We start from the raw sequence: 55,087 nt of genomic DNA, 5'->3' as shown, positions 1-55,087 counted from the left end.
AGGTGCCTCATCTCCGCGGGCGGCGGAGGCGTGCCGACCGCAACGCCGCTCGGCCCCCCGGCCGGCACGATGTCCCGAAGCCGGCCGCGCCCGGCGGTGCCCAGAAGAAGCTGGTGCCGATTGCGCCCACGAGGCTGACGAGATGGCTGCGGCGCATGCTCGCGATCAGCTCGAAGCCTCGCCGGTCGGTGAGGGCACGGCGCAGGGGCGGAGGACCATGAGCGAGTCCTCCGAGGCCGCGACCATGGCGAAGGGGAACCGGTCGAGTTCGAGGCAGAGCGCGACGTCATCGGGATGGGCTCCTTCGCGCACGCCCCCCGCCAGCTCGGCGGCGGCGCGTGACCCGCCGGCGCGGCGGAGGAACTCGGACGCGTCGGCCCCGGCCCCGGTGGCCCTCCGGGCGATGTACTGAGCACAGGCCAGATCCTCGTCGGCGCGCCCGTCGTCGCCGGTGACCACGAACGTGACACTGCCGCAGCCGCGTGCCCGCAAGAGCCGAGCCGTCGCCTCCGCCACCACGAAGCCGGCGCACAGCACGAGCGGCGCGTCCTTGACCGCAAGGGCGCCGACCGTCCCCGCCGTGGTCTTCTGCACAACGGTCCGCCCGCGAAGGTCGGCCGACCGCAGCAGGCCCGGCGAGTTGACCGCGTCGAACCCGGCCGCCGGCGGCCCGTCTTTGAGCGCCACCCAATCCGGATGGCGGGCCTTGAGCGCCAGGGCTTCGTCCAGCGACTCGGCGAGGACGATCCGCTCCGCTCCCCGGGCGAAGGCCCAGGCGGCGACGGTGAAGGCACGCATGACGTCGACCACGACCGCCGCGGGCGGGACTTCGGCCAGCTCGGCGATGCCGAGGAAACGAACGTCCATCCGATCATGATCTGGCATGCCCCGGCCCGAAGCCACGGGACACATGTTCCGGCGGCCTCCCGGCGGGGCGGCAGCTCCGCCGGGAGGCGCTCCGGCTCCGTCGCCGCGGCTTGGGGCGGGATCAGCCGGCGGGCTCGCCGAACCAGCGGGAGAGGTGGTCGTCCAGGTCCTGCTGATCGTCGCCGATCCAGGCGACGTGCCCGTCGGGGCGGAGCAGGACGCACGGAGCATCCAGTGCCGCGGTGGGATCCGCGAGGTGGTCGACCCGGTCCGACCAGCCGCCGACGGTCAGGCGTTCGGTGCGGTCCAGCAGCAGGCCGCGGCCGCCATGCAGCAGACCGTAGAGGCGGCCCTGTTTCACCTCGATGTCGCCCAGGCGGCGGCCGAGCAGGTCGGGACCTTCGCCGAAGTCGTAGCGGATGCCGATCGCGGTGATCTTCTCGATCAGATGGCGGTTCACCTCGTCGAAGTCCATCAGTTCCGTGAGCAGCCTGCGCACGGCCCGCGGGCCCGGTTCGGTGGACAGCAGCTCCATCTGGGCGCGGGTGTTGTCCAGCACGTCCTCGGCGACCGGACGACGTTCGGCCTGGTAGGTGTCCAGCAGTGTTTCCGGCGCCCAGCCGCGGATCCGCGCGGCCAGTTTCCAGCCGAGGTTGAACGCGTCCTGAAGGCCCAGGTTGAGGCCCTGCCCGCCGATGGGCGGATGGATGTGTGCCGCATCGCCGGCCAGCAGCACCCGCCCGACCCGATACCGCTCGGCCACCCGGGTGGCATCCCCGAAGCGGGACAACCAGCGCGGGGAGTGCACGCCGAAATCGGTTCCGGCGATGACGCGCAACTGTCGTCTGAAATCCTCGAGGGTGGGCGGTTCCGCGCGGTCGCCGACTCCTGCGGCGGGGACCACGACGCTGTAGACCCCTCCACCGAAGGGCCGGAGCCAGAATCGCTGATGGGTCTCGCGTATCTCGTTCACCTTGGCGGCGATCTCCTCCTGCGGCATGCCCACTTCCATCTCGCCCATCAGCGTCTCGGTCCGTGAGGGCTCGCCGGGGAAGCCGACACCGAGCAGTTTGCGCACCGTACTGCGCGCGCCGTCACAGCCGACGAGGAAGCGCGACCGCAGCCGTTCCCCGTCGGCCAGCTCGACGGTCACCCCCTCGTCGTCCTGCTCGAAACCGGCGACCGCGCAACCGCGCCGGACCTGCGCACCCCGTTCGATCACGTGGTCTTCGAGCAGCTGCTCGATGACCGGCTGCGGGATGCCCAGGAGGTACGCGTACGGGGAGTCCAGGCTGGGCGCGGGTTTGGCGATGGCGGCGAAGAAACCGCCGGCCGGACGCCGTCTCCCGTGCCGCGCAACGCGATCCAGCAGTCCGCGCATCGCCATCAGCTCGAGACTGCGCACGTGCAGACCGACTATGCGGACGAACGACTTGGGCTCGGTCTCCTTCTCCAGAACGAGCACCCGCACGTCGTGCAGCCGCAGTTCGGCGGCCAGCATCGCACCGGTCGGCCCGCACCCGGCGATGATCACGTCGAACGTGGCGGGCGGGCGATCGGCGCCGGAGGACGGCGACCGGAGTCCGGGGGCGTCGCCGACGGTGGAGTCCCGCCCGGCCATGTCGTGCGACGACGGCTCGGCGGTGAACTGAGAGCTCATAGGTGTTGCCTTTCGGGAGTGCCTTGGTGGCGAGGCGCTCCCGGCGACACCTACGTCAATCGCCCGGCCGTGACGGAAGGGGGAGCACCCACATCGATACAGCGTTCATGGGTCTCACCTCCTCGGGCGGTGTCACGGTCACCCGCAAGCTACAAGTCCGGGCATCACCCCGTCGAGTCCTTTTCCGGCCACGGTGCGCCGGGCGCCACACCTCGCCGCCTGATCGGCCGGCCCCACGCCCTGGCCAAGGAGATGACGATGCGCTGTCACGGCGCTGTCACGGCGCCGGCGGCGGCTCGGCGGCCTCCCGGCGCAGCCGCAGCTCGGCCGCGACCGCGCGTTCGCGCAGCTGGGCCGCCTCGGCCCGGGCCACGTCGAGCTGGGCACGCAGGTCGGCCAGCCGCGCCCGTTCCAGCGTCAGCTCCGCCTGGACGCGCTCCCGCTCCGCCGCCGCGGCCCTGGCGTCCTGTCCCGCCCGGGCCGCCTCCGCGTCCGCCGCACCGGCGCGCGCCTCGGCCTGCGCCGCCTCCGCGCGCAGCCGGGCGGCCTCCGCCACGGCCTGCTCGCGGGCCGCCTCCGCCGCCTGGGCCCGGGCCAGGCCCCGGTCACGCTCGTCGTGGGCCTGCGCCACGGCCCGGTCGCGTTCGGCCTCCGCGCGCGCGACCGCGCGGTCGCGTTCGGCCTCGGCCGCCTGGGCCCGGGCGAGCGCGGCGGCGCTGGACTGCTCGGCCTCCCGATGCGCGCGGCGGGCCAGTTCGGCCTCCGCCCGCGCCGCCCGCGCGTCGGCCTGCGCGGCGTCGCGTTCCTGAACGGCCTGCTCGGCCTGTTCCCGTGCCAGGCGGACGTCGGCCGCGGCCCGGTCCACCCGCTCGGCCAGTTCGCGTACGGCCTGCTCACGGGCGGCCTCGGCGATCTCGGCCCGGTGGGTGGCCTGGTCGGCCTCCTGCCTGGCCCGGCGTTCGGTGCTCGCCGCCTCCCGCAGCGCGGCCAGGGCCTGCTCGCGGGCGGTCTCCGCGTCGGCGAAGGCCGTGTCACGCTCGGCGTAGGCCTCCTGCGTCCGGCGGCGGGCCTCCTCCGCCTCCCGCCGGGCCTCCTCGGCGGCCTCGCGGGCCAGCCGTACCTGTTCCAGCGCCTGCTCGCGCTCGGCGCGGGCGATGGCGACGCTCGTGTGCGCCTCGGCCTGGATCGCGCTCAGTTTCGCCTCGACCCCCGCCGGGCTCAGCTCTTCGGCGAGCACCCGCGCCAGCGGCTCGATCGCCGCGGCCAGGCCCTTCTCCATGCGTTCGTACAGGTCCTCCACCCGCGCCAGCGCACCCTCCAGGCCCGGCGTGGCACGGCGGAGCTCCCGCTCTCTCTTGGCCGCCGCCTGGCAGTCGCCGTCCGGACAGTACTCCCGCGGCCTGCCCCGCCGTACCGGCTGCTCGATGGGCGCGCCGCAGTGCTTGCACGCGGTGATGGTCACGGAGCTCGTCACGGCCGCTCAGCCTAGCGACTTTCTGAATTTCTGGAAATAGAAAACAGAAACTACTCATCCGTTGCGTCACGCCGCCAGGCGGATCACTTGGGAGATGGGTAATTCTCGCAAGCTATCGAAACACGGTCCGCGCACGGCGGAACAGGCAGAGGCGGTGCGCAGGCGGCAGCGCCCTCACCGAGCAGGCTGCGCCGCGGCGTGCCCCGGTGACCGGCTCGGTTGCCTGCGCTCAGGCCCCGGCCCCCGAGAGCCGGACACGTTCGGCGGCTTGAGCGGGCGTGTCGTAATAGCCCGGCTCGGCCAGCAGCACACTGCTGAAGAAGAACCCCTGTTCCTCGGACGGAGCGTCATCGGCCTCAAACGGGCGCCACAGGCTGAGCAGCAGGTCCGGGGCCACGAACGAGGCGGGATCGTCCTCAGCCGCCTCGACCGGCGTCTTCTCCCGCAGCGCCTCCACTACCGCTCGTGCCGGCAGGTTGAACAGGTCCACCCCCTGGAACCGCACGGCATCTGCGCCTGAGCTCGGCCTCCCCAACTCGACAGCCACCAGGCGATCGTTGCGGCAATGGATGTTGATCATCAGGCCGCTTGGCCGGAAGACGTGCCGTCCCGGAACGTCCGATTCGGAGACGACGTCCGCGTCCCGCAGTGCCGCCAGCGCGGCGTCGGCTTCTGTGCGGGTCATCCCGACACGCAGTGGACCGACACCACGAGGCGGGTCAAGCTCGAAATCCATACGGCGATCATTACAGGGTCACGGCAGTGCCTCTGGAGACTCGGTTCACGCGACACCAGGACGCCCGGTCAGTTCCGGACGCGTTTCCGAGCGGCAGGCATGCCCAGGATGGATCCGTACGTCGAGGACCCCCGCCTCCGGGACGGCGAAGCCCCCGGGCGAGGCGCGGCGCGGTCATGTGCGTGCCGAGGGCCGCTTCCATGGGGTTCGGACGGGTCCCGCCGACCACCTTTCTATCGGCGCAGCCGCGGTCAGTACGACTCGTTCCGGCCGGCACCGGCGTAGTACTCCTGCACGCGTTTGAACTGGTCGATCCAGAACGCGTCTCTCTCGGCCTCCGAGGCGCCGGGGCGCAGGAGCTTGAGCTCTGTCGCCAGCTTGTAGAAACCGCTCCCTGGGTCCGTTCCTCCCTGGTGCGTGACCAGCGCGGAGAGCATCAGCCCGGTCTCCGGATAGGTCCTCTCCACTATCCGGCCCAGAAGGTGGCCGACGGCGCCTCGCTCGTCGGGGCGGCTGAAGTCGAAGCCGGCGAAGCCGGTCCTGTCCACGAGGGCGCGGTTCAACTCCGCATAGGACACCGGGCCGGGGCCCCGCGCGGATGCGATGAGGAATTCCAGCCCGGCCTCGGTCAGCTCATCCCATGTGGCCTCGTCGCGACCGTACTTGTCCATCAGCCTCGCCTCCTCCGGAAGGATAACCAGACAACAGAGGAGGCGTACGGCGAAAGCTCGGTCCGAACGCGCAGACGAATTCGCCCGACCCCCGATATGTCCGGCCCGTCGGCAACAACGAGAAGCCGCCCTTCGCGGCAGCGATGCGAAACGACGTCCGCGCCGGCCCTGTCGCGACCCCTCACACCGTTCCCGGACATTGATGGTGGGTGCCATCAGCGACGGGCACATGGGCGACGGTGATGAGGCCCGAGCGTGACATTTCTCTTCACTTTGTGCCAGAAGAATCAAGCGCTATGCCCGATAGCCCGTTTCGTGATTACCACGATCGTGGCACCCGGTCATGCCCTGACGGCGAGGGGACGACGTGCTGTTCTCCAGACGACGCGGCGGTCACTGGGTGACCTTCTGGAGGAACTCGCTCACGTTGCCCGCGGTTCTGCTGATCTTCTCTTCCAGCGTGAGCGACTCGGGCATCCGCCCGCCGGGCCCGACGTCCTTCTTGCCACGCAGATACAGGGAGCAGGCCAGGTCGGTGCAGATGTAAGCGCCCACGGAGTTGCCACTGCCGCCGGCGCGTCGGGCGGTCATCAGCGACACTCCGTCCCCGGTATGGGTGGTCAGGCAGAGCGAGCACATGCTGCGCCGCACGTGGCCGGCATTGGCGGTGGCCCGCCGCAGCGCCACTCCGACCAGCCGGTCGCCCTGCTCGGCCACCAGATACGCGCGGCCCGGGGAGGCGGGGTCCTGCCAGCCCAGGAAGTCCAGGTCGTCCCAGGGCCGCGCGTCCAGATCCCTCGGTACGGCGAGGCGTTTGGCTTCGCCCTTGGTGCAGTTGACGAACGAGGCGCGGATCTCGCGCTCAGCGATTGGCTTCATAGGATCGAAGCTACCCACTGACGCTTTGAGGGGCAATCGATTAAGCTCCTGCCTAGGACTCCTAGGAAGAGAAGAGTGGCGGATGGCACGAGCCGGGGTGACGCTCGAGCGGCTGACCGAGGCGGCGGCGGAACTGGCCGACGAGGTGGGGCTGGAGAACCTGACGGTCTCGGAGCTGGCGCGCAGGTTCGGCGTGAAGGACGCCAGTCTGTACTCCCACATCAGGAACGCCCACGAGCTGCGGGTCCGGGTGGCCGCGCTGGCCCTGACCGAGCTCGCCGACCGGGCCGCGGCGGCGCTGGCCGGCCGGGCGGGCAGGGACGCGCTGGTCGCCTTCGCCGGCGCCTACCGCGACTACGCCAGGGAGCATCCGGGCAGGTACGCGGCGATGCAGGTGGACCTCGACCCGGAGAGCGAGGCGGCGGACGCGGCCCGGCGGCACTCCGACATGACGCGGGCGATCCTGCGCGGCTACTCACTGGCGGAGCCCGACCAGACCGACGCGGTCCGGCTGCTGGGCAGCGTCTTCCACGGGTTCGTGAGTCTCGAGGCGGCAGGCGGCTTCCGCCATCATCCGCGCGCCGCGGACGAGTCCTGGAGCCGGATGCTCGACACGATCGACGTCGCCCTGCGCAACTGGCCGCCCGAGCGCGCGGAGCCCGACGCGAGCCGTGTCGTCCCTCGCCCCTGATCCGGCGTCGCCGCGCGTCGCCGCGCGTCGCCGCGCGTCGCAGGTCGTCACGGCCTCAGCGGCTCAGCGGCTCAGCGCGGTCTCTCGCTCCACACGCGACAGCTTCTCCGGATTGCGTACGAAGTACAGCTCTGTGACCAGGCCGTCCTCGATACGCATCGCCACGACGCCGTCGATCTCCCCGTCGATCCGCATGATGAGCCCCGGGCAGCCGTTGACCTGCACCGGCTCGACCGACACCTCGGCGCCGAACTTGTGCAGCCCGGCGGCCAGCAGACGGGCCACCTTTCCGGTCCCCACGACGGGCCGCGGCACGGCCCGCTTGACCCCGCCGCCGTCGCTCAACGCGACGACGTCGGGGGCGAGGATGTCGAGCAGGCTCCGCAGGTCTCCGGTCTCGACCGCGCGCTGGAACGCCTCGATGGCGTCGCGGGTCCTGGCTGGGGAGACGACGTCGCGCGGCCGCCGGGCGGCGACGTGTGAACGTGCCCGGTGGGCGATCTGACGGACCGCGGCCGGGCTCTTGCCGACGGCGTCGGCGATCTCGTCGTACCCGAGGTCGAACACCTCGCGCAGCACGAAGACGGCCCGCTCGGTCGGGGCGAGCGTCTCCAGCACCAGCAGCATCGCCATCGAGACGCTGTCGGCCAGTTCGACGTCCTCGGCCACGTCGGGTGTGGTCAGCAGCGGCTCGGGCAGCCATGGGCCGACGTAGGACTCCTTACGCCGGCCGAGCGTACGCAGCCGGGTCAGCGCCTGCCGGGTGGCGATTCGCACCAGGTACGCACGCTGATCGCCCACTGTGTCCAGAGCGACGCCCGCCCACCTCAACCAGGTCTCCTGCAGGACGTCCTCGGCGTCGGCGGCCGAGCCGAGCATCTCGTAGACGACGGTGAACAGCAGGTTGCGGTGGGCGACGAACGCCTCGGTGGCGGGATCCATCCGGCCGCCACCGGCGAGCATCCCGGCGGTGGCCGTCGCCGTCTCGCCGCACTCGTTCATTGCCGTCTCCCTGTCTGTTCGCTCTCGACTGCGCCACACATGAGACGCCGGTCCCCACCGCCGTGTGACGTGCGTGAACGGTGACACACCTCACATCCGCGCCCTGTCACAGGGATGGGATCGCCGGCGTCTCCATGCTCGTCAGGAGGCCGCGTGAAGATCCACGCGGCAGGCGAACTCCAGAAGTGAGGACCGATGACGAACCAGGCACACACGTCGGTACTGATCACCGGCGCCAACAAGGGACTCGGTTTCGAGGCGGCCCGGCGGCTCGGGGAGAAGGGCTGGACCGTCTTCCTCGGCTCGCGCGACGAAGGCCGGGGAGAGGCGGCCGCCGGCAGACTGACCGCCGCCGGCGTGAACGTGGTCATGGTCCCGCTGGACGTGACCTCGGAGGCGTCGGTGGCCGGCGCCGTCCGGCTGGTGCGGGAGCACACCGAACGGCTGGACGTGCTGATCAACAACGCCGGGGCGCCGGGAAGGCGTGTCGCACCCGCGGACGCGACGGCCGACGAGATCCATTCCGTCTACGACACCAACGTGTACGGACCGATCAGGGTCACGCACGCGTTCCTCCCCCTGTTGCGGGCGGCGGACAATCCGCGGGTGGTGATGGTGTCCAGCGCCGGCGGCTCCTTCGCGGTCGTGACCGATCCGGATCAGCCCGTCTCCACGATGCACGAGCTCGCCTACAGCTCGTCGAAGGCGGCACTGAACATGATCACCGTTCGGTACGCCCAGGCGCTTCCCGAGATCAAGTTCAACGTCGCCACTCCCGGAGAGGTCGTCAACCACACCTTCGCCGCCACCGACATGAACAACCACACCGGCGCGCTGACGGTCACCGAGGGCACCGACTCGATCGTCGAACTCGCGACGATCGGCGCCGACGGGCCGAGCGGAATCTTCATCGACCGCCTCGGCCCCGTCGCGTGGTGAACGCCGGCGCAGGGGGGGCTGTCAGGCCATGGCGACCAGGCTGACGGCGACGGCCCCAAGACCGATCAGCTGGCCGCGGTGGATGCGTTCGGCGAGCACGGCGCGGGCGAGCAGGACCGTGCCGGCCGGGTAGAGGGCGGTGATCACGGCGACTACCGTGAGGTCCCCGCCGCGGGCGGCGAGCAGGAACAACAGATTCGCCACGGAGTCCAGCACGCCCGCGGCCGCCGACATCGCGTACGCGGGCCGCTCGGAGCCCGGCCGGCGGCGCATCACTCCCGCCGCGGGCAGGTGCTCGCCCTGCAGCAGCCCCACGCCGACGGGCAGCGCGGCGGACACCAGCGCGGTCACGGGCGACAGCACGTTCATCGGGCCGATCGCCAGGGTGCGGTAGAGCAGGGCGAACGCCGCGGCCGACGCGACCCCCGGCTGGCCGACACCCTCGGCATCTCGGTGTCCGTCCTGATGCAGGGGCCGCCCGACGGCCACGTCCGCGTCGTCTCGGCCGAGGCCGCCGCGCCGCTGTGGACCGGAGAACGGGGCAGCGAGGCCCGGCTCGTGCTGACGACCGCGGGCCCTGCCCCCGTCGAGGTGTGGCGCTGGCGGCTGGAACCGGACGAGGAGTACCCCGGTCATCCCCACCAGTCCGGAGTCGTGGAGACCGTCAGCGTCGTCTCCGGCCGCATGATCCTGGTCGTCGACGGCACCGAGCACGTCCTCGAAGCCGGTCAGACCGCCACGTTCGACGGCGACGCTCCGCACGCCTACCGCGGTTCGGGCACGGGCACGTGCAGCCTGATCATGACCGCCCACCTGCCGCCGGGCCGCGCTTCCGCGACCTGACCGCACCGAGCGCGCGAATGCCGCCCGGATGCGCGTGCACCCCGTTGGTGAGCGGCCGTGACCGGACCCCGGAATGCCCTCCCGCCTGCCCGCCGTCGACGAACGTGAAATTTTGTCAGAAACGACATCGCGCGGCGGACGGCACATGCCGATCGCCGAATTCCGGCCGAGCCCTGCCACCGGAACACGCCGGTCCGCCCACCTTCGCCCCCCTTGACGCCACGCGACGCTGACGCCGTTTTCCCTTCGTCCTCCTTATGTCTCCCCGGTGCGGCATCGTCCACGATATGCCGATATATGCCGTCAAACGAGGCAAACCGGAAAGGTCATTGACAGCCCGAGGAGTGCGCGCCATTTTGGCTAAGGAGCGATCCAATTAATTGCCCAAACGTCGCTCTTTTTGCATATACAAAGGCCGGAGCGGTTCGGGGCGTTCACGCCTTTCGCCATCGTCAACCAATGGGAGGAACTCGCACATGAGGCGTTCTCATGCGCGTGGCCACGCGCCAGGTCCGTCGCACACGGCGTTCGCCGCTCTCGGCGCGCTGGTCCTGTCGGCGGCGGCCCTGACGGCCCAGCCGGGTCCGGCCGCGGCCGACCCCGGCGATCCGGGCGTGCCCGCGTCACCGAAGACCGTCTTCGCCGAGGACTTCGAGCACGGTCAGGGCGCCACACCCATCCTGGTCAGCGACTACACCGGAGCCGCACCCGTCCACCAGACCTACACCGCCGACCCGGCCTGGCTGACCCACTGCAACGGCTGGATCGCCTCCCAGCAGAACCCGGCCGTCGCACCGGCGGACTCCGGTTGCGGCAACGCCTGGGCGACGGTGAAGGAGATGGCCGGCGCACTCGGCCAGTGGGCGGGCGAGGACCCCGCGACCAACCACGCCGTCACGGCCTACACCGGGGACGACCCCGGATCGGGCAGGACTCAGCTGGAGTCGAACTTCTCCATCGACCTCGGCCCCAAGCGGTTTCTGGCCTTCTCGGTCGACGTCGCCGAGACCAACTGCTTCGCCAACCACGCCAAGCTGGGTTTCTACCTGCTGGACGCCGTGACGGCCGTGCCCGCGTTCACCACCCCGATCGAGCCGTGCGCCCACCCGGGGACCACGATCGGCTCGGTGGCCGTCGGCACCTACACCAGTGACGGGCCCGTCCTGTTCGACGGGGGCGCGCTGCGGCTGAGACTGGTCAACTTCCAGGCCAGCGGCATCGGCAACGACGCGGCGTTCGACAACGTACGCATCCTGGACGTCACGCCCCGGCTCGACGTCTCCTACAGCCCCGATTCCGCCCGGGTGGGCGAGACCGCGGCGCTGAAGTTCACGATCACCAACACCAGCGAACTGGCCGTGAAGAAGGGCTGGTCGTTCACGGGCAGCCTGCCGAGCGGGCTCACCGTCGCCGGGGCGCCGTCCACCGACTGCGCGGACGCGACCGTGACCGCGCCGCAGGGAGGGGGACAGGTCACGGTGACCGGGACCCTGCCCGCCGGGGCCGCCTCCTGCACCGCGACGGTCACCGTCTCGGCCGCCCACACCGGCACCTACCGCACGTGCGCCGCGGACGTCACCGACCGCACCGGGATCGACCCTCCGGGCTGCGCCGAGGTCACCTTCACCCGGCCCGCCCTGGTCTTCGACGCGCACGCGCACGGCGGCCGGGTCTCGGCCCCGCTGGTGACGGTCGCGCCGCTGGTTCCCTCCGACGTCACCTGCACCGACGCCCCGGGCACCGACGACGGCACGCTCCTGCAGGCCACGCTCCCCGGGCTCGGCTCGCTGGGCGCCATCGACACGAAGGCCGACGGCACGGTCGGCGACGACGGCCTGCGCACCGCGTCCGCCTCCGCCAGGACGGCGGGAGTGAACCTCCTCGGCGGCCTCGTCACCGCCGAGGAGATCACCGCCAAGGCCAAGGCCCGGGACGACGGGACCGGGCAGGTCGACGCCGACGGCTCGGTGCACATCACCAACCTCAAGGTCGGCGGCGTGTCGATCGCCGATCCCAAGCCCAACCTGACGATCAACCTCCCGCTCGTGGCGAAGGTCGTGATCAACGAGCAGGTGCCCCTCGCAGGGGGCGCCGGCGTCTCGGTCAACGCCATCCACGTGCGGACGCTGGCGGGAGTGGACATCGTGGTCAGCCACGCCAGGGCCGCCCTGACCGTCCCCGGCACGCCGTGCCCGTCCGCCTGACCACCCCGACCGGGCCCGCCGTGGACGGCCGGCGCGACACAAGGAGACAGCCTTGACCGACTGGAGATCCCGGGCGCGCTCGCTCGCCCTTGCCGCCGTGGCCGCCCTCGGCGTGGTGGCGCCCGCCACCGCGGGCCCGGCTCGGGCCCGGCCGCTCGCGCTCGTGCAGTGCCAGGGGAGCGAGTCCGTCGCCTACAACCCCGGGGTGCTCTTCCAGCCCCGCGACTTCCAGATCACCACCGCCGGCCGGTTCACCTCCTGCCTGGGCGGAGGCGACGTGACGAGCGGAGCGTACGACGAGCGGTTCACCATCCTCGCCGGCTGCAACGACCTCCTCGACGGCTTCACGGCCACACGGACCGTCACCTGGAACACCGGGGAGGCCAGCGTCATCGAGGGCACCGGCAGCAGCACCGGCGTGGCCGGGCAGATCGTCACCACGTTCACCGGCACCATCACCTCGGGTCCGTTCACCGGCCGGTCCGCGCTGCAGATCATCGCCCTCCCCCAGCCGAACCTGCTGATGTGCCTCACCACCGGCCTGACCGGAGCGACGGGGGTGACGACGCTGACCATCACCTGAGCTGCCGCCGCGTCGTGACGAGCACGCCCCGTCCCGGTCCCCGCCGGGACGGGGATCCTCCGTATGGGAGGGCCGACCGGCGGCTCGCCCGCGGACCGTACGGCACCGCCCGGGGAGAAAAGCCGGTGCGGGCCGCCGGCGCCGGCTGACAGACTCCCCGGCATGGTCACACCGGAACCGAAGACGGACCTCCACCGCTATCTGCAGACCGCCCGAGACGCCCTGTTGTGGAAGCTCGACGGGCTCTCCGAGTATCAGATCCGCCGCCCGCTGACCCCGACCGGCACCAACCTGCTGGGGCTCGTCAAGCACCTCGCGGGGGTGGAGGTGGGCTACTTCGGCGACACGTTCGGGCGGCCGTTCGGCGAGCCGCTGGAATGGATGGAGGACGACGCCGAAGACAACGCGGACATGTGGGCGACCGCGGACGAGTCGCGCGACCACATCGTCGGGCTGTACCGCCGGGTGTGGCAGCACTCCGACACCACCATCGCCACGCTGGCGCTCGACGCGACCGGTCATGTGCCGTGGTGGCCGGACGAACGGAGCACGGCGACGCTGCACCAGCTCCTGGTGCACGTGATCGCGGAGACCAACCGGCACGTCGGTCACGCCGACATCGTCAGGGAACTCATCGACGGAGCGGCCGGCGTGCGGGACGGGAACCTCAACCTTCCCCCCGGCGATCAGGCGTGGTGGGAGAGCTACCGCGACCGTCTGGAGCACACGGCGCGGGAGGCCGGCGAGGGCTGACCACGGGCGGAGGCGCACCTGCCGCCGGCACGGCAGCGGCGCCCGTCCCAGCGCCCGGGCCGACCGGCGGTGCCCGTGCCGGTGCGCAGCCGCGATACCGATCGCTTCCGCGCGGTCTTCTCGAGGTCCGGTCCGCCGGCTCAGGCGGTCGCGAGGACGGTCACGGGGTCGCCGACTCGGATTTCGCCGTAGTCGCGGGGGATGAAGCGGACACCGAACCAGGTCCTGCCGTCCCAGCGGCGGTGGCGGGCCAGGGCGCGAAGGGGTTCCTTGCCCCTTTCCAGGGTGATGGGGTCGTAGGTGGGCACGGCGCAGCGGTCGCACAGTTCGGACATGCGGAAGCGGAGGGCGCCGATGCGGATCTCGCGCCAGGTGTCCTCGACGTACGGAGGAAAGCCGTCCACGACGAGGCTGGGGCGGAAGCGGGCCATGTCGAGGGGGGCGGGGATCTCCTCCTGACGTTCGAGGGCGCCCTCGGTGATCCAGTCGTCGAGCCGGCGCAGGGAGGAACGGGAGGTGAGCAGGAAGGGGGCGTCCCCGGCGAAGCTGACGACGTCGCCGGGAAGGCCGCCGTGGGAGGCGGGGACGGAGCAGCGGCGGGGGTCGTCGAGCCAGACGAGCCGGGCGGGTTTCCCCAGTAGGCGGCTGAACCAGGCGTGGGCCTCGGGATGAGCCAGGACCGCCGTGTCCAGTTCCACGAAGCGGACGGGGACGTGCTCACCGGCGGCTGGCGGGACCGTCAGCCGCGGCAGGCCGGGGGCCTCGAGCAGCAGGCCGCCCTCGGCGGTGGGGGTGGCCACGACGGACAGCAGCCGCGGGTTCTCCCCGACCCAGTGCAGGTCGCCCGACTCGTCCACCACGGCCCAGCGGCGATCCCCCGCCAGCCCCCACGGCTCCACGACCGCCGAGTCAACGATCCACCCGGAAACCGACTTCACCGGATATCTACGGATCTCGGCCAGCTCCACGCCGCCAGCGTACGTCCGGGAGCCGGCCCTCGGAAGCCGGGAACCCGCGGCATCCCGACCGACCGCGGCAGAGCCGGTAGACAGTGTCTACCGAAGCTTGGTAGACACTGTCTATGGACGATGCGGGTTCTTTGCGGGAGCGGCTCGTGGAGGTGGGGGTGCACCTCGTGCTGACCGAGGGCACCGCCGCGCTGGGACTGCGGGAGATCGCCCGCCGGGCCGGGGTGTCGCACGGGGCTCCGCGCCGGTACTTCCCCACGCACCATTCGCTGCTGTCGGCCATCGCCCGCCGGGGCTTCGCCGACCTCGAGGCGCGCTTCGCCGCCGCGATGGCCGGGCTGACCGCACCGCGCGAACAGCTTGAGGTGTTCGCGCGGGAGTACGTCGGCTACGCGCTGGAGCGCCGGGGCATGTTCGAGCTGATGTTCCGCCACGAGCTGCTCGACAGCGACCGGCACGGCGCGGACGAGCCGAGGCTGCGTGAGTCCACGCTCCCGCTGTTCGAGCGCCTGACCACGCTGGTCGCCCGATGCCGGGACGAACAGCGGCGGGACGCCGGCCCCCCGGAGGACGCCGCGGTGACCGCCGCCGCCTTCTGGGCGAACCTGCACGGAATCGCCCAGTTGTGGGCGTGGGGCAGCCTGCAGCTCGTCCTCGGCACCGGTGGCCCGCCCGGCGCCGAACGCCTCGACCGGCTGGTCGCCGAGGCGCTGGACGCCCACCTCGGGCCCGTCGCCCGATGACCGCGCGCAGCCATCTGGCGCTGACGGTCAGCGCCGCCGCCGCGATGATCGTCGCACTGGACGGCACGGTGCTGGTCGTGGCGCAGCCGAGCCTGCGGCGCGACCTCGCCGCGAGCGTCACCCAGGTGCAGTGGACCAGCACCGGCTACATGGTCGCGGTGGCCGCGCTGCTCGTCATCGCAGGCCGGCTGGGCGACCGGTACGGCCATCGGCGCCTGCTGGTCGCCGGGGTGCTCGGCTTCGCGGCCGCCTCGGCCGGCATCGCGCTCGCGCCGACCGCCGGCTGGGTGATCGGCCTTCGGGTCGTCCAGGGGGCTTTCGGCGCCTTCGTCCAGCCGGCGACGCTCGCGCTGCTGCGGCTCGCGTATCCGGCCGACCGGCTCGGTACGGCGATCGCCGTCCGCACCAGCGCCATCGGCGTCGCCGGCGCGGCCGGGCCGGTCCTGGGCGGCGTCGTCGTGGCGGAGCTCGGCTGGCGCACCGTCTTCGTGCTCAACATCCCGGCCGCCGTCCTGATCGCCGCACTCGCCCTCGCCGTACGGGCACCCGCGCCCGAACGGCCCGCGCACTCGCGCCTGGACCTGACCGGTGCGGCGCTGCTGGCGGGCACGCTCGCGATCGGCGTGCACACGCTGGCCGGTGTGCCCGTCCACGGCTGGGCCGCCACGCCGACGCTGCTCGGGCTGCTCGCCGTCGCGGGCCTGGCCGCCGTGTTCGTCGCGCACGAGCGCCGCGCGGCCCATCCGATCGTGCCCGCCGCGGTCGCCCGGTCGAAGCCGGTGGCCGCGTCGTTGCTGCTCCTGCTGGCCGTCACCAGCGGGGTGTTCGGCGCGCTGTTCGCCGCCACCTTCGTGTTGCAGGAACGGCTCGGGCTCGATCCGCTCGCGACGGGCCTGCGGCTGCTTCCGGTCACGGTGGTCATGGTCCTCGGCGCGCCCGCGGCGGCCGCCGCCCTGCGCCGGCACGGCCCGCGCCGTACGGCGGTCACCGGGGCCGCCCTGGTCGCCGTGGGCATCGCGGGCGGGTCCGGGCTCGGCGCCGGCGGCCCCTGGGCGGCCACCGGCGCGGCATTCGCCCTCGTGGGAGCGGGATTCGCGGCCGTGATGGTGACCGCCACCGGGACCGTCGTCGGCGACGCCCCGGCGGGGTACGCCGGAGTCGTCGGCGGGCTCAAGCAGACCGTGATGAACATCGGCCCGAGCCTGGGCATCGCGGTGGCCTCCGGGGCGACGGCCCTGGACGCGCCCGCGGCGGCGGGCGGGCCGGGGCCCGGCCTCACCCTGCCGGTCATGGCGGGGCTCGCCGCCCTCGGCCTGCTGCCGGCCGCGCTCCTGCCCACAGGGCCCGCCCCACGCCCCTCCCCCTCTCCGGGACCGGCCGAACCGGCCGGAGCGGCCGGAGCGGCCGGAGCGGCGGGAGACGCGTCCGCTCCCTAGCGCCTCCCCCGCCGCCCTGCCGCTGTGGGCGACATACCCGCGAGTGCCGCTCAGCCCGGCCGCGGCGCGGTCCACCGGACCAGGAACGACTCCGCCCCGGCGACCCGCACGCGTTGCAGGTGCACGGGCGTGAGGCCGTGGCGGATGCCGAGCGGCACCTCGCCGACGCCGGGCAGCAGGACCACGGCGGTCCCGCCGGGCGCGAGCACCCGGCGCACCTCCGCCCACCAGCGTCCGGCGGACGCGGCGAGCAGACCGCCCGGGGCCACCTGACCTCCCCAGGGCGGGTTCGCCAGCACACGATGCGCGACGCCGTCCGGCACCGGCAGGCGGCCGGCGTCGGCCCGGGCCACGGCGACGGGCAGCCCCGCGGCGTTCTCCCTCGCCGCCGCCACCGCCCGCGGGGCCAGGTCGAACCCGCAGGCGCGGATGCCCGGCCGCTGCCGCACCGCCTCCACCAGCAGGGTTCCGGCGCCGCAGCAGGGATCGAGGACCGTGTCACCGGGTTCGATGCCGGCCATGGCCACCATGGCGGCGGCGACCGGGGGATGCAGGGTCCCCGGGACGGACCGCCGCTTGTAGGCCCGCCGGTGCAGCGGGCGCTCGGCGATGCGCAGCAGCAGCGTGGCCCGCTCCCCGTCGAGGGTGACCCGCCAGCCGCCGTGTCCCGGTGGCGGCGCACCACCGCGCCGCGAGTGGTAGCCGACCCCCAGCCGGACGGCCAGGGCGCGCCCGACCGCGTCCTCCACGTCGTACCGCGTGAAGTTGCGCCTGCCCAGGAACGACGCCGACACCTCGACGCCGGTGAGCGCGCCGGGCCCGCCGTGTTCGCCGCGCAGCCGCGCCAGGGCGGCGAGGTCGGCGGCGGCGGCGAGCTCCGCCAGCGCGGCGACCCCCTGACGCGACGGGCCGACGTCGGCGCCCCGCGCGGCCAGCAGGAACACGTCGTCCGCCGTGCGCAGGCCCAGTGCGAGGCCGCGCGACGCGGGCGTCCGCGCCGCGCGGAAGTGCACCTCGCGATGCCCGATGTGAGTGATCATGCCGAGCCCGTGCCGCAGTATCTCGGCGGCGACCGTCGGCTCCAGCCCGTGGACGCACCGCGCCACCAGACTCGCCGCCGTCATGGGACGGTGGGAGCGCTGGGACGCGGAGCGGGGAAAGTGACAGCGCGTACGCGCATCGTGATCGTTGTTCTCCCGCGTCGGCCCGGGACGGCACACCGCCGTCCCGCCTCGTCGGCGACGGGCAGGGCCTCGCTTCGCCGACGGCGGCTAGCGGAGGTGGAAGAAGAACGTGAACGTCACGGTCGCGATCCTAGGACCGCGCGAACTCCTCGATCAACAACTTTGCCCCGGCCCGGGCCCGCGCCGGTGAACAAGCGCTCTGGTGTAGGGTGCCGGTCACGGCGGCGACGACGCGAGGAGGTGAGCCCCATTACCGCTGAACAGGTCGGGTGCTCCCCTCTCCCCGCACGTACGGTCGCATAGAGGCAGGCGACCGCGGGAGCGCCCTCGGCACACCGGAAGGTTCTCCCTTGTCACTGTCCCTCTCCCCCGTTTTTCCCTCGGTCGTGGCCCGGTTGCGGGCCGCCGGGTGCGTGTTCGCCGAAGACGAGGCCCGTCTGCTGGTCTCCGCCGCGCGTACGCCCGCCGAGCTCGACGACATGGTGGACCGGCGCGCCCGGGGCCTGCCGCTGGAGCACGTCATCGGGTGGGCCGAGTTCTGCGGCCTGCGGCTGGCCGTCGACCCGGGGGTCTTCGTGCCCCGGCCGCGCACCGAGTTCCTGGTCCGCCAGGCCGCCGCGCTCGCCCGGCCGGGCGCCGTCGTCGTCGACCTGTGCTGCGGCTCGGGCGCGATGGGCGCCGCGCTGGCCGCCGCGGCCGGGCCGGTCGAGCTGCACGCCGTGGACGTCGACTCCGCCGCCGTGCGCTGTGCCCGCCGCAACCTCGCCCCCGCGGGCGGCAGGGTATACGAGGGCGACCTCTACGCGGCCCTGCCCGCCGCGCTGCGCGGCCGGGTGGACGTCCTCGTCGCCAGCCCGCCGTACGTGCCCAGCGGTGCGATCGGGCTGCTGCCGCCGGAGGCGCGCGTGCACGAGCCGCAGGTCGCGCTCGACGGCGGCGCGGACGGGCTCGACGTCGTACGGCGGGTCGTCGCCGGAGCGGCCGGCTGGCTCGCGCCGGGCGGTCACCTGCTGGTGGAGACGAGCGAGAGCCAGGCGGAGGAGACCGCCGAGGCCGTCGCCCGCGCGGGGCTGGCCACCCGCCTGGCACACGACGACGAACTGGACGCGACCGCCGTGATCGGAGCGTGGCCGGGCGGCGCGCGCGGGTGACGGCCGCGGGGATAATCGGTTGATCCACTTCGGGGCCCTCGTCCGGGTCGGCGAGTAGAGGAGCGCATCCCGTGACAGAAACGACGTCTTTGCTGCTGGAACGCATACGCGCGGCCGGCCTGGCCGACGTCGTCGCGGTCGAGCCGGCCACCGGAGGTCTCGCCGCCACCGCGGGGCTCGCGCGCCGCGGCGACGGCACGCCGGTGTTCGTCAAGGCGTTCGGCGAGCCGCCGTCGGACGACGTCTTCGCGGCGGAGGCCGAAGGGCTCACCGTGCTGCGCGAGGCGGGCGGCGTCGCCACGCCCGAGGTCATCCTCGCCGGCCGCGACCTGCTCGTGCTGTCCGCGCTGCGGCCCCGGCCGGCCACCGAGGCCTTCTGGACGCGGCTGGCGCATGCGCTCGCCCACCTGCACACCACAACGAGGCACCCCCGGTTCGGGTGGCACCGCGACAACTGGCTGGGCCGTCGCCGGCAGGTCAACACCTGGAACGACGACGGGTTCGAGTTCTTCGCCCAGCACCGGCTGCTGCGCTGGCTCGGCGAGCCTCGCGTCCGGGAGGCGCTCGACGCCGCGGACCGGGCGGCGCTGGAGCGGCTGTGCGACCGCCTGCCCGAGCTGCTGCCGGTCAGGCCCGCGTGCCTGACGCACGGCGACCTGTGGGCGCAGAACATCATGGCCACCCCCGACGGGCGGCCCGCGCTGATCGACCCGGCCGTGTCGTACATGTGGGCCGAGGTCGACCTGGCCCACCTCTGGACGACGGCGCCGCCGCCCGAGTCGCACGTGTTCTTCGAGCTGTACGCCGAACTGACCGGGCTCGACCGCGACTGGCGCGAACGCATGCCGATCATCCAGCTACGCCAGCACCTGGCCGTGATCGCCCAGTTCGATCCCGACTGGGGCGCCGCCGACCTCGTACGCGCCACGCTCGCCCCGTTCCGGAGCCGGTGAGGTAAACCGGTTGATCGGCTCCCGGGGCTCTCGTCTATGGTCGAGCCGTGCTTTCCGACGTGCGGCTGCCGCCGGCCGAGACCCAGGAGCAGTTCACGGCCGTCCGGCGGGACGAGTCCCGTCTCGGCCCGGCCGTCTCCGCCCTGGTGAGGAGTCTCGGGCTCGGCGGCCAACGCGTCGAGCGCTTCGCCGACGGGTCGCTGCCGGTCTACGCGGTGGGCGACCGGCACGTGCTCAAGCTCTACCCCGAGGTCTACCTGCCCGAGGAGTACGACACGGAGCTGACCGTCCTGCGGGCCGTCGAGGGACGCCTGCCGATTCCGGCGCCGCGGGTCCTGCAGGCGGAGCATCTCGACGGATGGAGCTACATCCTGATGACCCGCCTGCAGGGCGAGAGCCTCGCCGAGGCCTGGCCGCGCATTCCGCGGGACGACCGGATGGAGCTCGCCGCCGCCGTGGGCGAGACGCTCGCCGCGCTCCACTCGGTGTCCTCCCCCGGTCTCGACGCGGTCGTGGGGCCGCACGACTGGGACGGCTTCCTCCGTACGCAGCGGGACGCGTGCGTGGCGCACCACCGCGCCGACGGGCTGGAGGAGACCTGGCTGGCGCAGATCCCGGGCTTCCTCGACAGCGTCGAGCTCACGCCGTCCGCGCCCGTGCTGCTGCACACGGAGGTGATGCGCGAGCACCTGATGGTCGTGCGCGACGGCGACCGCTGGCGGCTGTCGGGCCTGTTCGACTTCGAGCCGGCCATGCGGGGCGCGCCTGAGTACGAGTTCGCGTCGGTGGGGCTGTTTTTCTCCTGTGGCGAGCGCGGGATCCTGCGCCGCCTGCTTCTCTCCTACGGCTACCGCGACCGCGACCTGGGCGAGGAACTGAGCAGGCGGCTGCTGGCCTACGCCCTGCTGCACCGGTACAGCAGCCTCGCCTGGTACCTGACCCGGTTGCCCGCGCCGCCGCGGCCCACCCTCGACCGCCTGGCCACGCACTGGTGGGCCCTGTAGGGCCGCGCACGTGGCGGAGCGCTACCGGCAGGCCGCACCGCCCGGAGTGCAGAACCGCACCTCGGGAAAGCGCGGCGACGGCCCGTCCAGCAGGGCCTGCGGCCGGTGCCGCAGGTGCCGGTCGAGGAAGGCGCGGACGTACGCGCGGGTGATCTCCACGGAGCGGGCCGCGGTCAGGTCTCCCGGGGCGCGGATGCCGGCCGCGCCCGCCAGGAGCGGCACGTCGGTGAAGGACTGGTGGTCCGCGCCGGGCAGGACGAGCCAGCGCTTCCAGCCGGTCAGGAGCCTCCAGTCGCGGTCCCAGGAGTTGTCGCGGCCTCCCGGCGGGTGACCGGCCGAGCCCACGAACATGAACGGCCGCGACAGCCCGCTCTTCGGGATCCGGGCGTAGGTGGTGCCGTCCATGTCGATGCCGGCGTCTATCCGGGAGTCCTTCGCCATGGCCGCCAGGGCGCCGGCTCCGCCGATCGAGTGGCCGGCCACCGCGATCTCGGACGCGTCGATGAGCGAGGAGCCCTCCCATCTCGCGTCCGGCCCGGTCAGCCGGTCGATCACGAAGGAGACGTCGGCGGCGCGGACCCCGGCCACCTTCATACCGAAACCGGGGTCGGTGTCGCTGTCGCACGCGACGCATTCGGCGACCCGCCCGCCGGGGAAGGTCGTCGCGTAGTTCTCGTAGGTGTGGTCGACGCCCGCCACCACATATCCGTTGGAGGCCAGGTCCTCGGCCAGGGCCGTGAGCGTGCTCCGCGGCATGGTGAACCCCGGGGAGAGCACCACGAGGGGCAGGCCTCCCCTGCGCCCCGCCGGTTTCGCGTCCATGTACGCATGGGTGCGCGTCCGGCTCAGCGTGTCGTACGGCGCGCCGGTCACCTTCTTGCCCTTCAGGGTGAGCTCCGACTCCTTCGCGGTCATGTACGGGGCGCGCTGTCCCTCGCCCGACCGCGCCGCCGGGTACCACACGGTGACCATGAGTTCCCTGGCCTTCGCCTCCGGCACCCAGGGGTCGGGGCGGGAGGCGTCCTTCAGATACAGGGCGGTGGTTCCGACGGGATGGGCGCCGGTGGGCGCGGGCAGGACCGCCGGGCCGGAGGCCGACGGCCCGGCGGACGCGACGGCCGGGACGGACCGCGGGAGGGCCGCCGTGGCGCAGCCGGCCGTGGAGAGGACAACCCCGGAGAAGACGGCCAGTCCGGCGGCCGTCAGGCGGCCACGCGGGGACGGCGTCGATCCGACGGCATGACTCATGAGGCATCCGTCCTTTCTGACGGCGGGGGGATGGGGTGCGTGCGGTCGTCACCTGTGCAGCAGTGCCACGGCCTTGTCCAGAGCGGGGTCGCGCCCGGCGGCGGCGTCCTCGGGAGTCGGCGGCACGTGGTGGTCGGGTGCGACGCCGACCCGGTCGATCGCTTCGCGGCCCGGCGCCAGGTGATGCTTCGACGGGAACGCCAGGACGGTGTTGTCGCCGAGCAGGTACGGCTGCGCCGGACCCGAGACGGCGCCCGCGGTCCGCGTCCCGACCAGCCGCCCGAGACGGAGGTCCTTGACGGCGGAGCTGAAGTGCTCGCAGGCCGAGGCGCAGCCGCGGTCGGTGAGCACGACCAGCGGCAGGCCGAGCAGCGCGACGCCGTCGTCGGTCCGCATGGTCTCGCACGTGCCGTCCGCCGCGCACTGGTACGCCGTGACCTTGCCGTGGGCGAACCCGCCGAGCAGCCTGTTCACCTCGCTGGGGCTGCCGCCGCCGTTGCCGCGCAGGTCCAGGACGAGGCCGGTGAGCGTGCGGCCGGCCCTCATCCTGGAGATCGCTGCGAACGTCCGGTCCGCGACGTGGGGCGCGAAGCCGCTCAGCCGTACGTAGGCGACGCCGTCCCCCAGCGGTTTCGACGTCACCACCTGTGTCGCGGCCGGATTGGGCTGGTACAGGCCCGGCTTGAGCGTCACCGTCCAGTGCCGGCCGCTGCCGCGCCGCAGCAACCGGAGCCGGACCGGCGCGTCCTGCGGATACCGCGGGTACAGCGCGGCGACGGCCCCAGGGGTGACCGCTGCGCCGATGAAGGGCGCCGACCCGTTGACCGACTCGATGACGTCGCCCGGGCGCAGCCCCGCGGCCTTCGCCGGGCCGCCCAGGACGGCGGCCACGAACAGCGGGGGCAGTGCGGTGCCGGGGTCGGCGGTCACCTGGGGGCCGGCGCTGGCCCGCAGGCCCAGGCCGTACTGGTCGCCGTCGTAGTGGCCGGGCGGGCGCCGGCCACCGTGGTTCCAGCGGGCGTGGTCGTCGCCCAGTGCGGTCACGATGGCCTGGAGCGTGGCGGCGGCCAGCTTCTCGCGGAGTCCGGCGTCGTCCGGCAACCGGTCGGTGACGCGCCGGTAGGCGGTCTCGAACGCCGCCCAGTCGGTTTTCCGGTCACCGGTGAACGCCGGCATGGTGGCCTCGGGCGAGTCGCGCCCGCCGCGGTTGAGCTCCTGTGTGAAGGCCGCGAATCCCGCGGTCAGCAGCGAGCGCGCGTCCAGCGTGGCCCCGCTGTAGTAGTTGGCGAGGATGCAGAAGTACGCCTGCTCGACCACGTCGATCGTGGTGGGCGTCTCCGGCGGGGGATTGCCCCGGGGCTGCGCGCACACGGCCGATCCGCCGGGGGCCGCCGGGCCGGGCCGGGCCCGGGGCGGGGTCTGCCCCGTGCAGGCGGCCGCCAGGAGGAGGACGAGCCCGGCCGCGATGGACTTGACGTTCACGACAGCCGTCTCCGCAGCCACCGGAAGCAGAAGGCGGCGAGGCCGAGGGTGAGGACCGTGTAGACCCCGGTCTCGATCCACTGGAACGCCCAGAAGCGCTCGAACGGCTGGTAGGTCGCCCGCTGCCGGTAACCGAGCCGGTTGATCTCCGCGAGGCAGCCGTCCATGCCCCGTTCCGCCTCGGCCTGCTGGGAGGGTGCGCACGCGCCCGACGTCATGGACACCCGTACGGTGGCGGGGGCGCCGTCGCCGCCGATCACGCGTCCGGACGGATCGACGAGGCGGCTGGACAGCAACCAGGCGCCCGTATGGCCCGGTATCGCCGCGTTCAGGAGCACTTCCGGGTACTCGGCTTCGCGCAACTTGCCGAAGGATTTCACGTTCTCCGGGCCGAGCTCGAAGGAGGAGCTGACCGGAGGCAGGAGGTGGGGCCGGACGGTCATCGGCATGAGGATCTGGGCCGCCGCGAAGACGGCCAGGGTGACGGCCATGGCGGGCAGGGTGCGCCTGACGATCAAGCCGGCGGTCACGCCGAGGGTGAACGCGAATGCCGCATAGGCCATGGGGACGATGCCGCGCGCGCCGAACACCAGGGGATCCATGAGCGTGAAGCCCGGCGCGGCGGACTTGTCCAGGGGCGTGGACCACCACGTCACCGCGAGGCTGCACAGCCCGGCGGCCGCCGCGGCGGCCCCGCCGACGACCGTGAGTTTGACCGCCAGCCAGCGCGTGCGGGTGATGCTCTGGTTCCACACCAGCAGATGCGTGCCCGCCTCCAGCTCACGGGTGATCAGCGGCGCGCCCCAGAAGAGACCGGTCAGGGCCGGCACGAGCAGCACGATGACGGTGGCGGCCTGGAAGGGGCTCTGGTGGTTGTCGAAGAAATGGTCGAAGAAGCGGGCGCAGTCGCCGTCCCGGGCGCAGGCGGCGATGCCGGCGGAGTAGTCGGAGGCCAGGTCAGGGCCGGTCAGCGCCAGGGCGGCGGCGAGCACCACCAGGCCGGCGGCCGTCGTCGCGGCCGCGCCGCGCAACTGGCGCCAGGTCAGCCAGATCATCGATGGGTCTCCAGGACTGGTCTGAGGTGGGCGGGGGCGGGCTGGTCCATGTAGGCCAGGACCAGGTCTTCCAGCGTGATCCGGCTGACGCTCCAGGCGGGATCGTGGATCGGGGCGTCGGTGCGGACGATGAACGTGCTCTGCCGGTCGGTGTGGCTGGCGGACACGATGTGCTGACCGGCGGGCAGGCGGCCGGGGTCGCGACGCGGGCCGGTGAGCCGGTGGTGGGTGGCCAGCAGGTCCTCTACCTCGCCCGCCACCCGCACCCGCGAGTCGGCCAGCACGATGAGGTAGTCGCAGGTCCGTTCCAGGTCGGCGACCAGATGGGAGGAGAGCACCACGCTGAGCTCCTGCTCGGCGACGGCCTCCATCAGGCCCTGCAGGAACTCGCGGCGGGCCAGCGGGTCGAGCGCGGCGACCGGCTCGTCCAGGATCAGCAGCTCGGGCCGTTTGGCCAGGCCCAGGGTGAGGGCGAGCTGGGCGCGCTGCCCGCCCGACAGCCTGCCCGCCCGGCGCCGGGGATCGAGGCCGAGCCGTGCGATCCGTTCGCGCGCGAGCGCGGCGTCCCAGCCGGGATTGAGCCGGTCGCCCAGCCGCAGGTGGTCGCCGACGCTCAGGCCCGCGTACACCGGGGTGTCCTGGGCGACGAATCCGATCCTGGCCAGCTGCGCCGAACCTCCCGTGGGACGGCCGCCGAGCACGGTGATGCTTCCCGAGGTCGGCGTCAGCTGCCCGGCGGCCAGCTTGAGCAGCGTGGTCTTGCCGGCGCCGTTGGGGCCCACCAGCCCGACGACGTGCCCGGCGGGGACGTCGACGCCGCAGTCGCGCAGCGCCCATCGCCTGCCGTACTTCTTGCCCAGGTCGCGGGCCTGCAGGACAGCGTTCACGCGATGTCCTCCTGAGAGGCGGTCCGGAAGGTGGCCATGAACAGGGCCTCGATGCTCTCGTCGTCGAGGCCGGCCAGACGTGCCGCGGTGAGCCAGCGGCGCAGGTCCTGCCGCAGCCGGCCGTGCGCGGCCAGCGAGGCGTCGGCCAGGGTCCTGGTCACGAACGTCCCGACGCCCGGCCGGGCGGCCACCAGGCCCTCGTGCTCGAGCTCCCGGTAGGCCTTCAGCACGGTGTTGGGGTTGATCGCCAGCCGCGCCACCACGTCCTTGACGGTGGGAAGCTGATCGCCTTCGCGCAGCAGGCCCAGCCGCAGCGCGTGCCGCACCTGCTGGACGAGCTGCAGGTACGGCGAGAGGCCGGACCTGCCGTCCAGGTAGAACTCGATCACCATGACCTCTATTCATCTAGTTTCCTAGTACTTTAGGAGCCTAGTTGTTAAGGGGCCGTAAGGATCACAGGATCGGGCGAGTCAGCGTGGGCCGGCGACGTAGTCGTGCAGGCGGGCGGAGCCTTCGAGCATGGCGGCGGCCGTGGCGGCGAGGGCGGCCCGGCGTTCGGCCAGGGCCGCGCGCAGCGCCTCGGTGCTGCCGGTGCGGCGCAGGCCGTCGAGCACGTCGCCGATCCGCCCCAGCGGATACCGGCCCTGCCGCAACATGTGGATCATGCGGGCGTCGCGGACCTCGGCCGGGCCGTACCACCGGTAGCCCGTGCCGGGCTCGCGCCGCGGGGTCAGCAGCCCGGCGTCCTCCCACACGCGCAGCGCCGAGGCGCGTACGCCGAGGAGCGCGGCCACCTCCCCGATCCGCAGGGGGGACTGCGAGGTCACCGGGCCGCCGGGGTCCTGCCCGGCCACCGCTTCGACCGCCTCCCCCGTCGCCCGCAGGGCCAGCCGCTGCTGGTGCAGCGCGGCATGGCAGGCGTCGACGAGGGCGAGCGCGCCCGCCAGGTCGCCGTCGTGCACGGCCAGCATGATCGAACGGGCGGCCTCCCAGCCGTACCCCCCGGCCAGCGCCCGGTAGGCCAGCAGGGCGTCGCGGTGCCGGGTGTCGAACCTGCGGTAGCCGGCGGCCGTCCGCTCGGCGGGCGGGAGGATGCCCGCGTCGGCGTAGTTGCGGATCTGCTGAGTGGAGACCCCCGCCTCCCGCGCCAGGTCGACCGGGCGCAGCGCCCTGCGGCTCATCGGTCCCGCCCCGCGCCGGCCGCTTCCACCCCGGTTGAGACTTCACGTCGCATCGACCCATGGTAGCCGCCGGCGAGTCTCAAATGATCCTCGTCAGGCGAGGGCCCGGCGCACGGCGTAGACGACGGCGCCGGCGGCGAGCACGGCGGCTCCGGAGAGCACCGAGGACAGGGGCAGGGCGAAGGCCAGGACCAGGCAGCCGGCCAGGCCGAGGGCGGGCACCACCCGCGGCGGCCGTCCCTCTTCCGGCCCGAGGGTCCAGGCGGCGGCGTTGGCGACGGCGTAGTAGACCAGCACGCCGAAGGAGGAGAACCCGATCGCGCCGCGCAGGTCCGCGGTCGCGGCCAGGACCGCCACGACCGCGCCGACGGCCACCTCGGCGTGGTGGGGCACCCGGAACCGGGGATGGACGGCGGCCAGGACGTGCGGCAGGTGCCGGTCGCGGGCCATCGCCAGCGTGGTGCGCGACACCCCGAGGATCAGTGCGAGCAGCGAGCCGGTCGCGGCGACCGCGGCGCCCGCGCGGACGACCTGGGCCAGGCCGGGATGACCGGCCTCCCGCACGACGGCGGCCAGGGGGGCGACCGCGTCCGTCAGTCCCGTACCGCCCAGCACGGCGAGCGCGGACACCGCGACCGCCGCGTAGACGACCAGGGTGAGCCCGAGCGCGATCGGGATCGCGCGGGGAATGGTCCGCGCGGGGTCGCGCACCTCCTCACCGAGGGTGGCGATGCGGGCGTAACCGGCGAAGGCGAAGAAGAGCAGGCCCGCCGCCTGCAGCACCCCGCCGGCGGTCACGCCGGCCGCCATGTACAGCTGCCCCGGGTCCGCCGCGCCGGAGGTCAGGCCCGTGACCACCACGGCGGCCAGGACCGCGACGACCACCCCGACGATGACCCGGGTGAGCCAGGCGCTCTTGTGGATCCCGGCGTAGTTGACCGCGGTCAGCGCCACCACGGCGGCCACCGCCACCAGATGGGCCCGCTCCGGCCACACGTAGGAGCCGACGGTCAGCGCCATCGCCGCGCACGAGGCGGTCTTGCCGGTGACGAACGCCCACCCCGCCAGGTAGCCCCAGAAGTCCCCCAGCCGCTCCCGCCCGTACACGTAGGTCCCGCCGGAGGCGGGGTGGCGCGCGGCCAGCCGGGCCGAGGAGGTCGCGTTGCAGTAGGCCACGACCGCGGCCAGGGCCAGCCCGAGCAGCAGCCCGGACCCCGCCGCGCGCGCCGCGGGGGCCAGGGCGGCGAAGATCCCCGCGCCGATCATCGAGCCCAGCCCGATGACCACGGCGTCGGGCAGGCCCAGCCGGCGCTCCAGCGGCCCCTGCCCGCCGCGGGACGGCGTGCCCGTCATTGCGACCTCCGGTGTCGAGGGCCCTGCGCTCTCAGGGCCACAGGCGGTGCCGCGTCCAGGCGCCGTCCGCACGCGTGTAGCGCAGTCGGATGTGCCGGCGGTCGCGGTCGGCCTGCCAGAACTCGACGTCGTCGGCGCGGACGCCGTAGACGGTCCAGTCCGGCGCGACCACCGCGGGGTCGGCCTCGATCCGTGCGTGTGCCGCGCGGAGGGCGGCTTCGAGGTCGGACGGTTCGTCCAGGACCTGTGACTGGCGCCCGGTCAGGGCGTCGGCGCGGGCTCCGGGCGAACGCGCGAGGAAGTCGGCGGCGCCGCGCTCGGCGTCCGCCGGGACGGCCGCGCCCCGCACCCGGATCTGGCGGCCCTGCTCGGGCCAGTAGAAGCTGAGCGCGGCGTACGGCGTGGCGGCCAGCTCCCGGCCCTTGCGGCTGCCCGCGCTCGTCGCGAAATACCAGGTGCCGTCCGCGTCGAGGTCCTTGCAGATCAGCACGCGGGACGAAGGCCGCCCACCGGCGTCGGCGGTCGCCAGCGCCATGGCGTGCGGTTCACGCACCCCGGCCCTGACGGCCGAGGTCAGCCATTGCACGAACAGCTCGACCGGGTCGGCCGGCGCGGCGTCGACGTCGAATCCCGGCAGCTCGGTGTCGAACACCGCAAGCCCCCGCAGCAGATCACGGAGCGAACCCGCCGGATCGTCCCCCACGTCCATCCCTCCACCTCGCAACGCCACGAATCCACGGCTATTCCATCAACCACGTTTGATGTATCGTCCGGGTCATGGCGTCGTCCAGTCAAGCCACCCCGGCGTTCGTGCGCCTGGCCGCGCACCCGCTGCGCTGGCGGCTGCTGACCGAGCTCGCCACGGGCGACCTGCGGGTCCGCGAGCTCACGGCGCTGGCCGGAGCGCCGCAGAACCTGGTCTCCTACCATCTGCGGCTGCTGCGCGCCGAGGGCCTTGTCACCGCCACCCGCAGCAGCCACGACGGCCGCGACAGCTACTACCGGCTCGACCTGGACCGATGCGCGCAGGCCCTGGCCGGCGCCGGGGCCGCCCTGCACCCCGCCCTGCACCCCGTGCTGCACCCCGTGCTGCGCGGCGTCTCCGCGCCGCCGGAGCGTCCGTCTCAGTGGCCCTCGCAGTGGCCCTCGCAGTGGCCCTCGCAGTGGCCCCGGCTCTCGGTGCTGTTCGCCTGCACGGGAAACAGCGCCCGCTCACCGATCGCCGAAGCCCTGCTGCGCCACCACACCTCCGGCCTCGTGACCGTGACCAGCGCCGGCAGCCGGCCCCGCCCGCGGATGCACCCGCAGGCCGTACGGGTGCTGCGCGAGCGGCACGGCATCGACGTCGCCGACCGGCGGCCCCGCCACCTGGACACGCTGCGCGGCCGCCGCTTCGACTACGTCATCACCCTCTGCGACAAGGTCCGCGAGAACTGCCCCGAATTCGGCGGCCACGCGCGGCGCATCCACTGGAGCACCCCCGACCCCGCCGCGGCGGACCTGCCCGAACAGGACGGCCACGCCGCGTTCGACCGGACCACGGCGGACATCGACACACGCATCCGCCATCTGCTCCCCGTCCTGGCCCACACCGTCCTGGCCCACACCTCGGAGGCTTCCCGATGACCGCGACCGACCGCTACGCCGCCGTCCGCTACCTCGTCGACGACGTCCAGGCGGCCGTCGACTTCTACACCACCCATCTCGGTTTCACCCTCAACGGCAGCGCCGCCCCCGCCTTCGCCGACGTGGTACGCGGGCCGCTGCGGCTGCTGCTGTCCGGGCCCGCCAGCTCCGGCGCCCGCGCCACCCCCGCCGACGTCTCCGGCGCGGGCCGCAACCGCATCCACCTCATCGTCGACGACCTGGACGCCGAGATCGCCCGGCTCCGCGCCGCGGGCCTGTCGTTCCGCGGCGACGTGGTCGCCGGCCCCGGCGGCCGGCAGATCCTGCTCCCCGACCCCGCCGGCAACCTCGTCGAACTGTTCCAGCCCCGTTCCTGACTCGGCCGGTCCGGGATCGGCCGCCCTCGTCAGGCGTCGCCGTCGGGTGCCGCCGTCAGCCGGGCGGCACGGGCGTTGAGGTAGCGCCGGCGCGGCAGTCCCGCCGCCCGCCGGGCCGCCGTCAGGTAGGCCTCCCGTGCCGCCGCCCGCTCCCCCGCCATCTCCAGCAGGTGCGCGCGCACCGCGGGCAGGCGGTGGTCGCGGGCGAGCCGCTCGTCGTCCTCCAGCCCCGCGAGCAGATCCAGCCCCGCCCGCGGGCCCCGGCTCATCGCCACCGCGACCGCGTGGTTCAGCGCCGTCACGGGGTTGGCCGACATCCCGGTCAGCACCGCGTACAGCGCGGCGATCTGCGGCCAGTCGGTCGCCTCCGCGCTCGGCGCCTCGTCGTGCAGGGCGGCGATCGCCGCCTGGACCTGGTACGGCCCGGGCACGCCCCTGGCCAGCGCGGCGTCGACCAGCGCCACACCCTCGGCGACGCGGGCGGCGTCCCACAGGGTCCGGTCCTGCTCGGCCATCGGGATCGGCGTGCCGTCCGGGGCGGCGCGGGCCGCACGCCGGGCGTCGGTCAGCAGCATGAGCGCCAGCAGCCCGGCCACCTCGCCGTCGCCGGGCAGCAGCCGGTGAAGGATGCGGGCCAGCCGGATCGCCTCGGCCGCCAGGTCCTCCCGGCGCGGCCCGGCCGCACCGGCATCCCCGGCGTACCCCTCGGTGAAAACCAGGTAGAGCACGTGGAGGACGGCACGCAGCCGCGCGTCGCGGTCGGCTCCCGCCGGCATGCCGAACGGCACGCCGCTGTCCTTGATGCGCTGCTTGGCCCGGGTGATGCGCCGGGTCATGGTCGTCTCCGGCACCAGGAACGCCCGCGCGATCTGCGCGGTGGTCAGGCCGCCGACCGCGCGCAGGGTGAGGGCGATCTGCGAGGCGGGCGACAGCGCGGGATGGCAGCACATGAACAGCAGGGTCAGCGTGTCGTCGGCCGCGGACCGGTCCGCCGCGGGCGCGGGCCGCCACTCGGGCAGCGCCCGTCTGCCGGCGGCCTCCTCCCGGCCGCGCCGGGCCTGTTCGGCGCGCAGCAGGTCGGTGAGCCTGCGGCCGGCGACGGTGACGAGCCAGCCCATCGGGTTGTCCGGCAGTCCGTCGCACGGCCAGCGGACGGCGGCCGCGAGCAACGCCTCCTGCACGGCGTCCTCGGCGGTGTCGAAGTGGCCGTACCGCCGCACGACCGCGCCGAGGACCCGCGGCGCCAGGCCGCGCAGCAGGTCCTCGGTCTCGCCGTGAGGCGTCGTCACAGCTCCGGCTCGGCCTGCGACCCGGCGATCGGACGCACGTCCACGTACCACTCGTGCGCCAGGGCCGCGCCCTCGGGATGCGGGGTGTGCGCCAGTCGCGCGGCGATCTGCGTCGCCCGGTCGAAGCTGCCGCACTCGACGATCGTGTAGCCCGCCAGCACCTCCTCGGTCTCGGCGTACGGGCCGTCGGTGACGACGGGCACGCCCTCGCGCAGCCGGATCCTGCGGGCGTGGACGGGGGCGGTCAGGCCCTGGGCGTCGACGAACTCGCCCGACTTCACCAGGTCGTCGTTCCACTCCGTCATGAACGCGTGCATCGCCGCGACGTCGTCGGCCGACCAGGCGGGTGTGTGCCCAGGCCGTCCCTCGAGGACGTCGTAGTCCTGCTGCGAGCCGTACAGCATGATCATGTATTTCACGGTTCGCTCCTTCCCGGCGGGCGCCTGCCGCACCGCCGCGCAAGGGACGTCGGAGCCGGCCGCCCGATCCGGACACGGTCTCACGCGCAAGGGAAAGTTTCACGCCCGGGCACGGGGGCCGTGTCCCGGAGCAGCACGCACTCCCCCGCCGGCCGCCACGCGGACCCGGGCCGTTGGCGCGCGCGGCTTCCGTTGATCAGTGTGTGCGTCATGGCGGACTGGGCGGGCGCGTCGCGGATCGCGGCGATCACGGCAACCACGGTGGCATCGGTCGTGCTGCTCTCGCCGGTGGCGGCGGCCCCGGCGACGGCGGAAGCGCAAAGGGTGCAGGGCGTGCAGGGCGTGCAGGGCGTCGAGGGCGCGGCGGCCTTCGCACCACGGCCGCATCCGGGCGAGGACACGCGGCAGGGCCCGCCGGGGCGGCAGCTGCGCTGGGGCGACTGCGCGGGCGTGGACGACCCGGCCCTGCGCTGCGCGGAGGTCACCGTGCCGCTCGACTACCGCCGTCCCCGCGGCCGGACGATCACGATCGTGATCTCGCGGCTGCCGGCGACCGATCCGGCCCGCCGCCGGGGCGTGCTGCTCACCACCGGGGGCGGACCCGGCGGGCCGGGTGTGCCGCTGCCGTCGGCCCTGGCGCCTCAGCTGTCCCCGCAGGTGCGGGCGCGCTACGACCTGATCGGCTTCGACATGCGCTTCGTCGAGCGGAGCACTCCCATCGGCTGCGGGCAGGACCTGGAGGAGACCGGCGGCTACTGGGTGCGCACCGCCACCCCCGGGAGCTTTCCCGCCGACGCCGCCGAGGCCCGCGCGTACGCCCGCGACTGCGTGCGCGCCGCCGGGTGGGCGCTGCCGCACGCCACCACCGCGAACGCGGCCCGGGACATGGACGTCATCCGGGCGGCGCTCGGCGAGGAGAAGATCTCCTACCTCGGCGGGTCGTACGCGGGGATGCTCGGGGCGACCTACAGCACCCTGTTCCCGGGCCGGGTGGACAGGTTCGTGCTGGACAGCCCGCCCTACGGCGACACGGCGTGGCGGGCCTACGAGCTGGCGCGCACCCCGGCCTTCGAGGCCGGGACGGCCGCCTTCGCCGCCTGGACGGCCGCGCGGGACGCCGACTACGGCCTCGGCGCCACCGCGCAGGAGGTCACCGACGCCGTGACCGGGCTCATCCGCCGCGCCGCGACGAGCCCTCTCGTCGTCGCGGGACGCGCCTGGACCGGCGGCGAGCTGGGGTCGCTGCTCGTGGCCGGCATCTACGACGAGCGTACCTTCGGGCTGGTCGCGGCGGCCTTCGCCGACCTCGCCGCCGGGCGGGAGCCGTTCGTGCCGTTCCCCCTCCGGCCGCTGCCGCCCGCCGGGGTCCCGGGCGTCCCCGCAGACAACCACACCGCGACCAACATGGCCTACCGGTGCGGGGACGGCCCCTGGCCGCGCGACCCCCACGACTACCTGCGCGACCTCGCCTCCTACGGCGCGCGGTATCCGTTGTTCGGGCCGGCCAACGCCAACATCACGCCGTGCGCCTTCTGGCCCCGGATCAAGGACGAGCCGGTGCGGCTGTCGGCCAACCACGCGCCCGGGGTCCTGGTGACCGCGGCGCTGCGCGACGTGGCCGTCCCGGTCGCCAACAGCCGCGCCGTCGCGGCGCACATCCCCGGCTCACGCCTGGTGACCATCGACGCCCACACCCACGCGCCGTACCCCGCCTTCGGCGACGCCTGCCTCAACGGCGCCGTCGACGCCTTCCTCACCACCGGGACGCTCCCGCCCGCCGACGTCGCCTGCTGACCGATCGCGGGAAGGCGTCGGGCGCCCGGCTCAGCGGGTGAGGAGGGCGCGCAGGGCCCCGGCGACCACCGCCGGGGCCTCCTCGGCCATGAAATGCCCGCAGGCGACCGTGGAGTGCACCAGGTCGGGGGCCCAGGCGCCCCACAGCGCCGCGGCGTCGTAGCCGAGCTCGGCCCCCCAGTCCTGCTGGAGCACGGTCACCGGCATCCGCAGCCGGTTCCCGGCCTCCCGGTCCGCCCGGTCGTGGTCCACGTCGATCCCCGCCGACGCGCGGTAGTCCGCCACGATCGAGGGCACCGCCGCGCGGCAGGCGTGCAGGTAGGCGGCGCGTACGTCGCCGGGGATCGCCCCGCGGTCAAGGGTCCACAGGTCGAGGAAGTGGCCGAAGAACGCGTCCGCGCTCGCGTCGATCATCCGCTCGGGCAGGCCGGGCGGCTGGGCCATCAGATGAAGATGAAACCCGACGGCGGCGGCGGCGCCGTGCATCACCTCCCACATGTCCAGCGTGGGCAGCACGTCGAGGCAGGCCAGGTGGCTGACGGCCGCCGGGTGGTCGAGCCCGGCGCGGAAGGCGACCAGGGCCCCGCGGTCGTGCCCGGCCAGCGCGAACCGCTCGTGTCCCAGCGCCCGCGCCAGGGCGACGACGTCGGCGGCCATCGTGCGCTTGGAATAGGTCTCCCGGCCGGCCTCGGCCGGCTTGTCACTGTCGCCGTAGCCGCGAAGGTCGGGACAGATCACGGTGTGGCCGTCGGCCAGGTCCGCGGCGACGTGCCGCCACATCAGGTGGGTCTGGGGGAAGCCGTGCAGCAGCACGATCGGGCTCCCCGACCCGGCGACGGCCGCATTCAGCGACACGCCGTCGGCGACCGGCACGCGCAGGTAGTCGAAACCGGGAAGGACTGGCGCCATGACGCGCTCTCTTTCTGTGCGGGATCGGATGTGCCGCCAAGGCTGCCGGGCGTGAATGAGCATCCGGTCAGCGCGCTACCGTGACAGGTGCCGTGACCTGGAGGGGAGCCGCAGGTGGGGATCGCGTTCGGGGTGCTGGGGCCGGTGACGGCCTGGGACGGCGCCGGCGCCGCGATCGCCCTGAGGGGGCCACGGCACCGCGCTGTGCTGGCCCGGCTGATCGTCGCCCGCGGGCGCGTCGTCCCGGCCACCCGCCTGGTCGACGATCTGTGGGACGAACCACCGGCGGGGGCGCTCGGGGCCGTACGGACGTTCGTGGCGGCGTTGCGCCGCGCGCTGGAACCGGGCCGCCCGCCCCGCGCCCCGGCGCGGCTGCTGGTGACCGAGGGGCCCGGGTACGCGCTGCGGGCCGCGACCGACGCGGTGGACTCCTGGCGCTTCGAACACGCGGTGGCCGCCGCCGCGACGCTGCCGCCCGAAGACGGGCTCGGGCGGCTGGAGGAGGCGCTGGGGTGGTGGCGCGGCCCCGCCTACGCGGAGTTCGCCGACCAGGACTGGGCCCGGGCCGAGCGCTCCCGCCTGGCCGAGCTGCGGCTGCACGCGGTCGAACGCCGGGCCGAGACGCTGCTGGCCCTGGGCCGGGCCGCCGAGGCGGTGCCCGACCTGGACGCGCACACGGCCGGGCATCCCTGGCGCGAGGAGGCCTGGCGGCTGCTCGCGCTCGCGCTGTACCGCGGCGGGCGGCAGGGCGACGCGCTGGCCGTGCTGCGCCGGGCGCGGGCGCTGCTGGTGGACGAGCTCGGCGTGGACCCCGGCCCGGGGCTGCGCCGCCTGGAGACCGACATCCTGCGCCAGGCCGGCCACCTCGACCCCACCACCCCGGCCGGGACCGCAGGCGCGGCCGAACGGGTGTGGGCCGAGACGACGGCCGCGTACGACCGCACGGTCGCCACCGGGGCACGGGCCCGCCTGGAGTCGACGGCCGGGCTGCTGCGCGATCTCGCCGTGACCGGGGGCGGCGGTCTGCGGGCGGCCCGCGAGCACCGCGTGGCCGCCGTCGAGGCGGCCGAGGAGCTGGGCGACGCGGAGCTGACCGCCCGGGTGATCGGCGCCTTCGACGTCCCGGCCATCTGGACCCGCTCCGACGACCCCGTGCAGGCGGCGCGGATCGTGGCGGCGGCCGGGCGCACACTGGCCGCCCTGTCCCCTGATCATCAGGCCGCCGGTGACCAGGACTCCGGCCACGAGGCGGCCCGCGCCCGGCTGCTGGCGACCATCGCCCTGGAGTCGCGCGGCGCCCGCTCCGGCCCCGGGCAGCGGGCGGCGCGGCAGGCCGAGGAGATCGCCCGCCGCCTGAACGACCCCGCGCTGCTGGCGTTCGCGCTGAGCGGCGTGTTCATGCAGACCTTCCACCGCACGGGCCTGGCCGCCCGCCGCGACGGGATCGGCGCCGAACTGGTGGACCTGTCCGCGCGGCACGGCCTGGTCACCTTCGAGGTGCTCGGGCATCTCATCCGGATGCAGGCCCGGTCGGCCCTCGCGGACTTCCCGGCCGCCGACGCGCACGCCGCCGCCGCCGAAGGCCTGGCCGTACGGCACGAGCGGCCCCTGGTGCGGGTGTTCACCGGGTGGTACCGGGCGCTGCGCCTGGACGCGACCGGGCGAGCGCCGGTGGAGGAGGTCGAGGCCGCCTACCGGGAGGCCGCGAGGCTGCTGGACGGCGCCGGCATGCCCGGGATGGAGCGCGGCCTGCTGCCGCTCGCGCTGCTGTGCCTGCGCCTGCGGCACGCGCGGCCCGCACCGGACGGCGAAGACGCCGATTGGGGGCCGTACGCGCCGTGGGCCAGGCCTCTGGTGCTGCTGGGGCGCGGCCGCCGTACGGAGGCCGCGGCGGCGCTGCGCGCACTTCCCGAACCGCCGCCCGACCTGCTGACGGAGGCCCTGTGGTGCCTGGCCGCCCGGGCGGCCCTCACCCTCGGCGACCGCACGACGATGGAACGCGCGTACGCCGCGCTGGTGCCCGCGGCGGGCGAACTGGCCGGGGCGGGCAGCGGCGCGCTGACGCTCGGCCCGGTGGCGGCGTGCCTGGACGACCTCGCCGCCGCGCTCGGCCACGAGACGAGCGGGGACGCTTCGCTCAGCGGCGGCGGGGGCGCGGCCGGCGCACGGACGCCCGGCCCGCCGCCGCGGGCGGATGGGCCGCGGGGCCCGACCAGTGCGACGGCCGGGTGAGGCCGGCGGGCAGCTTGGTGGCCTCGTCCCCCTTGGCCGCGTTCACCTGGACCTGGGTGAGGAAGACGCTCCCGGTGAGGTCGGCTCCGCCGAGATCGGCGCCGCGCAGGTCGGCTCCGATGAGGTCCGCCCAGCGCAGGTCGGCCCCCCGCAGGTCCGCCCCGATGAGGTAGGCGCCCCTCAGGTTGGCTCCGCGCAGGTCGGCCTTCCTCAGCCGGGCGCCGATGAGATCGGCTCCCCTGCGGTCGGGGGCGCGGCCCCCGGCCGACGCCCGCACCAGCTCGCTGGTCCGCAGCAGCAGCACGTTGACCTTCTCGCGGTGGGCGGCGACGTCCACGTCCAGCAGGTCGTCGGGGGTGCCCGCCGTCAGGCGCTCGGTCTCCTCGAACGCGCCGCGCAGTTCGGGGTGGATCGGGCGGGCCGCCGGCAGGGACAGCGCCTCGTCCAGGTACCACAGCAGCTCGTGCAGGTGCCGCATGACCGGGAAGACCTCGAACATCCGGTCCGCGGTCCGCGGTTCGTCCCGCCAGCTGCGTCCGAAGGTGACCTGCGAGACCTTCTGCCCGGCGCCGAAGCAGTCGTAGACGGTGCAGCCGGCGAAGCCGCTGTCGCGCAGCCGGGCGTGGATGCCGCACCGGAAGTCGTCCCGCAGGTTGGGGCACGGCCGCCCGGCGTCCTTGGTGATCGCGAAGTCGGCCGAGGCGGCGAAGGGCAGCGCGACGCAGCACAGCCCGAAGCAGTTCGCGCAGTCGGCCCGCAGGCCGGGCCGCCCGCCGCCGGGGCCGCTCGGAGCGTCCGCGCCGGTGCCTGTGGGGTCGTGCGTGTCGGGCAACGTGCCTGGTCTCCTCGTGTTCCGCGGGCGATGGGCCGCTCGCCGGCCCGGCGCCCAGCTAGAAACGTATCCCACCCGCCGGGCACCGGACGCCGGGCCGCCGGCGCCTGATCCGGCGCTCCCCCGCGTGGCGGCAGGCCCCCGGCGCGACCGGCCGCCGGACGGAGCGCGGGGCCGGACGGCCCACTGGACGATTCCGTCCAGTTTATGGTGGTATGTCGCATATTATTGAGGGTCATCTCCAGCGGGGCCGCGTGCCCGAAGGCGGGGTTGTCGCATGGCCGATCGAGGGCCGAGGAAGGATCCCCCACGGCTCACCGCGCGCGGGGCGGCCACCCGCGACCGTATCGTCGCCACCGCCTCCGACCTCATGTTCAGGCAGGGTGTCGCGGCGACGACCCTCGATCAGGTGGTGGACGCCTGCGGCATCAGCAAGTCACAGCTCTATCACTACTTCCCGGACAAGGAAGCCCTGATCGCCGAGGTGATCGCGATGCGGAAGCATCGCATGGTCTCCGCACACAAGCCGCAACTCGACCAGGTGCGCTCGATGCGAGATCTCGAGCGATGGCGCGACTGGCTGGTGACGAGCCGCCGGGAGCGCGGCGAACCCTACAGGTGTCCCATCGGCTCACTGGCCAACGAGCTCTCCTGTCGTCACGACGACGCCCGCCGCTCCCTTGCGGCCGTCTTCGACACCTGGCAGGGACTGCTCGCCGACGGCCTCGCCCGGATGCGCGACAGCGGCGAGCTCGACCCCGGCACCGATCCCCGGGAGCTCGCCGTCGCGGTCATCGCCGCCCTGCAGGGCGGCTACCTGCTCGCCGAGACCATGCAGGACGAACGGCCCCTCGCGGTCGCCTTGGACATGGCGTTGGACCACGTGAAAGCCCACGTCAGGATCCCTGTCGCCGATTTGACACAATCCGACACCTGACCGCAAAGTGGACGAAATCGTCCAATTTGCGCATCGTGGTCCCGACCGTCCACGGGTGCGGCAGGAGATTGGTGAGGCCGATGCCGTTCCTGCGCTCGATCCAGAAGCGCTACACGACAGCCGTGGCGGTGCTGTCCCTCCTGTTGACGGTCCTGGGCGGCGTGAGCCTGGACCTGGCGATCCGCTACGGCGTCGAAGACCGGGTGTTCTTCGACGCCGAGCAGGTCGCCGCCTCGTGGAGCGCCCAGGTGCGCAACGGCACTCTCCCGCACGCCGCCCCCGGGACGGGCGACGTCGACCTGGTTCAGCTGGTGGACGCGCGGGGCAGGGTCGTCCACGCCAGCCCGGCGGCGACCGGCCGGCCGCCCCTGAGCACTGTCAGGCCCGGGCCGGACGACCGGCTCGAGCGGCGCGTCGAGTGCGGGCCGGGCGGGCGGTGCGTCCTGCTCATGGCCAACCGGGTCTCGACGGCCCCCGACGCCCCCGTCGTCTACGCGGGCACCGCCGAGCCGCCCCTCCTGGCGACGCACCACCTCGAATACCTCATCGCGGGGGGCGCGCTCCTCATCGTCCTGATCGGCGGCGGGGTGACGTGGTGGATCACGGGCCGGACGCTGCGCCCGGTGGAGCAGCAGTTCCGGCTCGCCTCCGTCACCTCCCACGAGCTCAGGACGCCGATCGCGGGCCTGCGGGTGCACCTGGAGGAAGCGCTGCTCTACCCCGACCACGTCGCCGCCCACGACGCCATCCGGGGGGCGCTGTCGGCCACCGGCCGGCTGGAGGCGATCGTGCAGGATGTGCTGGCCACGGCCGGGCAACATGGCGGCCGGCCCGCGCCGCCCGAGCCGATCGACCTCGGCGCGCTGGTGACCGAGGAGGTGCAGGCGCACCCCGGCCGTACGCCCGTGGAGGTCCACGTGACCGGGGACGTGTGGGTGCACGCCTCGCGGGTGCAACTGGCGCGGGTGATGAGCAATCTGCTGAGCAACGCGCGCAGGCACGCGGCGACCGGCGTCACGGTCCGGGTCGGGTCCGCCGGCGGCGACGCGGTCGTGACGGTGACCGACGACGGGAACGGCATCGCACCCGCCGACCGCGAGCGGGTCTTCGAGCGGTTCACCCGGCTGGACGAGGGACGGCGCAGGGACGCCGGCGGAACCGGGCTGGGTCTCGCGATCTCCCGCGACATCGCCCGGGCCCATCGGGGAACCCTGCGGATCGAGGACTCCCCCCGCGGCGCGCGGTTCGTCCTCCGGCTGCCGCTGATGCGCCGAAGCGCGATCGGCGGCGTCCCGCCCGTACCGGAACCGGCGAGGAAATCATGAAAAAGTGCGCGAAGGGCCGGTGAGCACGCCGTACGGTCCGACGAGCCGAGGAGGAAGCGGTCATGACGGTGACGCGGGAAGTGCGCGCCTACTACGAGCAGGACAGGGAGCACGGCAGGCTCCGCGCGGGCCGAGGCCGGCTGGAGCTGTGGCGCACACAGGACGTGTTACGCCGGGCACTGCCGTCGCCGCCCGCCCGGGTGCTCGACGTCGGCGGCGGCACCGGCGTGCACGCCGAATGGCTGGTCGCGGACGGCTACGAGGTCGAGTTGCTCGACCCGATCCCGCTCCACGTCGAGCGCGCCGGGGCCCTGGCCGGGGTGACGGCCCGGCCGGGCGACGCCCGGGACCTGCCCGCACCGGACGCGAGCGCGCACGCCGTCCTGCTGCTGGGCCCGCTCTACCACCTGGCCGACCGCGCCGACCGGGTCACCGCCCTGACCGAGGCGCGCCGCGTGGTGCGCCCCGGAGGGCTGGTGGCCGCCGCCACCATCAACCGCTACGCCGCCGTACACGACACGATCCACCTCGGGCTCTACACGCAGGAGCCGGAACGGCGCGCGGCGCACGCAGCCGTGACGGACGGCGTGATGCTGTCCCCCGGGCACGGTTTCTCCGCCTACTTCCACGACCCCGACGAGATCGTCGGGGAGTTCGCCGACGCCGGGCTGCCCGGGGCCGAGCGGTACGGCCTGGAGGGCGCCTTCTGGCTGTACGGCGACGTCGGCGACTGGCTCGACGACCCCGAACGCCGCCGGCTCATGCTCGACGCCCAGCGCGCCCTGGAACGCGTGCCGTCCCTCCTCGGCGTCAGCGGCCACCTGCTCACCCTCGCGCGCCGCCCCGCGTAAACGCCCTACGGCGCGGGATCCCGCTTCGCCTTCGGACGGGCACGGAGGTGGGCACGCTCACCCTGCTGCCCGAACAGGCTGAGGAACTCCACCGCGTGCGCGTCGGCGGCGCCGAACCAGTGCGGCAGCCGGGTGTCGAACTCGGCCGCCTCACCCGGGGAGAGCACCAGATCCTGCTCACCGAGGATCATCCGCAGCCGCCCGTTGAGCACATAGAGCCACTCGTAGCCCTCGTGGGTCTTCGGCTCCGGCTTCCTCCTGCCGCTGCCCGCCGGGATGACCAGCTTGTACGCCTGGATGCCCCCGGCCCTGCGGGTCAGGGGCAGCATGGTCATTCCGTTGCGCACGACCGGGCGCAGATGGACGCGGGGGTCCCCGGTCGGCGGGGCGTCGACGAGCTCGTCCAGCGTGACCCCGTGTGCCCGGGCCAGGGGCAGCAGCAGTTCGAGGGTCGGCCGGCGCGCGCCCGACTCCAGGCGCGACAGCGTGCTCACCGAGATGCCGGTCGCCGCCGACAGGTCGGCCAGGGTCGTCTCACGCTGCCGGCGCAGCGCGCGCAGCCGCGGCCCGACCGCGACGAGCGCGTGTTCGAGGTCGTCGTCCACGCCGACAGCTTGCCATACCCCCGACGACACTCACCAAGAGCCCGAAATGAGACGTCAGCTCATCGTTGGTAGGTTCCTGGGCAGACATTGACCTATTTGAACGGAGGAGCAGCGCCGTGGATGTCGAGCAGACGGTGTTGCCGGGGATCGGGTTGCGGCACGAGTTCACCACCCGCTCGGGACGGCGAATAGGAGTCGTCTCCCACCGCACGGGGCGACGCGACCTGGTGATCTACGACCCCGACGATCCCGACAGGGCCTGTGAGACGGTGAAACTCAACGACGAGGAGGCCGACGCGCTCGTCGAACTGCTCGGCGCCCCCCGCATCGTCCAGCGTCTCAACGCACTGCACCGCGAGGTCGAGGGGCTGGTCAGCGTCCAGCTGCCGATCTCGCCGGGCACCCCCTACGCCGGCCGCCCCATGGGCGAGGCCCAGGTGCGCACCCGCACCGGCGCCTCCATCGTGGCCGTGGTCCGCGCCGGACGCGTCTTCGCCAGCCCCGCCCCCGACTTCGTCCTCGCCACGGACGACGTCGTGGTCGTGGTGGGCAGTGAGGACAGCACCGCCGCCGTCGCCGACATCTTCGCCAGCGGCTGAGGGCAGCGCGTGCACAATACCGCGATACTTTTTCTGGAATTCGGCGCCGTCGTCCTCGGACTCGGCATCCTCGGTGCACTGGCGCTGCGCGTCGGCATCTCCCCCATTCCCCTCTACCTCATCGCCGGCCTGGCCTTCGGCACCGGTGGCATCCTCCCGCTGGCCACCAGCGAGGAGTTCATCGCCACCGGCGCCGAATTAGGCGTCATCCTGCTGCTGCTCACCCTCGGCCTGGAATACAACGCCGACGAACTGGTGACCAGCCTCAAAGGCAACGCCCGCGCCGGCCTGGTCGACCTCGTGCTCAACGCCGCCCCCGGCGCGATCCTGGCGCTGCTCCTCGGCTGGGGGCCGGTCGCCGCGGTCGCCATGGCCGGCGTGACCTACGCCACCTCCTCCGGCATCACCGCCAAGGTCCTGTCCGACCTGGGCTGGATCGGTAACCGGGAGACCCCCGTGGTGCTGTCGCTGCTGGTCTTCGAGGACCTCACGATGGCGGTCTACCTCCCGGTCCTGACCGCCATGCTGGCGGGCCTGAGCGCGGTCGCCGGCGCGATCACCGTGGCCATCGCGCTCGCCGCGGTGAGCGTGGTGCTCCTGGTCGCGCTGCGCTTCGGCCGATACATCGAGGCGTTCGTCGCCAGCCCCAACCCCGAAGTGCTCGTGCTCAAGGTGGTCGGGCTGGCGCTGCTGGTGGCGGGACTGGCCCAGCAACTGCAGGTGTCGGCCGCGGTCGGCGCGTTCCTCGTCGGCATCGCCCTGTCGGGCGAACTGGCCGAAGACGCCCAGGCGCTGCTCGCGCCGCTGCGCGACCTGTTCGCCGCGGTCTTCTTCGTCTTCTTCGGCCTGCAGACCGACCCCACCAAGATCCTGCCCGCCGCGGGCCTGGCCGCCGGCCTTGCCGTGGTGACGATGATCACCAAACTGGTGACCGGCGGCTACGCCGCCCGCCGCGCCGGCATCGCCCGCGCCGGACGGGTCCGGGCCGGCATCGCGCTCATCCCCCGCGGAGAGTTCAACATCGTCATCGCGGGGCTGGCGGTGGCCGCCGGCGCCCACCCCGACCTCGGCGCCCTGGCCGCCGCGTACGTCCTGATCCTGGCGGCCTTCGGCCCCCTGGCGGCGCGCCTGGTCCAGCCCATCCTCACCCGGATAGCCGCCCGCGCCTGACGACCGTCACCCCCCCGGCACCGGCCTGCCCCCGCACCGCGGCGGCAGGCCGGCGTGCTATCGGGGCGAACCCGTCGTCCACGGCCGGAGCTTGTCCGGGTTGCGCACCGCCCAGATGTGCGTGATCCGGTCGCCGGCGACCTCGAACCCGTACACCGACACGGTCACTCCATCCTGCTGGGCGACCAGCCCGGGCCGGCCGTTGACCGTACGCTCCAGGATCGTCAGGCCGCGGAGCCTGCCCCGGAGACGCACCAGGGAGCGCACGATCCGCTCGGCGCCTTCGATCGGGTGCAGCGTGGTGCTGACCAGGCCGCCGCCGTCGCTGACCGCCGTGGCCCCGGGGTCGAGGAGCCCGATGAGGGCGTCGATGTCCCCGGCTTCCAACGCCCGTTTGAAGTCTTTGACGATCCGGGCCTGACGGGCCGCGGGAGCCACGGGGGCCTGTGTGCCGCGGATGCGACGGCGGGCGGAGGAGGCCAGCTGACGGCAGGCGGCCGGGGTGCGGCCGACGATGTCGGCCACTTCGGCGAAGGAGTAGCGGAAGACGTCGTGCAGGACGAACGCGACCCGCTCGGCCGGGGTCATCGAGTCGAGCACGACGAGGAAGGCCAGGTTGACCGACTCGTCCAGGGTGATCCGGTCGGCCGGGTCGGCCGTGGCACCGCCCGGCCGCCCGCCGGGCCACTCCCCGGGGTCGGGCAGCGGCTCGGGAATCCATTCCCCCACGTAGGTCTCCCGCCGGGCCCGCGCGGAGGAGAGCACGTTGAGGCAGATGCGTCCGGCGACCCTGGTCAGCCAGGCGCCGGGGGACGCGATGGCGTCCTGCTGCCGCCGGGACATGGCGTACCAGCGGGCGTAGGTCTCCTGCACGACGTCCTCGGCGTCGGCCAGGGAACCGAGAAGGCGATACGCCAGGTTGATCAGCTGACGCCGCTCGCTCATGATCACGCTCAGGCCGGGATCGACCCGGCCGCCTCCCGGCTCGGACTGGATGGTCATGGTGTGCTCGGCTCCCTTGGTCGCGTCATCCCTACCAGTCCGACAAGACAGCGCGGCGAACTGTAAGGCCGGCGGCTCGCCTCACATTCCGGGCAGGTGCGTTGTCGGACAGGTGGAAGAGCCACTCAGCGCGAGTTCGAGAAGGGAACCCACCATGTCCACGACCGGACACCACGCCGCCCACAAGGTCGTCGTCATCGGCGGCGGCTACGCCGGCACGCTCGCGGCCAACCGGCTGCGGACGCGCCCCGACATCGGCGTCACGCTGGTCAACCCACGCCCGGAGTTCGTCGACCGAATCCGGCTGCACCAGTTCGCGGCCGGCACCGGCCAGGCCACGGCGGACTACGGCACGCTGCTCGGCGACGGCGTCAGGCTGGTCGTCGACAGCGCCGAGCGCATCGACACCGCCGCCCGCACGGTACGGCTGGCGTCGGGCCGCGCCCTCGGCTACGACTACGTCGTCTACGCGGTCGGCAGCACCTGCGCGATACCGGCATCGGTGCCCGGCGCGGCCGAGTTCGCCGTGCCCATCGCCGAACTCGAGCCCGCGCGGCGGCTGCGCGCCAGACTGCGTGAGCTGCCCCCCGACGCTCCGATCACCGTGGTCGGCGGCGGGCTGACCGGTGTCGAGACGGCCGCCGAGCTGGCCGGGCAGGGGCGCGGCGTCACGCTCGTGTGCGGCCACACCCTGGCGCCGTCGCTGAGTGCGCCGGGTCGCCGTTCCCTGGCCACGTGGCTGTCCCGGCACGGTGTCGTGGTGCTCGAGGCCGCCGCGGTGAACGAGGTCCGGCCGGATGCGGTCGTCTTCGCCGACGGGGTGGTCCGGGCCAGCGCGTTGACCATCTGGGCCGCCGGTTTCGGTGTGCCGCGGTTGGCGGCGGCCAGCGGGCTGCGCACCGACGCGCTCGGCCGGCTGCTCACCGACGAGACGCTGACCAGCGTCGACGACGACCACGTCGTCGCGGCCGGAGACGCCGCCGCGCCGTCGGGCCGGCCGCTGCGGATGAGCTGCTACGCCGCCGGACCGCTGGGGGCACGGGCCGCCGACACCGTGCTGAGCCGCATCGCGGGAACCGCTCCGGCGGTGATCGACCTGGCCTTCACGGGGTCGTGTGTCAGCCTCGGCCGGCGCGCCGGCCTGCGGCAGTTCGCCCGCAAGGACGACACCGCGACGAACGTCTACTTCGACGGCCGCATGGGCGCCATGTACAAGGAGCTGACCTGCAAGGTCGCGCTGTGGAAGATCCGCCGCGAGGCCCGCAGACCGGGTTCCATGATCTGGATCAAGGGCGGCCCGCGGCCCGGGCAGCCGGTCGCCGACGGCGCTCGGGACGATCACGGCGCTCGGGACGCCAGGTGCTGACGAGGGCGGCGGCGACAAGGAGCTCCGCGATGTCGCCGCCGTAGTACATGATCTCCGCGCCGCCCCGCACCTCGGCCACGGGGGCCCGCACCTCCAGCCACAAGCCGCCGTACATCAGCTGCGCGACGACCGCGTGCACGGCGATGGCGCAGCCCAGGTAGACCAGGCGGGCCCGTACGCCCGGCCTGGCGGGCGCGGGATCGGGACCGGCGATCACATGGGCGAACAGGCAGCCCGACAGCAGGAAGTGGGCGTGCAGCAGCCAGTGCCCGGCCGGATGCGCCGCAGCGGCCTCGTACAGCGGCGTGAAGTAGAGCACCACGAGGCTGCCGGTGGACAGCAGCAGTGCCGTCACCGGATGGGCCGCCAACCGGCCGGGACCGCTGTGCACCACGGCGGTCAGCCGCCGCGCCCCGGCGACGGGCAGGGCCCGCAGCAGCAGGGTGACGGGAGCGCCCAGCACCAGCCCGATCGGGGCGTACATCCCGATCAGCAGGTGCTGCACCATGTGACCGCGGAAGTCGCCGTGGGCGAAAGACGCGACGGGCGGCAGGAGCGCCGCCGCCACCAGGGAAATCCCGGCGGCGAAGCTCGCCGTACGCCACCCGCTCCAGCCCAGGACCGGATTGCGGCGGCGCGCCCGCCGGGCCAGGTGAAGGTAGACGAGCAGCACGAGGACCGGCGCGAGCACGCCGGACACCCCCGCGACGTGGGCGCCGTGACCCGTCACGCGGGAGCCCCGGCGGGATCGAAGGAGCGCCCGCTGCGCGCGAGCAGGTAACCCCCGGCGAGCAGCAGCGCGCCCAGGACGAGGAAGCCGAGGTCCCACCACAGCTGGTGGGGGCCGCCCCGCACGTGGTGGATGCCCAGGATCTGGTGGTCCAGGACGCCTTCGACGAGATTGAACACGCCCCAACCGGCCAGGATCCACCCCCACAGCACCCGCGAGGTCCACACCCGGCGCCGCTCGCGGGTGACCCGGGAGTACAGGATCGCGAGGCCGATCAGCACCGCGAGCCAGCACACGGTGTGGAACAGGCCGTCCCACACCGTGTTCATCTCCAGCCCCGAGACCGTGCGGGGGTCGTAGTACCGCACCCCGATGCGGTCGCTGTCCGTGCTGCTCAGCATGTGGTGCCACTGCAGGAGCTGGTGCAGCAGGATCCCGTCGACGAACCCGCCCAGCCCCACCCCGAGCACGATGCCCGGCAGGCGCAGACTGGCCGGCTCCGGACCGGTCCCGGCCTCGCCCGCGGTGGTCGCCATCGCCCTGCCCCCGTTCCCCGGCCGCCGCTGTGCGGATCTCCGCCTGGGCAGGTTCCCCGGACCGGGGGCCGTAGTCACGCAGGCACGCGCGGATCCACCGCCCGGCCTACCGACTCTTTAGACGGCGGTGCGGGCGGCGACGAACGCCCCGATGCCGTCGAGCACACGCTGCAGGCCGAACTCGAACGCCTGGTCCGGGTCGTAGGCCGCGTTGTAGGCCTCGCCCGCCGCCGCGCCCACCCGTGCCGCCAGCGGATAGCGCCGCGGATCGAACACCTTGGCCAGGTAGGGCGCGTGGGCGTACCACCACTGCTCGTCGGTCACGCCCGTGTCGCCCGGCGCCTGCGCCGCCTCCACCGCGCCCCGCGCCGCGCCGCTCACGTAGCCGTTGAGCAGTGTGACCACCGAGTCCATCTCGAGGTCGTCCAGGCCGATGCCGTCGACCGCCCGCAACTCGTAGTCGTACTTCGCGATGAAGTTGGGGCCGAGCGGGGGCCGGCTCGCCGTCGACACCTGCAGCACCCACGGATGCCGCCGGTACAACGCCAGGTTCTCCCGGGCGATCAGCTCCAGCCTGCCCCGCCAGCCGCCCGGCACCTCCGCGGGCGCGGGCAGCTCGCCGTACGCCGTGTCGACCATGACATCGATCAGCTCGGCCTTGCCCGGGACGTAGGTGTACAGGGACATCGTCCCCACGCCGAGCTGTTCGGCGACCTTCCGCATGGACAGCGCGGCCAGGCCCTCGGCGTCGGCCACCGAAATCGCCGCACGCACGATCCGGTCGACGCCGAGATCCGGTTTGCCCTTGCGCCCGGTCCGCTCACCCGTGCGCCACAGCAGGGCCAGACTCCGCGCCGGGTCTGCCTGCGAGCTGTACTCCGTCATCGCCTGCGAATTCTATGCGCACCCCGGTTCCGCATGCCGTACGGTACGGCGATGCTTCTGACGCTGTGTGACCCATGCCACATGCGTTCCTGTCAGGAATCGGGGCGCTGCTCCGCTCAGGTCACCGAGAGCAAGCGAACCGACAGGAGCATCGCATGAAGCACCGCATCGTCGTCCTCGGCGCCGGCTATGCCGGGGCCTACGCGGCGGGGACCCTGGCCCGCCGGCTGTCCCCGGCGGACACCGAGATCACCGTGGTCAACGCCGTGCCGGACTTCGTCCAGCGCATGCGGCTGCACCAGCTGGCGGCCGGCCGGGACATCGAGGCCCCCGAACTCGCCGACGTCTTCTCGGGCACGGAAATACGGCTGCGCCTGGCCCGCGTCACCGTCGTCGACCCCGAGCGCAGGGTCGTCGCCGTGGCCGACGCCGACGGCGGCGGCGAACTCGGCTACGACACGCTCGTGTACGCGCTCGGCAGCCACGGCGACGACCACGCCGTACCCGGCGCGGCCGAGCACGCCTTCGACGTCGCCGCCAGGCCCGCGGCGCTGCGCCTGCGCGAGCGCCTGGACAGGCTGGACAGGCGGGGCGGAGGCGGGCGAGTGGTGGTCGTCGGCGACGGGCTGACCGGCATCGAGACCGCCACCGAGATCGCCGAATCCCGCCCCGGCCTGTCGGTCACGCTGGTCGCCCGCGGCGAGCTGGGCGCCCGGCTCTCCACAGGGGCCCGCGGCCACCTGCGCCGGGCCTGCGACCGGCTGGGCATCACCGTCATGGAGCACACCAGCGTCGAAGCCGTGGAAGCGGCACGGGTGCTGTGCGCCGACGGCACCGCCTTGGCGTCCGACGCGACCGTGTGGACGGCCGGGTTCGCGCTCAGCCCCATCGCCGCCATCGGCGGGCTGCACGTCACCGGGAACGGCCAGATCGTCGTCGACCGCACCATGCGCTCGGTCTCGCACCCGGACGTCTACGCCATCGGCGACAGCGCCCACGCCATCGGCGACAACGGCCGCCCCCTTCCAATGTCCTGCGCCTCAGCCGGCTACACCGGCCGGCAGGCCGTCGAGGCGATCATGGGACGCCTGACCGGCCGCGAGATCACCCACACCAAGCTGGCCTACGCGTACAACCACATCAGCCTCGGGCGGCGGGACGGGATCCTGCAGATGGTCGACGACGAAGGGCGAGCGAAGCCGAAGTACGTGGGCGGCCGGAAGGCCGCGCGGGTCAAGGCGGGCATCCTCACGATGTCGCTGTGGGCCACCTCGCACCCGACCTTCGGCGTGCCCAGGCACAAGCGCCGCCTCGCCGCCGCACCGGACGCGACCACCGAAAAGGCCCTCGCGTAGCCGCCTAGGGTGGTGCACGTGCACAGCAGCGCCACGGATCGCTTCGACATCGGCCGGTTCGAGGCCAGCCGGAACCGGCTGGCCTCACTGGCCTACCGTCTGCTGGGCTCGGCCGCCGACGCCGAGGACACCGTGCAGGACGCGTTCCTGCACTGGCAGGCCGCGGACCGGCAACGGATCGAGGTGCCGGAAGCCTGGCTGACCAAGGTCGTCACCAACCTGTGCCTCGACCGGCTCCGCTCGGCGCGAGCCCGCCGCGAACGCACCGCCGGCGCCTGGCTGCCCGAACCACTCCTCGACGGCGACCCGATGCTCGGCCCGGCCGACTCGTTCGAGCAGCGCGAATCGGTCTCCCTGGCCGTGCTGACGCTCATGGAGCGCCTGTCGCCCGTCGAACGAGCCGTCTACGTCCTGCGCGAAGCGTTCTCCTACAGCCACGCCGAAATCGCGGAGATCCTCGACATCACCGAGTCCGCGAGCCAGCAGCACCTCCACCGGTCCCGGCGCCGCGTCACCGCCGCGCGCCGCAACGGCGCGGTCGACCCGGCATCCGCCCGCAGGGTGGTCGAGGAATTCCTCGCCGCCGCCTCCTCGGGCCGTACCGAACGCCTGGTGGAGCTGCTCACCGACGACGCGACCGCGATCACCGACGGCGCCGGCCTCGCCGGGAAGCTGATGTGGTACGACACTCCGCAGCGCGTCGCCGCCGTCTTCCGGGCCGGCTTCAAGCCCACACCCGCCAAGCGGCGATTCGCCGGCGGGACGCCCGCCATCCACTACGCCCTCGTCAACCGCGCCCCCGCCATCCTCTTCGTGATCGGCGACCGGGTCATCGGCGCCGTGACGTTCGACGTCGCGGGCGGCAAGATCGCAACCGTACGGAGCATCGCCGCCCCGGCCCGCCTCGCCCGCCTCGCCGAAGCCTGGCGGCGGCACGCACCGGACACCCCGCTCATCAGCCGGTGGTGACCCCCACGCCGGTGACCGGCCTGGCACAGCGGGGCGGACGCGGGGCGAAGGCGCGCCGCGTCGTGCGCTAGCGTGATCGTCATGCTGCGCCGATGGATGCTGCCGATCCTCTTCCTGGCCCTCGGGCTCGCCGCGGCGGGCCGGCAGATCGCCCAGGGATCGACGGGCGGCGCCGTCACACTGCTCCTGCTGTTCCTGGTGGCGGGCGTCCTGCTGTCCCCCTTGGCGTTCCCGAGATCCGTCAGCGCCGCCGAGGCGCTGCGCCGCAGCGCGACCGACGGCCGCCCGATCGTCTACTGGCGCCCCGGCTGCCGCTACTGCCTGCGCCTGCGCACCCGGCTCGGCCTGCACGCTCACCGGGCGCACTGGGTCGACATCTGGCGCGACCCGGAAGGCGCCGCGGCGGTCCGGGCGGCCACCGGCGGCGACGAGACCGTGCCGACCGTGGTGGTGGCGGGCACTCCCCACGTCAACCCCGATCCCCGATGGGTCCGCGCGCAACTGACCTGACCCGATTGTTGCCGGGGTTCTTGGTAACGGACCTAGATGATCTTGCAACAACCGGACGCCTTTACAATGTAGATTCATAGTAGGATCACGGTCGATGAAAACCCCCGCCGTCCCCGAGCGGGACATCCCGGTACGGCCCGGACGCGACCCCTACCAGGTGTATCTCGACGCGCTGCAGAGCCCCGAGTCCAAGCGCACCATGAAGGGCTGCCTCGACCGCATCGCCCGTCTCATCACCGGCGACCCGGAGGCGACCGGTGCCGGACAACCCTGGGAACTGCTCCGCTACGAGCACACGATCCGGCTGCGCACGCTGATGCGGGAGCAGGGCTGGTCCCCCGCCCACGTCAACAAGCACCTGGTCGCTCTCCGCCGCGTGCTCAAGGAGGCGTGGCGGCTCGGCCTGATGAGCGGCGAGGACTACCAGCGCGCCGCCGACCTGCCCGCCTACAAGCACACCCGTGTCCCGGCGGGACGGCACGTCGAGGCCGAGGCGCTGGCGGCGGCGCTCGAGGTGTGCGACGGCGACCACTCCCCCGCCGGCCGCCGCGACGGCGCGATGCTCGCGGCGCTCTACTCCACCGGCTGCCGCCGGGCCGAGATCGCCGGGCTCACTTTGGCCGACTTCGATCCCCACGCCCGCTCCCTGCGGGTGCGCGGCAAGGGCGACAAGGAACGACTCGTCTACCTGACCGCGGAGGCCGTCGAACGTCTCGACCTCTGGCTCGCCGTACGCGGCCGGGCGACGGGCCCTCTGTTCTGCCCCATCAACAAGGGCGGGCGGCTGCGCCTGGCCCACATGACCGGCCAGGCCATCGCCGACATCGTCTCCCGCCGCCTGGCCGCCGCCGGGGCGTCACCGCGGACGCCGCACGACTTCCGGCGTACGTTCATCGGCGAGCTGCTCGACGCCGGGGTCGACCTCGCCACCACCCAGGCCCTGGTGGGCCACGCCTCCCCCGCCACCACCGCGCGGTACGACCGGCGGCCCGAGCGGCGCCGCCGCGAGGCCGTCGACCGGCTCCGCGTCCCCGGCGCCGCCCGCTGACCCGAGGTCGCGGACTTCAGCGACAGCCGGGCCGGGAGGGCGAGGGACGGCCTCGGTCCCGCGTGCTCGGTCATCACCACGCCGTCCAGGTTGTGCCTGCGCACGGCCCGCACGAAGGCGTCGCCGGTCCGCTCACCGTTCCTCTCCCCGCCGGCGACGAGGTGGCCGGCGTGCGGACGGACTCGTTGGGCAGGTAGCCGATTCGGCGGGCCGTCCACAGAACCCGCGTCCTGGTCTTCGCGTTCGCTACCTCCGGATTGTCGAAAACGCGGGAGACGGTCGCCGGGGACACGCCGCACAGGCGTGCCGGCTCTCTGATCGTTGCCACGGATCGAACGCTGTCACATCTCGCTGCAACCGGTTTCATGTAACCGGTTTCGACGGAAATTACGCAACCTTGGGAAGTCTGTCAAGGTGGACGGTAATTTTATTGGCGTTACGTTTTCGTGATTTGACACCGCATGCCGCTGTTATGTCTTATGGCGGGCGTATCGGTCGATGCTTTTCGTTGCCGCGGCTCGACCGTCGCATCTCGCAGCCACGCCCCTTCTCCCTGCCAAGGAGTTCACGGTGTCTGCTGCGAAACTTCGTCTGCTCGTGGGTGTGCTCGCCGTCGGCGTGCTCACCGCCGGCTGCGGCGGCTCGTCCGGCTCGTCCGGCGACGGGCGCGTCACCCTCACCCTCAACCTGTTCGGGAACATGGGGTTCAAGGACCTGTACGCCAAGTACGAGGCCGCCCACCCGAACATCAAGATCGTCGAGCGTACGTCGGCGTACAACGACCACCACCGCAACCTGGCCGCCCATCTGGCGACGGGCAGCGGCGCGGCGGACGTGGAGGGCATCGACACCGGCTTCATCGCCCAGTTCAGGGCGCAGCCGGAGCGCTTCGTCGACCTGCGCAAGCACGGCGCCGACGGGCTCAAGGACCGGTGGTTGCCGTGGAAGTGGCAGGCGTCGGTGGCCAAGAACGGGGCCCAGATCGGATACGGGACGGACGTCGGCGGCCTGGCCATGTGCTACCGGCGAGACCTGTTCGAGAAGGCCGGCCTGCCCACCGAGCGCGACGAGGTCAGCAAGCTATGGCCGGACTGGGCGTCGTACTTCGAGGCCGGCCGGAAGTACACCGCGAACAAGCCGGAGGGCGCGAGCTTCTTCGACGGCGGCGCGCAGATCTTCAACGCGATGATCGGGCAGGCCGAGACCGGCTACTACGACTCCTCCGACCACGTGGTCGTCGCCACCAACCCGGTGGTCCGCTCGGCGTACGACGAGGTGCTCAAGGCCGTGGCCGACGGCGAGTCGGCCAAGCTGGTGGGCAGCTCCCCGGCGTGGAACACCGGCTTCGCCAAGAGCCAGTTCGCCACCATCGCCTGCCCCGCCTGGATGCTCGCCAAGATCCAAGACCAGGCCAAGGCATTCGCCGGCAAGTGGGACATCGCGGCCATCCCCGGCGGCGGCGGCAACTGGGGCGGTTCCTACCTGACGGTTCCGGCGCAGAGCAAGCACGCGAAGGAGGCGGTGGACCTGATCACCTGGCTGACGGCTCCCGAGCAGCAGATCGAGGTGTTCAAGGCGCACGGCATCCTGCCTTCGACCGTGGCGACGTACGAGAAGCCCGAGGTCAAGAACCTGAAGAACGCCTTCTTCAACGACGCCCCGGTCGGGCAGGTCTTCACCACCGCCGCGCTGAACCTGAAGCCGCAGTACCAAGGGCCGCGGGCCGGCGACATCCAGACCGCCATCCGCGACGCGATCAACCGGGTGGAGGAGGGCAAGCAGGACGGCCCGCAGGCCTGGGAGCAGATGCTCAAGGACGTCGAGCGCATCGAGCAGTAGCCGCCCAGCCAAGCCGGGTGACGGCGGGACGTAAGGGCCCGCCGTCACCCCTTCCCCCGGGATGGACCCATGACCCTCGCACGATCCGGGCCACGGCGCCGCTGGGCCTACCAGCTCGACGTCAAGGGCTCGCCGTACTTCTACATCGCCCCGTTCTTCCTGCTGTTCGGCGCGGTGGGGATGTTCCCGCTGCTGTACACCGCGTACGTCTCGCTCACGAACTGGAACCTGCTGGAGCCCACCCGGCACTGGGTGGGGCTGGCGAACTACGCCGAACTGCTGACCGACGACTACTTCTGGAACGCGCTGTTCAACACCGTCAGCATCTGGCTGCTGTCCACCGTGCCGCAGCTGCTCGCGGCCCTGTTCATCGCGCACATGCTCAACCGCAGCCTGCGTGCCCGGACGTTCTTCCGGATGGGCGTGCTGCTGCCCAACGTGACGTCCATCGTCGCCGTCACGATCATCTTCGCCCAGCTCTTCGGCCGCGACTTCGGCATGGTCAACTGGGCGCTCGATCTGGTGGGGCTCGACCCGGTGGACTGGCAGGCGGGCACCCTGTCCTCGCACATCGCCATCTCGCTCATCGTCATCTGGCGGTGGACCGGCTACAACGCGCTGATCTACCTGGCCGCCATGCAGACGATTCCCGAGCATCTGTACGAGGCCGCGACGCTGGACGGGGCCGGCCAGTTCACCCAGTTCCGGAAGATCACGATCCCGATGCTGCGGCCGACGATCATCTTCACCGCGGTCGTGTCCACCATCGGCGGCTTCCAGATCATCGCCGAGCCGCTGCTGTTCCAAGCCGGCACGGGCAACCCCACGGGAGGCTCGGACCGGCAGTTCCAGACCGTCGGCCTCTACCTCTACGAGCAGGGGTTCAGCCTGTACAAGTTCGGCTACGCCTCGGCGATCGCATGGACCCTGTGCCTGATCATCGTGGTCATGGCTCTGGTCAACTACTCGATCACCCGCCGGATCAGGAGGAGCTGACGTGACGACGATCATCACCGAGGCGCCCCGGCAGGCGCGCGTGCCCCGCTCGCGGGCGGCCCGCCCCCGCGGCGGGCGCCGTTCGGCCGGGTTCTGGACCTATGCGGCGCTGGTCGCCGTCCTGCTCGGCTCCCTGTTCCCCGTCTACTGGTCGCTCATCGTGGCGTCGCACGACAACGACGCCATCGCCCGCGTGCCTCCCGTCCTGACGCCCGGCGGGCACCTGTTCGAGAACATCGCGCGGGTCTTCGACACGACCGCGTTCGGCAAGGCGATGCTCAACTCCTTCATCGTCTCCGGCTCGGTCACCGTCTCGGTCGTGCTCTTCTCCACGCTGGCCGGGTTCGCGTTCGCCAAGCTTCGCTTCCGGGGCCGGACGTCGTTGCTGGTCGTGGCCATCGCGACCACCACCGTGCCGCACCAGCTCGGGATCATCCCGCTCTACATCCTCATGGCGGAGCTCGGCTGGACCGGCCGGCTGGAGGCGGTGATCGTGCCCGGCCTGGTCACGGCGTTCGGCGTCTTCTTCATGACGCAGTACCTGTCGAGCGCGGTGCCGGACGAACTCCTGGAGGCCGGGCGGATCGACGGCTGCTCCACCTTGCGCCTGTTCTGGCACGTGGTGGTGCCCGCGGCGCGGCCGGCCGCGGCCGTGCTCGGGCTGTTCACGTTCATGCAGGCATGGAACGACTTCTTCTGGCCGCTGGTGGTCCTCACCCCGGAGAACCCGACCGTGCAGGTCGCGCTCTCCTCGCTGGCCAGCGGTTACACGACCGACTACGCGCTCGTGCTCACCGGCACGGTGCTGGCGACGGTGCCCGTCGTGGCCGTCTTCGCGGCCCTGGGCCGGCAGATCATCGGAGGAATCATGTCAGGAGCGATCAAGGGATGACGGCGATCGAGGAGAGTCTCACCCGGCCGGGGGCCTTTCCCGCGGGT

Annotated in this window: 56 protein-coding genes; 28 read left to right on the top strand and 28 right to left on the bottom strand. The window is 73.2% G+C overall.

Annotation, left to right across the window (positions count from 1 at the left end; translation table 11 throughout):
- Positions 1 to 165: 165 nt before the first annotated feature.
- From AAH991_RS35045 to AAH991_RS35020, 6 genes are all read right to left on the bottom strand, one after another.
- On the bottom strand, positions 166 to 867 hold the full coding sequence (locus tag AAH991_RS35045) for a 2-phosphosulfolactate phosphatase (protein WP_346230228.1): 702 nt from the start codon (positions 865 to 867) through the stop codon (positions 166 to 168).
- Positions 868 to 988: 121 nt separating this feature from the next.
- Positions 989 to 2,527, bottom strand: coding sequence for a rifampin monooxygenase (gene rox / locus AAH991_RS35040; protein WP_346230227.1), 1,539 nt, complete (start codon positions 2,525 to 2,527; stop codon positions 989 to 991).
- Positions 2,528 to 2,804: 277 nt separating this feature from the next.
- On the bottom strand, positions 2,805 to 4,001 hold the full coding sequence (locus AAH991_RS35035) for a coiled-coil domain-containing protein (protein ID WP_346230226.1): 1,197 nt from the start codon (positions 3,999 to 4,001) through the stop codon (positions 2,805 to 2,807).
- 229 nt (positions 4,002 to 4,230) lie between these two features.
- Positions 4,231 to 4,737 carry a hypothetical protein gene (locus AAH991_RS35030; protein ID WP_346230225.1) on the bottom strand — a complete coding sequence of 169 codons (507 nt, stop codon included), beginning with the start codon at positions 4,735 to 4,737 and terminating at the stop codon, positions 4,231 to 4,233.
- Between the two features lie 251 nt (positions 4,738 to 4,988).
- The gene (locus tag AAH991_RS35025) at positions 4,989 to 5,408 is read right to left on the bottom strand and encodes a hypothetical protein (protein WP_346230224.1); all 420 of its coding nucleotides are present in this window, start codon (positions 5,406 to 5,408) and stop codon (positions 4,989 to 4,991) included.
- A gap of 393 nt (positions 5,409 to 5,801) precedes the next feature.
- The gene (locus AAH991_RS35020) at positions 5,802 to 6,287 is read right to left on the bottom strand and encodes an FBP domain-containing protein (protein WP_346230223.1); all 486 of its coding nucleotides are present in this window, start codon (positions 6,285 to 6,287) and stop codon (positions 5,802 to 5,804) included.
- An 82-nt stretch (positions 6,288 to 6,369) separates the two neighbouring features.
- Here AAH991_RS35020 and AAH991_RS35015 point away from each other — a divergent pair, with 82 nt between their 5' ends.
- Complete coding sequence (locus AAH991_RS35015) at positions 6,370 to 6,978, top strand: TetR/AcrR family transcriptional regulator (protein WP_346230222.1); 609 nt, start codon at positions 6,370 to 6,372, stop codon at positions 6,976 to 6,978.
- A gap of 63 nt (positions 6,979 to 7,041) precedes the next feature.
- On the opposite strand, the gene AAH991_RS35010 is transcribed toward AAH991_RS35015, so the two are convergent.
- On the bottom strand, positions 7,042 to 7,980 hold the full coding sequence (locus AAH991_RS35010; protein ID WP_346230221.1) for an RNA polymerase sigma-70 factor: 939 nt from the start codon (positions 7,978 to 7,980) through the stop codon (positions 7,042 to 7,044).
- Positions 7,981 to 8,175: 195 nt separating this feature from the next.
- On the opposite strand from AAH991_RS35010, the gene AAH991_RS35005 reads away from it, so the two are divergent.
- Positions 8,176 to 8,919 (top strand): SDR family NAD(P)-dependent oxidoreductase, encoded by a 744-nt coding sequence (locus tag AAH991_RS35005; RefSeq protein ID WP_346230220.1) that lies wholly within the window; start codon positions 8,176 to 8,178, stop codon positions 8,917 to 8,919.
- Positions 8,920 to 8,940: 21 nt separating this feature from the next.
- On the opposite strand, the gene AAH991_RS35000 is transcribed toward AAH991_RS35005, so the two are convergent.
- Complete coding sequence (locus tag AAH991_RS35000) at positions 8,941 to 9,408, bottom strand: EamA family transporter (RefSeq protein WP_346230219.1); 468 nt, start codon at positions 9,406 to 9,408, stop codon at positions 8,941 to 8,943.
- Between AAH991_RS35000 and AAH991_RS34995 the strand changes: the two genes are divergently transcribed.
- From AAH991_RS34995 to AAH991_RS34980, 4 genes are all read left to right on the top strand, one after another.
- Positions 9,373 to 9,762, top strand: a complete 390-nt coding sequence (locus tag AAH991_RS34995) for a cupin domain-containing protein (protein ID WP_346230218.1) — start codon at positions 9,373 to 9,375, stop codon at positions 9,760 to 9,762. The two genes, AAH991_RS35000 and AAH991_RS34995, sit on opposite strands and share 36 nt — an antisense overlap.
- Positions 9,763 to 10,238: 476 nt before the next feature.
- On the top strand, positions 10,239 to 11,966 hold the full coding sequence (locus AAH991_RS34990; RefSeq protein ID WP_346230217.1) for a choice-of-anchor P family protein: 1,728 nt from the start codon (positions 10,239 to 10,241) through the stop codon (positions 11,964 to 11,966).
- A 52-nt stretch (positions 11,967 to 12,018) separates the two neighbouring features.
- Positions 12,019 to 12,549 (top strand): hypothetical protein, encoded by a 531-nt coding sequence (locus AAH991_RS34985; RefSeq protein ID WP_346230216.1) that lies wholly within the window; start codon positions 12,019 to 12,021, stop codon positions 12,547 to 12,549.
- A 162-nt stretch (positions 12,550 to 12,711) separates the two neighbouring features.
- Complete coding sequence (locus AAH991_RS34980; protein ID WP_346230215.1) at positions 12,712 to 13,302, top strand: DinB family protein; 591 nt, start codon at positions 12,712 to 12,714, stop codon at positions 13,300 to 13,302.
- Between the two features lie 140 nt (positions 13,303 to 13,442).
- Here AAH991_RS34980 and AAH991_RS34975 read toward each other — a convergent pair whose 3' ends face one another.
- Positions 13,443 to 14,270 (bottom strand): MOSC domain-containing protein, encoded by an 828-nt coding sequence (locus AAH991_RS34975; RefSeq protein ID WP_346230214.1) that lies wholly within the window; start codon positions 14,268 to 14,270, stop codon positions 13,443 to 13,445.
- 113 nt (positions 14,271 to 14,383) lie between these two features.
- Here AAH991_RS34975 and AAH991_RS34970 point away from each other — a divergent pair, with 113 nt between their 5' ends.
- Together AAH991_RS34970 and AAH991_RS34965 are read left to right on the top strand one after the other, a co-directional pair.
- Positions 14,384 to 15,013 carry a TetR/AcrR family transcriptional regulator gene (locus AAH991_RS34970; protein WP_346230213.1) on the top strand — a complete coding sequence of 210 codons (630 nt, stop codon included), beginning with the start codon at positions 14,384 to 14,386 and terminating at the stop codon, positions 15,011 to 15,013.
- Positions 15,010 to 16,449, top strand: a complete 1,440-nt coding sequence (locus tag AAH991_RS34965; protein ID WP_346230212.1) for an MFS transporter — start codon at positions 15,010 to 15,012, stop codon at positions 16,447 to 16,449. The genes AAH991_RS34970 and AAH991_RS34965 overlap by 4 nt, the downstream gene beginning before the upstream one ends.
- A 50-nt stretch (positions 16,450 to 16,499) precedes the next feature.
- On the opposite strand, the gene AAH991_RS34960 is transcribed toward AAH991_RS34965, so the two are convergent.
- Positions 16,500 to 17,573: a TRM11 family SAM-dependent methyltransferase gene (locus AAH991_RS34960; protein WP_346230211.1), complete on the bottom strand. Its 1,074-nt coding sequence runs from the start codon at positions 17,571 to 17,573 to the stop codon at positions 16,500 to 16,502.
- A 410-nt stretch (positions 17,574 to 17,983) separates the two neighbouring features.
- Here AAH991_RS34960 and AAH991_RS34955 point away from each other — a divergent pair, with 410 nt between their 5' ends.
- The 3 genes from AAH991_RS34955 to AAH991_RS34945 all read left to right on the top strand — a co-directional run bounded on the left by AAH991_RS34955 (position 17,984) and on the right by AAH991_RS34945 (position 20,741).
- On the top strand, positions 17,984 to 18,784 hold the full coding sequence (locus AAH991_RS34955) for a putative protein N(5)-glutamine methyltransferase (RefSeq protein ID WP_346230210.1): 801 nt from the start codon (positions 17,984 to 17,986) through the stop codon (positions 18,782 to 18,784).
- A gap of 71 nt (positions 18,785 to 18,855) precedes the next feature.
- Positions 18,856 to 19,737, top strand: coding sequence for a fructosamine kinase family protein (locus AAH991_RS34950; RefSeq protein ID WP_346230209.1), 882 nt, complete (start codon positions 18,856 to 18,858; stop codon positions 19,735 to 19,737).
- A 47-nt stretch (positions 19,738 to 19,784) separates the two neighbouring features.
- Positions 19,785 to 20,741: an aminoglycoside phosphotransferase family protein gene (locus tag AAH991_RS34945; RefSeq protein ID WP_346230208.1), complete on the top strand. Its 957-nt coding sequence runs from the start codon at positions 19,785 to 19,787 to the stop codon at positions 20,739 to 20,741.
- 21 nt (positions 20,742 to 20,762) lie between these two features.
- Here the strand turns inward: AAH991_RS34945 and AAH991_RS34940 are convergent, their stop codons facing one another.
- From AAH991_RS34940 to AAH991_RS34905, 8 genes are all read right to left on the bottom strand, one after another.
- A complete protein-coding gene (locus AAH991_RS34940) occupies positions 20,763 to 21,989 on the bottom strand; it encodes an alpha/beta hydrolase family protein (protein WP_346230207.1) in 1,227 nt (408 codons plus the stop codon).
- A gap of 48 nt (positions 21,990 to 22,037) precedes the next feature.
- Positions 22,038 to 23,471: a S41 family peptidase gene (locus AAH991_RS34935; RefSeq protein WP_346230206.1), complete on the bottom strand. Its 1,434-nt coding sequence runs from the start codon at positions 23,469 to 23,471 to the stop codon at positions 22,038 to 22,040.
- Positions 23,468 to 24,526: an ABC-2 membrane transporter-related protein gene (locus AAH991_RS34930; protein ID WP_346230205.1), complete on the bottom strand. Its 1,059-nt coding sequence runs from the start codon at positions 24,524 to 24,526 to the stop codon at positions 23,468 to 23,470. Before AAH991_RS34930 ends, AAH991_RS34935 begins: the two co-directional genes overlap by 4 nt.
- Entirely contained in the window at positions 24,523 to 25,413 is an 891-nt protein-coding gene (locus AAH991_RS34925; protein WP_346230204.1) for an ABC transporter ATP-binding protein, read from the bottom strand. Before AAH991_RS34925 ends, AAH991_RS34930 begins: the two co-directional genes overlap by 4 nt.
- On the bottom strand, positions 25,410 to 25,805 hold the full coding sequence (locus tag AAH991_RS34920) for a GntR family transcriptional regulator (RefSeq protein WP_428834069.1): 396 nt from the start codon (positions 25,803 to 25,805) through the stop codon (positions 25,410 to 25,412). The genes AAH991_RS34925 and AAH991_RS34920 overlap by 4 nt, the downstream gene beginning before the upstream one ends.
- 78 nt (positions 25,806 to 25,883) lie before the next feature.
- Positions 25,884 to 26,594 carry a MerR family transcriptional regulator gene (locus AAH991_RS34915; protein WP_346230203.1) on the bottom strand — a complete coding sequence of 237 codons (711 nt, stop codon included), beginning with the start codon at positions 26,592 to 26,594 and terminating at the stop codon, positions 25,884 to 25,886.
- A gap of 93 nt (positions 26,595 to 26,687) precedes the next feature.
- A complete protein-coding gene (locus AAH991_RS34910; protein WP_346230202.1) occupies positions 26,688 to 27,947 on the bottom strand; it encodes an APC family permease in 1,260 nt (419 codons plus the stop codon).
- Positions 27,948 to 27,978: 31 nt separating this feature from the next.
- Positions 27,979 to 28,656 (bottom strand): pyridoxine/pyridoxamine 5'-phosphate oxidase, encoded by a 678-nt coding sequence (locus AAH991_RS34905; RefSeq protein WP_346230201.1) that lies wholly within the window; start codon positions 28,654 to 28,656, stop codon positions 27,979 to 27,981.
- Between the two features lie 68 nt (positions 28,657 to 28,724).
- Here AAH991_RS34905 and AAH991_RS34900 point away from each other — a divergent pair, with 68 nt between their 5' ends.
- Both AAH991_RS34900 and AAH991_RS34895 read left to right on the top strand, forming a co-directional pair.
- Positions 28,725 to 29,573 carry an arsenate reductase/protein-tyrosine-phosphatase family protein gene (locus tag AAH991_RS34900; protein ID WP_346230200.1) on the top strand — a complete coding sequence of 283 codons (849 nt, stop codon included), beginning with the start codon at positions 28,725 to 28,727 and terminating at the stop codon, positions 29,571 to 29,573.
- Positions 29,570 to 29,950, top strand: coding sequence for a VOC family protein (locus AAH991_RS34895; protein WP_346230199.1), 381 nt, complete (start codon positions 29,570 to 29,572; stop codon positions 29,948 to 29,950). The genes AAH991_RS34900 and AAH991_RS34895 overlap by 4 nt, the downstream gene beginning before the upstream one ends.
- Before the next feature lie 29 nt (positions 29,951 to 29,979).
- Here the strand turns inward: AAH991_RS34895 and AAH991_RS34890 are convergent, their stop codons facing one another.
- Together AAH991_RS34890 and AAH991_RS34885 are read right to left on the bottom strand one after the other, a co-directional pair.
- Positions 29,980 to 31,239: an RNA polymerase sigma factor gene (locus AAH991_RS34890; RefSeq protein ID WP_346230198.1), complete on the bottom strand. Its 1,260-nt coding sequence runs from the start codon at positions 31,237 to 31,239 to the stop codon at positions 29,980 to 29,982.
- Entirely contained in the window at positions 31,236 to 31,649 is a 414-nt protein-coding gene (locus AAH991_RS34885; RefSeq protein ID WP_346230231.1) for a YciI family protein, read from the bottom strand. The genes AAH991_RS34890 and AAH991_RS34885 overlap by 4 nt, the downstream gene beginning before the upstream one ends.
- Before the next feature lie 219 nt (positions 31,650 to 31,868).
- Here AAH991_RS34885 and AAH991_RS34880 point away from each other — a divergent pair, with 219 nt between their 5' ends.
- Positions 31,869 to 33,452 carry an alpha/beta fold hydrolase gene (locus AAH991_RS34880; protein ID WP_346230197.1) on the top strand — a complete coding sequence of 528 codons (1,584 nt, stop codon included), beginning with the start codon at positions 31,869 to 31,871 and terminating at the stop codon, positions 33,450 to 33,452.
- Positions 33,453 to 33,482: 30 nt separating this feature from the next.
- On the opposite strand, the gene AAH991_RS34875 is transcribed toward AAH991_RS34880, so the two are convergent.
- On the bottom strand, positions 33,483 to 34,361 hold the full coding sequence (locus AAH991_RS34875; protein ID WP_346230196.1) for an alpha/beta fold hydrolase: 879 nt from the start codon (positions 34,359 to 34,361) through the stop codon (positions 33,483 to 33,485).
- Between the two features lie 114 nt (positions 34,362 to 34,475).
- Between AAH991_RS34875 and AAH991_RS34870 the strand changes: the two genes are divergently transcribed.
- The gene (locus AAH991_RS34870) at positions 34,476 to 36,593 is read left to right on the top strand and encodes an AfsR/SARP family transcriptional regulator (protein ID WP_346230195.1); all 2,118 of its coding nucleotides are present in this window, start codon (positions 34,476 to 34,478) and stop codon (positions 36,591 to 36,593) included.
- On the opposite strand, the gene AAH991_RS34865 is transcribed toward AAH991_RS34870, so the two are convergent.
- Positions 36,499 to 37,425: a pentapeptide repeat-containing protein gene (locus AAH991_RS34865; protein WP_428834067.1), complete on the bottom strand. Its 927-nt coding sequence runs from the start codon at positions 37,423 to 37,425 to the stop codon at positions 36,499 to 36,501. The genes AAH991_RS34870 and AAH991_RS34865 overlap by 95 nt on opposite strands.
- Before the next feature lie 277 nt (positions 37,426 to 37,702).
- Between AAH991_RS34865 and AAH991_RS34860 the strand changes: the two genes are divergently transcribed.
- From AAH991_RS34860 to AAH991_RS34850, 3 genes are all read left to right on the top strand, one after another.
- Positions 37,703 to 38,362 carry a TetR/AcrR family transcriptional regulator gene (locus AAH991_RS34860; RefSeq protein WP_346230194.1) on the top strand — a complete coding sequence of 220 codons (660 nt, stop codon included), beginning with the start codon at positions 37,703 to 37,705 and terminating at the stop codon, positions 38,360 to 38,362.
- 80 nt (positions 38,363 to 38,442) lie between these two features.
- Positions 38,443 to 39,687, top strand: coding sequence for a sensor histidine kinase (locus AAH991_RS34855; RefSeq protein WP_346230229.1), 1,245 nt, complete (start codon positions 38,443 to 38,445; stop codon positions 39,685 to 39,687).
- A gap of 62 nt (positions 39,688 to 39,749) precedes the next feature.
- Positions 39,750 to 40,538, top strand: a complete 789-nt coding sequence (locus tag AAH991_RS34850) for a class I SAM-dependent methyltransferase (protein ID WP_346230193.1) — start codon at positions 39,750 to 39,752, stop codon at positions 40,536 to 40,538.
- A 5-nt stretch (positions 40,539 to 40,543) separates the two neighbouring features.
- Here the strand turns inward: AAH991_RS34850 and AAH991_RS34845 are convergent, their stop codons facing one another.
- On the bottom strand, positions 40,544 to 41,143 hold the full coding sequence (locus AAH991_RS34845; RefSeq protein WP_346230192.1) for a helix-turn-helix domain-containing protein: 600 nt from the start codon (positions 41,141 to 41,143) through the stop codon (positions 40,544 to 40,546).
- Between the two features lie 116 nt (positions 41,144 to 41,259).
- On the opposite strand from AAH991_RS34845, the gene AAH991_RS34840 reads away from it, so the two are divergent.
- Both AAH991_RS34840 and AAH991_RS34835 read left to right on the top strand, forming a co-directional pair.
- Complete coding sequence (locus tag AAH991_RS34840; protein WP_169982766.1) at positions 41,260 to 41,742, top strand: cation:proton antiporter regulatory subunit; 483 nt, start codon at positions 41,260 to 41,262, stop codon at positions 41,740 to 41,742.
- 9 nt (positions 41,743 to 41,751) lie between these two features.
- Positions 41,752 to 42,912, top strand: a complete 1,161-nt coding sequence (locus AAH991_RS34835; protein ID WP_346230191.1) for a cation:proton antiporter — start codon at positions 41,752 to 41,754, stop codon at positions 42,910 to 42,912.
- 57 nt (positions 42,913 to 42,969) lie between these two features.
- On the opposite strand, the gene sigJ is transcribed toward AAH991_RS34835, so the two are convergent.
- Positions 42,970 to 43,914, bottom strand: a complete 945-nt coding sequence (sigJ, locus tag AAH991_RS34830) for an RNA polymerase sigma factor SigJ (protein WP_346230190.1) — start codon at positions 43,912 to 43,914, stop codon at positions 42,970 to 42,972.
- 154 nt (positions 43,915 to 44,068) lie between these two features.
- Between sigJ and AAH991_RS34825 the strand changes: the two genes are divergently transcribed.
- Positions 44,069 to 45,280 carry an NAD(P)/FAD-dependent oxidoreductase gene (locus AAH991_RS34825; RefSeq protein ID WP_346230189.1) on the top strand — a complete coding sequence of 404 codons (1,212 nt, stop codon included), beginning with the start codon at positions 44,069 to 44,071 and terminating at the stop codon, positions 45,278 to 45,280.
- Here AAH991_RS34825 and AAH991_RS34820 read toward each other — a convergent pair.
- The 3 genes from AAH991_RS34820 to AAH991_RS34810 form a co-directional block, all read right to left on the bottom strand.
- A complete protein-coding gene (locus tag AAH991_RS34820; RefSeq protein ID WP_346230188.1) occupies positions 45,201 to 46,010 on the bottom strand; it encodes a cytochrome c oxidase assembly protein in 810 nt (269 codons plus the stop codon). The genes AAH991_RS34825 and AAH991_RS34820 overlap by 80 nt on opposite strands.
- A complete protein-coding gene (locus tag AAH991_RS34815) occupies positions 46,007 to 46,546 on the bottom strand; it encodes a DUF2243 domain-containing protein (RefSeq protein ID WP_346230187.1) in 540 nt (179 codons plus the stop codon). The genes AAH991_RS34820 and AAH991_RS34815 overlap by 4 nt, the downstream gene beginning before the upstream one ends.
- Positions 46,547 to 46,663: 117 nt before the next feature.
- Positions 46,664 to 47,431, bottom strand: a complete 768-nt coding sequence (locus tag AAH991_RS34810; RefSeq protein ID WP_346230186.1) for a TetR/AcrR family transcriptional regulator — start codon at positions 47,429 to 47,431, stop codon at positions 46,664 to 46,666.
- A gap of 155 nt (positions 47,432 to 47,586) precedes the next feature.
- Here AAH991_RS34810 and AAH991_RS34805 point away from each other — a divergent pair, with 155 nt between their 5' ends.
- The 4 genes from AAH991_RS34805 (at position 47,587) to AAH991_RS34790 (ending at position 51,313) form a co-directional block, all read left to right on the top strand.
- On the top strand, positions 47,587 to 48,786 hold the full coding sequence (locus tag AAH991_RS34805) for an NAD(P)/FAD-dependent oxidoreductase (RefSeq protein WP_346230185.1): 1,200 nt from the start codon (positions 47,587 to 47,589) through the stop codon (positions 48,784 to 48,786).
- Between the two features lie 18 nt (positions 48,787 to 48,804).
- The gene (locus AAH991_RS34800) at positions 48,805 to 49,755 is read left to right on the top strand and encodes a sigma-70 family RNA polymerase sigma factor (protein ID WP_346230184.1); all 951 of its coding nucleotides are present in this window, start codon (positions 48,805 to 48,807) and stop codon (positions 49,753 to 49,755) included.
- A gap of 81 nt (positions 49,756 to 49,836) precedes the next feature.
- On the top strand, positions 49,837 to 50,265 hold the full coding sequence (locus AAH991_RS34795) for a glutaredoxin domain-containing protein (protein ID WP_346230183.1): 429 nt from the start codon (positions 49,837 to 49,839) through the stop codon (positions 50,263 to 50,265).
- Between the two features lie 94 nt (positions 50,266 to 50,359).
- Positions 50,360 to 51,313 carry a tyrosine-type recombinase/integrase gene (locus AAH991_RS34790; protein WP_346230182.1) on the top strand — a complete coding sequence of 318 codons (954 nt, stop codon included), beginning with the start codon at positions 50,360 to 50,362 and terminating at the stop codon, positions 51,311 to 51,313.
- Positions 51,314 to 51,386: 73 nt separating this feature from the next.
- Here AAH991_RS34790 and AAH991_RS40580 read toward each other — a convergent pair whose 3' ends face one another.
- Complete coding sequence (locus AAH991_RS40580) at positions 51,387 to 51,680, bottom strand: LacI family DNA-binding transcriptional regulator (RefSeq protein ID WP_428834064.1); 294 nt, start codon at positions 51,678 to 51,680, stop codon at positions 51,387 to 51,389.
- Between the two features lie 203 nt (positions 51,681 to 51,883).
- On the opposite strand from AAH991_RS40580, the gene AAH991_RS34785 reads away from it, so the two are divergent.
- The 3 genes from AAH991_RS34785 (at position 51,884) to AAH991_RS34775 (ending at position 55,040) form a co-directional block, all read left to right on the top strand.
- Entirely contained in the window at positions 51,884 to 53,152 is a 1,269-nt protein-coding gene (locus AAH991_RS34785; RefSeq protein ID WP_346230181.1) for an ABC transporter substrate-binding protein, read from the top strand.
- A 69-nt stretch (positions 53,153 to 53,221) separates the two neighbouring features.
- Positions 53,222 to 54,148, top strand: coding sequence for a carbohydrate ABC transporter permease (locus tag AAH991_RS34780; RefSeq protein WP_346230180.1), 927 nt, complete (start codon positions 53,222 to 53,224; stop codon positions 54,146 to 54,148).
- A gap of 1 nt (position 54,149) precedes the next feature.
- A complete protein-coding gene (locus AAH991_RS34775; protein WP_346230179.1) occupies positions 54,150 to 55,040 on the top strand; it encodes a carbohydrate ABC transporter permease in 891 nt (296 codons plus the stop codon).
- The last annotated feature ends 47 nt before the right edge of the window (positions 55,041 to 55,087 follow it).

The sequence above is a fragment of the Microbispora sp. ZYX-F-249 genome, assembly GCF_039649665.1.
Taxonomy (GTDB): domain Bacteria; phylum Actinomycetota; class Actinomycetes; order Streptosporangiales; family Streptosporangiaceae; genus Microbispora; species Microbispora maris.
The sequence above is the reverse complement of the archived record's forward strand: the minus strand, read 5'-3'. Positions and strand labels throughout refer to the sequence as shown.

Excerpts from the sequence above, each read along its gene's own strand:
- AAH991_RS34850 (WP_346230193.1), top strand. The coding sequence starts at position 39,750 with ATGACGGTGACGCGGGAAGTGCGCGCCTACTACGAGCAGGACAGGGAG.
- AAH991_RS35015 (WP_346230222.1), top strand. The coding sequence starts at position 6,370 with ATGGCACGAGCCGGGGTGACGCTCGAGCGGCTGACCGAGGCGGCGGCG.
- AAH991_RS35030 (WP_346230225.1), bottom strand. The coding sequence starts at position 4,737 with ATGGATTTCGAGCTTGACCCGCCTCGTGGTGTCGGTCCACTGCGTGTC.
- AAH991_RS34965 (WP_346230212.1), top strand. The coding sequence starts at position 15,010 with ATGACCGCGCGCAGCCATCTGGCGCTGACGGTCAGCGCCGCCGCCGCG.
- AAH991_RS34915 (WP_346230203.1), bottom strand. The coding sequence starts at position 26,594 with ATGAGCCGCAGGGCGCTGCGCCCGGTCGACCTGGCGCGGGAGGCGGGG.
- AAH991_RS40580 (WP_428834064.1), bottom strand. The coding sequence starts at position 51,680 with ATGAAACCGGTTGCAGCGAGATGTGACAGCGTTCGATCCGTGGCAACG.
- sigJ (WP_346230190.1), bottom strand. The coding sequence starts at position 43,914 with ATGACCATCCAGTCCGAGCCGGGAGGCGGCCGGGTCGATCCCGGCCTG.
- AAH991_RS35020 (WP_346230223.1), bottom strand. The coding sequence starts at position 6,287 with ATGAAGCCAATCGCTGAGCGCGAGATCCGCGCCTCGTTCGTCAACTGC.
- AAH991_RS34795 (WP_346230183.1), top strand. The coding sequence starts at position 49,837 with ATGCTGCGCCGATGGATGCTGCCGATCCTCTTCCTGGCCCTCGGGCTC.
- AAH991_RS35005 (WP_346230220.1), top strand. The coding sequence starts at position 8,176 with ATGACGAACCAGGCACACACGTCGGTACTGATCACCGGCGCCAACAAG.
- AAH991_RS35025 (WP_346230224.1), bottom strand. The coding sequence starts at position 5,408 with ATGGACAAGTACGGTCGCGACGAGGCCACATGGGATGAGCTGACCGAG.
- AAH991_RS34855 (WP_346230229.1), top strand. The coding sequence starts at position 38,443 with ATGCCGTTCCTGCGCTCGATCCAGAAGCGCTACACGACAGCCGTGGCG.
- AAH991_RS34805 (WP_346230185.1), top strand. The coding sequence starts at position 47,587 with ATGAAGCACCGCATCGTCGTCCTCGGCGCCGGCTATGCCGGGGCCTAC.
- AAH991_RS34860 (WP_346230194.1), top strand. The coding sequence starts at position 37,703 with ATGGCCGATCGAGGGCCGAGGAAGGATCCCCCACGGCTCACCGCGCGC.
- AAH991_RS35045 (WP_346230228.1), bottom strand. The coding sequence starts at position 867 with ATGGACGTTCGTTTCCTCGGCATCGCCGAGCTGGCCGAAGTCCCGCCC.
- AAH991_RS34930 (WP_346230205.1), bottom strand. The coding sequence starts at position 24,526 with ATGATCTGGCTGACCTGGCGCCAGTTGCGCGGCGCGGCCGCGACGACG.
- AAH991_RS34815 (WP_346230187.1), bottom strand. The coding sequence starts at position 46,546 with ATGGCGACCACCGCGGGCGAGGCCGGGACCGGTCCGGAGCCGGCCAGT.
- AAH991_RS34905 (WP_346230201.1), bottom strand. The coding sequence starts at position 28,656 with ATGGACGTGGGGGACGATCCGGCGGGTTCGCTCCGTGATCTGCTGCGG.
- AAH991_RS34960 (WP_346230211.1), bottom strand. The coding sequence starts at position 17,573 with ATGACGGCGGCGAGTCTGGTGGCGCGGTGCGTCCACGGGCTGGAGCCG.
- AAH991_RS34990 (WP_346230217.1), top strand. The coding sequence starts at position 10,239 with ATGAGGCGTTCTCATGCGCGTGGCCACGCGCCAGGTCCGTCGCACACG.
- AAH991_RS34910 (WP_346230202.1), bottom strand. The coding sequence starts at position 27,947 with ATGACGGGCACGCCGTCCCGCGGCGGGCAGGGGCCGCTGGAGCGCCGG.
- AAH991_RS34920 (WP_428834069.1), bottom strand. The coding sequence starts at position 25,805 with ATGGTGATCGAGTTCTACCTGGACGGCAGGTCCGGCCTCTCGCCGTAC.
- AAH991_RS34825 (WP_346230189.1), top strand. The coding sequence starts at position 44,069 with ATGTCCACGACCGGACACCACGCCGCCCACAAGGTCGTCGTCATCGGC.
- AAH991_RS34880 (WP_346230197.1), top strand. The coding sequence starts at position 31,869 with ATGGCGGACTGGGCGGGCGCGTCGCGGATCGCGGCGATCACGGCAACC.
- AAH991_RS35010 (WP_346230221.1), bottom strand. The coding sequence starts at position 7,980 with ATGAACGAGTGCGGCGAGACGGCGACGGCCACCGCCGGGATGCTCGCC.
- rox (WP_346230227.1), bottom strand. The coding sequence starts at position 2,527 with ATGAGCTCTCAGTTCACCGCCGAGCCGTCGTCGCACGACATGGCCGGG.
- AAH991_RS34900 (WP_346230200.1), top strand. The coding sequence starts at position 28,725 with ATGGCGTCGTCCAGTCAAGCCACCCCGGCGTTCGTGCGCCTGGCCGCG.
- AAH991_RS34970 (WP_346230213.1), top strand. The coding sequence starts at position 14,384 with ATGGACGATGCGGGTTCTTTGCGGGAGCGGCTCGTGGAGGTGGGGGTG.
- AAH991_RS34875 (WP_346230196.1), bottom strand. The coding sequence starts at position 34,361 with ATGGCGCCAGTCCTTCCCGGTTTCGACTACCTGCGCGTGCCGGTCGCC.
- AAH991_RS34885 (WP_346230231.1), bottom strand. The coding sequence starts at position 31,649 with ATGATCATGCTGTACGGCTCGCAGCAGGACTACGACGTCCTCGAGGGA.
- AAH991_RS34780 (WP_346230180.1), top strand. The coding sequence starts at position 53,222 with ATGACCCTCGCACGATCCGGGCCACGGCGCCGCTGGGCCTACCAGCTC.
- AAH991_RS34940 (WP_346230207.1), bottom strand. The coding sequence starts at position 21,989 with ATGAGTCATGCCGTCGGATCGACGCCGTCCCCGCGTGGCCGCCTGACG.
- AAH991_RS34790 (WP_346230182.1), top strand. The coding sequence starts at position 50,360 with ATGAAAACCCCCGCCGTCCCCGAGCGGGACATCCCGGTACGGCCCGGA.
- AAH991_RS34810 (WP_346230186.1), bottom strand. The coding sequence starts at position 47,431 with ATGACGGAGTACAGCTCGCAGGCAGACCCGGCGCGGAGTCTGGCCCTG.
- AAH991_RS34895 (WP_346230199.1), top strand. The coding sequence starts at position 29,570 with ATGACCGCGACCGACCGCTACGCCGCCGTCCGCTACCTCGTCGACGAC.
- AAH991_RS34980 (WP_346230215.1), top strand. The coding sequence starts at position 12,712 with ATGGTCACACCGGAACCGAAGACGGACCTCCACCGCTATCTGCAGACC.